The sequence below is a fragment of the Ferrimonas sp. genome (assembly GCF_048263965.1).
In the GTDB taxonomy this organism is placed as follows: Bacteria; Pseudomonadota; Gammaproteobacteria; order Enterobacterales; family Shewanellaceae; genus Ferrimonas.
In genome coordinates, this window is the sequence record NZ_JBLXDO010000006.1 from 1 (window position 1) to 54951 (window position 54951).

Annotated in this window: 56 protein-coding genes, 2 tRNA genes and 1 pseudogene (1 of these 59 only partly in view); 33 read left to right on the top strand and 26 right to left on the bottom strand. The window is 58.2% G+C overall.

Translation table 11 applies throughout. From position 1 onward, the window contains the following. Positions 1 to 13 precede the first annotated feature (13 nt). The 3 genes from ACN0RV_RS07340 to ACN0RV_RS07350 all read right to left on the bottom strand — a co-directional run bounded on the left by ACN0RV_RS07340 (position 14) and on the right by ACN0RV_RS07350 (position 3516). Positions 14 to 730, bottom strand: a complete 717-nt coding sequence (locus ACN0RV_RS07340; protein WP_417346962.1) for a 4Fe-4S dicluster domain-containing protein — start codon at positions 728 to 730, stop codon at positions 14 to 16. 825 nt (positions 731 to 1555) lie between these two features. Then, positions 1556 to 2827 carry a sensor histidine kinase gene (locus ACN0RV_RS07345; RefSeq protein ID WP_417346964.1) on the bottom strand — a complete coding sequence of 424 codons (1272 nt, stop codon included), beginning with the start codon at positions 2825 to 2827 and terminating at the stop codon, positions 1556 to 1558. After that, complete coding sequence (locus ACN0RV_RS07350) at positions 2824 to 3516, bottom strand: response regulator transcription factor (protein ID WP_417346966.1); 693 nt, start codon at positions 3514 to 3516, stop codon at positions 2824 to 2826. The genes ACN0RV_RS07345 and ACN0RV_RS07350 overlap by 4 nt, the downstream gene beginning before the upstream one ends. Positions 3517 to 3665: 149 nt before the next feature. Here ACN0RV_RS07350 and ACN0RV_RS07355 point away from each other — a divergent pair, with 149 nt between their 5' ends. From ACN0RV_RS07355 to ACN0RV_RS07365, 3 genes are read left to right on the top strand one after another with little or no spacing between them, the layout of a single operon-like run. Then, positions 3666 to 4670 carry a glycosyltransferase family 2 protein gene (locus ACN0RV_RS07355; protein ID WP_417346968.1) on the top strand — a complete coding sequence of 335 codons (1005 nt, stop codon included), beginning with the start codon at positions 3666 to 3668 and terminating at the stop codon, positions 4668 to 4670. Continuing rightward, the gene (locus ACN0RV_RS07360; RefSeq protein WP_417346970.1) at positions 4667 to 6061 is read left to right on the top strand and encodes an ArnT family glycosyltransferase; all 1395 of its coding nucleotides are present in this window, start codon (positions 4667 to 4669) and stop codon (positions 6059 to 6061) included. The genes ACN0RV_RS07355 and ACN0RV_RS07360 overlap by 4 nt, the downstream gene beginning before the upstream one ends. Continuing rightward, complete coding sequence (locus ACN0RV_RS07365) at positions 6045 to 6446, top strand: GtrA family protein (RefSeq protein ID WP_417346972.1); 402 nt, start codon at positions 6045 to 6047, stop codon at positions 6444 to 6446. Before ACN0RV_RS07360 ends, ACN0RV_RS07365 begins: the two co-directional genes overlap by 17 nt. On the opposite strand, the gene ACN0RV_RS07370 is transcribed toward ACN0RV_RS07365, so the two are convergent. Continuing rightward, positions 6421 to 6927 carry a GNAT family N-acetyltransferase gene (locus ACN0RV_RS07370; protein WP_417346974.1) on the bottom strand — a complete coding sequence of 169 codons (507 nt, stop codon included), beginning with the start codon at positions 6925 to 6927 and terminating at the stop codon, positions 6421 to 6423. The genes ACN0RV_RS07365 and ACN0RV_RS07370 overlap by 26 nt on opposite strands. A 140-nt stretch (positions 6928 to 7067) precedes the next feature. Between ACN0RV_RS07370 and ACN0RV_RS07375 the strand changes: the two genes are divergently transcribed. The 3 genes from ACN0RV_RS07375 (at position 7068) to ACN0RV_RS07385 (ending at position 10017) form a co-directional block, all read left to right on the top strand. Beyond that, positions 7068 to 7571 carry a GNAT family N-acetyltransferase gene (locus ACN0RV_RS07375; RefSeq protein WP_417346976.1) on the top strand — a complete coding sequence of 168 codons (504 nt, stop codon included), beginning with the start codon at positions 7068 to 7070 and terminating at the stop codon, positions 7569 to 7571. A 24-nt stretch (positions 7572 to 7595) separates the two neighbouring features. Then, complete coding sequence (gene ggt / locus ACN0RV_RS07380) at positions 7596 to 9305, top strand: gamma-glutamyltransferase (protein WP_417346978.1); 1710 nt, start codon at positions 7596 to 7598, stop codon at positions 9303 to 9305. A gap of 454 nt (positions 9306 to 9759) precedes the next feature. After that, positions 9760 to 10017 carry a diacylglycerol kinase gene (locus ACN0RV_RS07385; protein WP_417346980.1) on the top strand — a complete coding sequence of 86 codons (258 nt, stop codon included), beginning with the start codon at positions 9760 to 9762 and terminating at the stop codon, positions 10015 to 10017. 44 nt (positions 10018 to 10061) lie between these two features. Here ACN0RV_RS07385 and ACN0RV_RS07390 read toward each other — a convergent pair whose 3' ends face one another. The 5 genes from ACN0RV_RS07390 to ACN0RV_RS07410 all read right to left on the bottom strand — a co-directional run bounded on the left by ACN0RV_RS07390 (position 10062) and on the right by ACN0RV_RS07410 (position 12421). Then, complete coding sequence (locus tag ACN0RV_RS07390) at positions 10062 to 10859, bottom strand: Rossmann-like domain-containing protein (RefSeq protein WP_417346982.1); 798 nt, start codon at positions 10857 to 10859, stop codon at positions 10062 to 10064. Positions 10860 to 11619: 760 nt separating this feature from the next. Further along, positions 11620 to 11707 (bottom strand) — tRNA-Ser (locus ACN0RV_RS07395). Between the two features lie 120 nt (positions 11708 to 11827). After that, a tRNA-Ser gene (locus tag ACN0RV_RS07400) sits at positions 11828 to 11915 on the bottom strand. Between the two features lie 27 nt (positions 11916 to 11942). Beyond that, positions 11943 to 12101, bottom strand: a complete 159-nt coding sequence (locus tag ACN0RV_RS07405; protein WP_417346984.1) for a hypothetical protein — start codon at positions 12099 to 12101, stop codon at positions 11943 to 11945. A 104-nt stretch (positions 12102 to 12205) separates the two neighbouring features. Beyond that, entirely contained in the window at positions 12206 to 12421 is a 216-nt protein-coding gene (locus ACN0RV_RS07410; protein WP_286342387.1) for a TIGR02450 family Trp-rich protein, read from the bottom strand. Between the two features lie 175 nt (positions 12422 to 12596). Between ACN0RV_RS07410 and ACN0RV_RS07415 the strand changes: the two genes are divergently transcribed. The 5 genes from ACN0RV_RS07415 (at position 12597) to ACN0RV_RS07435 (ending at position 17687) form a co-directional block, all read left to right on the top strand. Continuing rightward, positions 12597 to 13088: a putative 4-hydroxy-4-methyl-2-oxoglutarate aldolase gene (locus ACN0RV_RS07415; protein ID WP_417346986.1), complete on the top strand. Its 492-nt coding sequence runs from the start codon at positions 12597 to 12599 to the stop codon at positions 13086 to 13088. An 84-nt stretch (positions 13089 to 13172) separates the two neighbouring features. Further along, positions 13173 to 15020: an AsmA family protein gene (locus ACN0RV_RS07420; RefSeq protein ID WP_417346988.1), complete on the top strand. Its 1848-nt coding sequence runs from the start codon at positions 13173 to 13175 to the stop codon at positions 15018 to 15020. A 2-nt stretch (positions 15021 to 15022) separates the two neighbouring features. Beyond that, complete coding sequence (locus ACN0RV_RS07425; protein ID WP_417346990.1) at positions 15023 to 15559, top strand: BsuPI-related putative proteinase inhibitor; 537 nt, start codon at positions 15023 to 15025, stop codon at positions 15557 to 15559. Positions 15560 to 15678: 119 nt separating this feature from the next. Next, positions 15679 to 16494, top strand: a complete 816-nt coding sequence (locus ACN0RV_RS07430; protein WP_286342391.1) for an ATP-binding cassette domain-containing protein — start codon at positions 15679 to 15681, stop codon at positions 16492 to 16494. Continuing rightward, on the top strand, positions 16494 to 17687 hold the full coding sequence (locus ACN0RV_RS07435; RefSeq protein ID WP_417346992.1) for an ABC transporter permease subunit: 1194 nt from the start codon (positions 16494 to 16496) through the stop codon (positions 17685 to 17687). Before ACN0RV_RS07430 ends, ACN0RV_RS07435 begins: the two co-directional genes overlap by 1 nt. A 68-nt stretch (positions 17688 to 17755) precedes the next feature. Here the strand turns inward: ACN0RV_RS07435 and ACN0RV_RS07440 are convergent, their stop codons facing one another. Together ACN0RV_RS07440 and gloB are read right to left on the bottom strand one after the other, a co-directional pair. After that, positions 17756 to 19336, bottom strand: coding sequence for a LysM peptidoglycan-binding domain-containing protein (locus tag ACN0RV_RS07440; protein WP_417346994.1), 1581 nt, complete (start codon positions 19334 to 19336; stop codon positions 17756 to 17758). Between the two features lie 85 nt (positions 19337 to 19421). Next, the gene (gloB, locus tag ACN0RV_RS07445) at positions 19422 to 20189 is read right to left on the bottom strand and encodes a hydroxyacylglutathione hydrolase (protein ID WP_417346996.1); all 768 of its coding nucleotides are present in this window, start codon (positions 20187 to 20189) and stop codon (positions 19422 to 19424) included. Between the two features lie 170 nt (positions 20190 to 20359). On the opposite strand from gloB, the gene ACN0RV_RS07450 reads away from it, so the two are divergent. Then, positions 20360 to 21097, top strand: coding sequence for a class I SAM-dependent methyltransferase (locus ACN0RV_RS07450; RefSeq protein ID WP_417346998.1), 738 nt, complete (start codon positions 20360 to 20362; stop codon positions 21095 to 21097). A gap of 50 nt (positions 21098 to 21147) precedes the next feature. On the opposite strand, the gene rnhA is transcribed toward ACN0RV_RS07450, so the two are convergent. Then, entirely contained in the window at positions 21148 to 21618 is a 471-nt protein-coding gene (gene rnhA / locus ACN0RV_RS07455) for a ribonuclease HI (RefSeq protein WP_417346999.1), read from the bottom strand. A gap of 66 nt (positions 21619 to 21684) precedes the next feature. On the opposite strand from rnhA, the gene dnaQ reads away from it, so the two are divergent. Next, positions 21685 to 22413 (top strand): DNA polymerase III subunit epsilon, encoded by a 729-nt coding sequence (gene dnaQ, locus ACN0RV_RS07460; protein WP_417347001.1) that lies wholly within the window; start codon positions 21685 to 21687, stop codon positions 22411 to 22413. A 3-nt stretch (positions 22414 to 22416) separates the two neighbouring features. Beyond that, entirely contained in the window at positions 22417 to 23676 is a 1260-nt protein-coding gene (locus ACN0RV_RS07465) for a TIGR03503 family protein (RefSeq protein ID WP_417347002.1), read from the top strand. A gap of 62 nt (positions 23677 to 23738) precedes the next feature. Here the strand turns inward: ACN0RV_RS07465 and ACN0RV_RS07470 are convergent, their stop codons facing one another. The 3 genes from ACN0RV_RS07470 to ACN0RV_RS07480 form a co-directional block, all read right to left on the bottom strand. After that, the gene (locus tag ACN0RV_RS07470) at positions 23739 to 25640 is read right to left on the bottom strand and encodes an HD domain-containing phosphohydrolase (RefSeq protein WP_417347004.1); all 1902 of its coding nucleotides are present in this window, start codon (positions 25638 to 25640) and stop codon (positions 23739 to 23741) included. Positions 25641 to 25931: 291 nt separating this feature from the next. Further along, a complete protein-coding gene (locus ACN0RV_RS07475; protein ID WP_417347006.1) occupies positions 25932 to 26228 on the bottom strand; it encodes a hypothetical protein in 297 nt (98 codons plus the stop codon). Positions 26229 to 27165: 937 nt separating this feature from the next. Next, a complete protein-coding gene (locus tag ACN0RV_RS07480; RefSeq protein ID WP_417347008.1) occupies positions 27166 to 28119 on the bottom strand; it encodes a TDT family transporter in 954 nt (317 codons plus the stop codon). A 94-nt stretch (positions 28120 to 28213) separates the two neighbouring features. Here ACN0RV_RS07480 and ACN0RV_RS07485 point away from each other — a divergent pair, with 94 nt between their 5' ends. Next, on the top strand, positions 28214 to 29086 hold the full coding sequence (locus ACN0RV_RS07485; protein ID WP_417347009.1) for a LysR substrate-binding domain-containing protein: 873 nt from the start codon (positions 28214 to 28216) through the stop codon (positions 29084 to 29086). Here ACN0RV_RS07485 and ACN0RV_RS07490 read toward each other — a convergent pair. Continuing rightward, complete coding sequence (locus ACN0RV_RS07490) at positions 29047 to 30162, bottom strand: hypothetical protein (protein WP_417347010.1); 1116 nt, start codon at positions 30160 to 30162, stop codon at positions 29047 to 29049. The genes ACN0RV_RS07485 and ACN0RV_RS07490 overlap by 40 nt on opposite strands. A 148-nt stretch (positions 30163 to 30310) precedes the next feature. Between ACN0RV_RS07490 and asd the strand changes: the two genes are divergently transcribed. From asd to ACN0RV_RS07515, 5 genes are all read left to right on the top strand, one after another. Beyond that, positions 30311 to 31423: an aspartate-semialdehyde dehydrogenase gene (asd, locus tag ACN0RV_RS07495; protein WP_417347012.1), complete on the top strand. Its 1113-nt coding sequence runs from the start codon at positions 30311 to 30313 to the stop codon at positions 31421 to 31423. A gap of 123 nt (positions 31424 to 31546) precedes the next feature. Continuing rightward, the gene (locus ACN0RV_RS07500) at positions 31547 to 31906 is read left to right on the top strand and encodes a hypothetical protein (RefSeq protein WP_417347014.1); all 360 of its coding nucleotides are present in this window, start codon (positions 31547 to 31549) and stop codon (positions 31904 to 31906) included. A gap of 113 nt (positions 31907 to 32019) precedes the next feature. Continuing rightward, positions 32020 to 32967 carry a magnesium/cobalt transporter CorA gene (gene corA, locus ACN0RV_RS07505; protein ID WP_417347016.1) on the top strand — a complete coding sequence of 316 codons (948 nt, stop codon included), beginning with the start codon at positions 32020 to 32022 and terminating at the stop codon, positions 32965 to 32967. 29 nt (positions 32968 to 32996) lie between these two features. Then, positions 32997 to 33296 (top strand): peptidylprolyl isomerase, encoded by a 300-nt coding sequence (locus ACN0RV_RS07510; RefSeq protein WP_417347133.1) that lies wholly within the window; start codon positions 32997 to 32999, stop codon positions 33294 to 33296. Between the two features lie 163 nt (positions 33297 to 33459). Continuing rightward, positions 33460 to 33789 (top strand): TM2 domain-containing protein, encoded by a 330-nt coding sequence (locus ACN0RV_RS07515; RefSeq protein WP_417347017.1) that lies wholly within the window; start codon positions 33460 to 33462, stop codon positions 33787 to 33789. Here ACN0RV_RS07515 and ACN0RV_RS07520 read toward each other — a convergent pair. Next, positions 33774 to 34856, bottom strand: coding sequence for a saccharopine dehydrogenase family protein (locus ACN0RV_RS07520; RefSeq protein ID WP_417347018.1), 1083 nt, complete (start codon positions 34854 to 34856; stop codon positions 33774 to 33776). The two genes, ACN0RV_RS07515 and ACN0RV_RS07520, sit on opposite strands and share 16 nt — an antisense overlap. Then, positions 34857 to 35633, bottom strand: coding sequence for an SDR family NAD(P)-dependent oxidoreductase (locus ACN0RV_RS07525; RefSeq protein ID WP_417347019.1), 777 nt, complete (start codon positions 35631 to 35633; stop codon positions 34857 to 34859). A gap of 95 nt (positions 35634 to 35728) precedes the next feature. On the opposite strand from ACN0RV_RS07525, the gene ACN0RV_RS07530 reads away from it, so the two are divergent. From ACN0RV_RS07530 to ACN0RV_RS07555, 6 genes and pseudogenes are all read left to right on the top strand, one after another. Beyond that, positions 35729 to 36400 (top strand): histidine phosphatase family protein, encoded by a 672-nt coding sequence (locus ACN0RV_RS07530; protein WP_417347020.1) that lies wholly within the window; start codon positions 35729 to 35731, stop codon positions 36398 to 36400. A gap of 1 nt (position 36401) precedes the next feature. Then, the gene (locus ACN0RV_RS07535) at positions 36402 to 37592 is read left to right on the top strand and encodes an acyl-CoA dehydrogenase family protein (RefSeq protein ID WP_417347021.1); all 1191 of its coding nucleotides are present in this window, start codon (positions 36402 to 36404) and stop codon (positions 37590 to 37592) included. Further along, positions 37589 to 38296: a TetR/AcrR family transcriptional regulator gene (locus ACN0RV_RS07540; RefSeq protein ID WP_417347022.1), complete on the top strand. Its 708-nt coding sequence runs from the start codon at positions 37589 to 37591 to the stop codon at positions 38294 to 38296. Before ACN0RV_RS07535 ends, ACN0RV_RS07540 begins: the two co-directional genes overlap by 4 nt. Continuing rightward, positions 38274 to 39047, top strand: a pseudogene (locus ACN0RV_RS07545) (phosphotransferase family protein); the annotation flags it as partial. The gene ACN0RV_RS07540 and the pseudogene ACN0RV_RS07545, both read left to right, overlap by 23 nt. Before the next feature lie 285 nt (positions 39048 to 39332). After that, positions 39333 to 40100 (top strand): glucose 1-dehydrogenase, encoded by a 768-nt coding sequence (locus ACN0RV_RS07550; protein WP_417347134.1) that lies wholly within the window; start codon positions 39333 to 39335, stop codon positions 40098 to 40100. A 49-nt stretch (positions 40101 to 40149) separates the two neighbouring features. After that, positions 40150 to 40650, top strand: coding sequence for a lipocalin family protein (locus ACN0RV_RS07555; protein WP_417347023.1), 501 nt, complete (start codon positions 40150 to 40152; stop codon positions 40648 to 40650). 334 nt (positions 40651 to 40984) lie between these two features. Here the strand turns inward: ACN0RV_RS07555 and ACN0RV_RS07560 are convergent, their stop codons facing one another. The 5 genes from ACN0RV_RS07560 to ACN0RV_RS07580 form a co-directional block, all read right to left on the bottom strand. Next, positions 40985 to 41533, bottom strand: coding sequence for a thioredoxin family protein (locus ACN0RV_RS07560; RefSeq protein ID WP_417347024.1), 549 nt, complete (start codon positions 41531 to 41533; stop codon positions 40985 to 40987). Positions 41534 to 41552: 19 nt separating this feature from the next. Then, positions 41553 to 41843, bottom strand: a complete 291-nt coding sequence (locus tag ACN0RV_RS07565; protein WP_417347025.1) for a putative quinol monooxygenase — start codon at positions 41841 to 41843, stop codon at positions 41553 to 41555. 182 nt (positions 41844 to 42025) lie between these two features. Continuing rightward, entirely contained in the window at positions 42026 to 42268 is a 243-nt protein-coding gene (locus tag ACN0RV_RS07570) for a nickel-binding protein (RefSeq protein WP_286342417.1), read from the bottom strand. Positions 42269 to 42433: 165 nt separating this feature from the next. Next, on the bottom strand, positions 42434 to 43276 hold the full coding sequence (locus ACN0RV_RS07575) for an SDR family NAD(P)-dependent oxidoreductase (protein WP_417347026.1): 843 nt from the start codon (positions 43274 to 43276) through the stop codon (positions 42434 to 42436). Next, positions 43273 to 45033 (bottom strand): N-acyl-D-amino-acid deacylase family protein, encoded by a 1761-nt coding sequence (locus ACN0RV_RS07580; protein WP_417347027.1) that lies wholly within the window; start codon positions 45031 to 45033, stop codon positions 43273 to 43275. Before ACN0RV_RS07580 ends, ACN0RV_RS07575 begins: the two co-directional genes overlap by 4 nt. 117 nt (positions 45034 to 45150) lie before the next feature. Between ACN0RV_RS07580 and ACN0RV_RS07585 the strand changes: the two genes are divergently transcribed. The 5 genes from ACN0RV_RS07585 (at position 45151) to ACN0RV_RS07605 (ending at position 49942) form a co-directional block, all read left to right on the top strand. Further along, complete coding sequence (locus ACN0RV_RS07585; RefSeq protein WP_417347028.1) at positions 45151 to 46173, top strand: AraC family transcriptional regulator ligand-binding domain-containing protein; 1023 nt, start codon at positions 45151 to 45153, stop codon at positions 46171 to 46173. A 125-nt stretch (positions 46174 to 46298) separates the two neighbouring features. Further along, positions 46299 to 48176, top strand: a complete 1878-nt coding sequence (locus tag ACN0RV_RS07590) for a hypothetical protein (protein WP_417347029.1) — start codon at positions 46299 to 46301, stop codon at positions 48174 to 48176. Positions 48177 to 48287: 111 nt separating this feature from the next. Next, complete coding sequence (locus ACN0RV_RS07595; protein ID WP_417347030.1) at positions 48288 to 49049, top strand: response regulator transcription factor; 762 nt, start codon at positions 48288 to 48290, stop codon at positions 49047 to 49049. Positions 49050 to 49262: 213 nt separating this feature from the next. Then, positions 49263 to 49457, top strand: a complete 195-nt coding sequence (locus ACN0RV_RS07600; protein WP_417347031.1) for a hypothetical protein — start codon at positions 49263 to 49265, stop codon at positions 49455 to 49457. A gap of 71 nt (positions 49458 to 49528) precedes the next feature. Further along, positions 49529 to 49942 carry a GNAT family N-acetyltransferase gene (locus tag ACN0RV_RS07605; RefSeq protein ID WP_417347032.1) on the top strand — a complete coding sequence of 138 codons (414 nt, stop codon included), beginning with the start codon at positions 49529 to 49531 and terminating at the stop codon, positions 49940 to 49942. 61 nt (positions 49943 to 50003) lie between these two features. Here ACN0RV_RS07605 and ACN0RV_RS07610 read toward each other — a convergent pair whose 3' ends face one another. From ACN0RV_RS07610 to ACN0RV_RS07620, 3 genes are all read right to left on the bottom strand, one after another. Continuing rightward, a complete protein-coding gene (locus tag ACN0RV_RS07610) occupies positions 50004 to 50936 on the bottom strand; it encodes a LysR family transcriptional regulator (RefSeq protein ID WP_417347033.1) in 933 nt (310 codons plus the stop codon). Between the two features lie 353 nt (positions 50937 to 51289). Further along, positions 51290 to 51562 (bottom strand): GIY-YIG nuclease family protein, encoded by a 273-nt coding sequence (locus ACN0RV_RS07615; protein ID WP_417347034.1) that lies wholly within the window; start codon positions 51560 to 51562, stop codon positions 51290 to 51292. Further along, on the bottom strand, positions 51562 to 51951 hold the full coding sequence (locus ACN0RV_RS07620) for a hypothetical protein (RefSeq protein ID WP_417347035.1): 390 nt from the start codon (positions 51949 to 51951) through the stop codon (positions 51562 to 51564). Before ACN0RV_RS07620 ends, ACN0RV_RS07615 begins: the two co-directional genes overlap by 1 nt. Before the next feature lie 177 nt (positions 51952 to 52128). On the opposite strand from ACN0RV_RS07620, the gene ACN0RV_RS07625 reads away from it, so the two are divergent. Both ACN0RV_RS07625 and ACN0RV_RS07630 read left to right on the top strand, forming a co-directional pair. Next, positions 52129 to 54447, top strand: a complete 2319-nt coding sequence (locus ACN0RV_RS07625) for a helicase-related protein (RefSeq protein WP_417347036.1) — start codon at positions 52129 to 52131, stop codon at positions 54445 to 54447. 216 nt (positions 54448 to 54663) lie between these two features. Continuing rightward, on the top strand, positions 54664 to 54951 hold the beginning of the coding sequence (locus ACN0RV_RS07630) for an ammonia-forming cytochrome c nitrite reductase subunit c552 (RefSeq protein ID WP_417347037.1). It continues 1077 nt past the right edge of the window; the window shows 288 of its 1365 coding nt (coding positions 1-288); the start codon lies at positions 54664 to 54666; its stop codon lies off the right edge, out of view.

The following is a 54951-nucleotide window of genomic DNA, read 5'->3' on the forward strand; positions in this document are numbered from 1 at the left end:
GATCCATAATGGGTTACCTCTGCCACTCTTGGGGGAATTTCAGGCTGAATTGGGCGTTGCTCTCCGCTTCGGTCAGGCCGATGTAGAACACATTGGGGTGGGTGTTGTTGGCCGCCTGGAGGACCAGAGGCTTCTCCTGCTCCAGCACCTTGGCGATCTCGCTGCTCTTGTCGTTGATGTCACCGAAGATGCGGGCGCCACCGGTACAGGTGGTGACACAGGCGGGCAGCAGGCCACGGGCGGTGCGCTGCACACAGAAGTTGCACTTATCCACCGTGCCTGTGTTGGAGTTGACGAAGCGAACCCCCTCGTAAGGACAGGCCTCGATACACATCTTGCAACCGATGCATTCGGTGGAGTCCACCACCACGATGCCATCCTGCTCCCGCTTGAAGGTGGCGCCGGTGGGGCAGATCTCGACGCAGCTGGGCTTGTCACAGTTGTTGCACAGCAGCGGCAGGTTGAAGGCGTAGGGCTTGCCCTGAACCTCTGAGCTGGCCTGGTAGACCGCGGTTCGGTTCTCCTTGGGCAGGCTGCCGTTTTCGTTACCGCAAGAGACCACACAGGCCTTGCAGCCGTTGCAGCGGCGCAGGTCGATGATCATAGCTAAGTGTTTGCCACCCTTGGCATGGATGGTGGCCACCGCGCCAGCGGCGGAGATGAAAGAGAAGGAACTGATGCCTAAGGCGCTCCCGGCCATCAGCTTCAGTGTTGATCTTCTATCAAACATGGTTCGCTCCTGATAGTATTTCCCTGAAGGAAAGACTCACGTGTGAGATCATTTGCCTTAGAGCAATCTCAAAGGCTATCGAATGAGTGACTACTGTTGTTACCGACATATTGGCTTTGGCAGATATTTTTTCATTCTGAAATTGAGTATATTCACGACCTGACGATATATGATGTGAATTGAATCACATCGGATTGAGAGTTTAATGGGTTTGTGATTAAAGGTTTGAATTTCCTAAAATGAAAAACTTTTTTGCGCGAATGGAAAAATGGGAGTAAGAAACTACTGGCTTAAAAAATCAAAAATACCGGCTCTAATTCGTGGTTCGTTATTTTCTGAGTGCTCAGTTTCAGCCAGTGTGGCAGGCGACAGGGGAAAAGACATTAAGTCATTGCTTTTACTGATTTAGTGCCCTGAATATCTATAATTCTATCGAGGAGAATCTATCTTAATAGAAAGGGGTTGATTTATGTGATGTGCAATTATTCATATGAGTTTCATGGGATGAAAGGGCGTCTCCGGTTTGATGTTACTTTATCTAATCTCTTGTAGAATTGCTTTTTGTGGGTTAATTATCATTGGGTTGGCTTAGATTTTGATTGGTTTTAATGGCCAAGGAATAGTTTCTGCTATTTATATTGTTTTTGTTTGAGTAAATTAATGAACCAAACTCGGAAATTGATGGGGTTAGGTTTTATTGATGTGGCTTATATTTTGTAAGATACTGATTGATTGGGCTATGTATGTGTCTCACCCCATTAGTTCAGGCCACCTTAATCAGGTTAGTGGAGATACTGACTAATGGGATTAAGATCAAAGTTGATTTTAGACAATGGGAGAACTGGGAAAAAGAATGCGGGCGACGCACCCCTGGGTGTCCCGGTTCTTTAGCTCAAACTTCCAACGGTAACGCTGGCACAGATCCTCAACAATCAACAGCCCCAGGCCATGGCCGCCGCACTCGATGCCATCGAGTCCGGGCCCCTGGTCCAGTATGGTCAGGCTGCGGTCGTCCATGGTTACCCGCACCTCACCCTTGCCGGTGGCGGCGATGGCATTGCGCAGCAGGTTGCCGATGATCATCTTCACCACCGCCGGTTCGGCCTCTATCTGAGGCGTGCCGCTGACCGCCAGGGTCAGGCCCACCTCCTTGTTGTCGGCAGCGCTCTGTTCCAGGTCGACGATGCCTTGAAGCTCATCTGCGCTCAATGGACGTGGCTCAACGGATTGCTCACTTTTTTCGTAGCGCACCAGAGAGAGCAGGGCGTCCACCATGGTCTGCATCTCCTCGGTCGCGCCCAGGATCCGCTGCCTCTGCCGGTCAACAAACTCAGGCTTGGTGGAGTGCCCCAGCAGGTTGGCGGCACCCCGCACTATGGTCAGCGGCGTGCGAAGCTCATGACTGGCGTAGCGGGCGAAGGCCTGTTCCCGGCGAATCAGGGTGTCCAGCTCCTCCCTGTGCTGGTTAAAGGCCTCGGTGAGCTGAACAAACTCCTGGGCGGCAGAGTCGGCCATGTAGAGGGGGGTGCGGGTATCGTTTTTCAGGTTGGCCAGTTGGTCTCCCAACTCCTTCACCGGTTGAATCAGCCTGACCGACAGCAGGTAGACCACCACACCGACGATCATCATGATGCCGGCGGCGGCGCTGGCGATCATCAGGTTCAGCAGCACCGTTTCCCTGTCGGTCACTTCCACCGATTCGGTCTCGGCCACCAGCACCAAGGGCTGAGTCGTACCATGTTTCTGAAACTCGGTCACCAGAACATAGACTGAACCCAGCTCCAGATGCAGCTCTTCGATGGCGAAGTGCTCCTTAAGCAGGTGCTTTGGCACAAATCCGGGAACGTCTGCCGGGTTGTCATAGGCATAGGTGATGCGGTCAATCTCGATGGGGCCTGAAGCGCCGGTGAGATAGCGGGCCACCGCCACCTCCTTGGACATCATCAGCGAGCGCTCATTGACGGCGTCCTCACCCCAGTGCAGGGCGGTGTTGAACAGGGCCACCATTGCCATGCTGATGGCGATGGCCAGGGCGCCAAACACCAGCAGCAGCCGGGCGGTCATAGTACGGACATTGGAGAAACGGCGCCGTATCACGGTTTGAGCTCCAGCCTGAAGCCCACCTTGGGCACGGTCACCAGCATCGGCTGGGCGAAGGGCTTATCCAGCTGGTTTCGCAGCTGGTACACATGGCTGCGCAGCACATCGTTGCTGGGGGGCTGGTCTCCCCAGATGGCATCGGTCAGTTGATCGCGGCTGACCACGTCGGGGGCGGCCTGTGCCAGCACAGACAGGATCTTGAAGGTGGTGGGATTCAGGGACAGCTTCTGTCCCTGGCGCCAGGCCTGGCGGGTTTTGCTGTCGATCTCGAGTTCGCCCACCTGCACCTTACCGCTGGCCATGGTGCCTCGGTAGCGGCTGATCAGCGCCAGCAGCCGGGCTTCGAGGATCTCCAGGTCGAAGGGCTTGGTCAGGTAATCGTCGGCCCCCTCCTTGAACCCGTGCAGGGTGTCCTGACGGTTGTCCAGGGCGGTGAGCATCAGCACCGGGGTGTCCTTGCCCTGGCTGCGAAGGGCCTGACACACCTCGAAACCGTCCATGCGCGGCAGCATCAGGTCCAGGATGATGGCGTCGAAGCTCTCCTCCAGGGCTAGCTTGAGCCCCAGTTCACCGTTGTCGGCGTAGTCCAGCTCCACCTCTTTGGCCTCGAAGAAATCAAAGAGGATGCCGGCGATTTCGCGATTGTCCTCAATCAGCAGCAGTTTGGTGTTTTTCAGGCTGTCCATCAGTTACCCGGATCTCAGTCAGTATGGTCATTATGATGCCCTCCTTGTGAAGAAAATGTCGATGACAAGATTTTCACGGCCTGTGTTGAATACTGCGCTCCATTGGCGGGCCAAAGCCCGTGCACAGTGTTTTATTTGGAAGGTGACCCATGCTGAAAACCAACCCTCAGCCGCATCGCAGAGAGCGCCCCATCACCCTGTCAGTGATCGTTCCCGTTTACAACGAAGGCGAGGGACTGGCCCTGACTCATCAGAGGGTAACCCGGGTGTTGGACGCGCTGCCGGATCGTTGTGAGATCATCTATGTCGACGACGGCAGCAAAGATGACAGCTGGTCTCTGGTGCAGAACCTTCCCGGATCTTCCAGCGACCATGTGGGCCTGAGCCTCAGCCGTAACTTTGGCAAGGAAGCGGCCATGAGCGCCGGATTGTCTCATGTTCGTGGTCAGGCGGTGATCCTGCTGGACGCCGATCTGCAGGACCCACCCGAGCTGATTCCTAAGATGCTGGACGCCTGGCGGGACGGGGCGGACGTGGTCAACATGAAGCGCCGGGCACGCCTTGGCGAGAGCTGGTTCAAGAAGCTGACGGCCGGAGCCTTCTACAAGGTGATGAACTGGGCGTCTGACGTGCCCATCCCGGAGAACGTGGGGGACTTCCGGCTGATGAGCCGTCAGGTGGTGGACCATATCAACCAGTTGCCCGAGCGCAATCGCTACATGAAGGGCCTGTTTGCCTGGCCCGGTTTTAAGCAGATCACCCTGGAGTTCGATCGGGACCCCAGAGCGGTCGGCGTGACCAAGTGGAACTATGGCAAGCTGTTTGGCTTTGCCATGGACGGCATCGCCTCCTTTAGCATCCGTCCGCTGCGACTGGCGACCTGGTGTGGTTTGCTGACCGCCTTCAGCGCCTTTGTCTACGGCATGGTGGTGGTGATCAAAACCCTGGTCTTTGGCGAAACCGTCAGTGGTTACCCCTCGATGATGGTGGTGCAACTGCTCCTTGGCGGCATCCAACTGCTGGCTCTGGGCCTCATCGGTGAGTATCTGGGGCGGGTAGTGATGGAGGTGAAACAACGTCCACAGTACCTGATCCGCGAAGCGTCCCACAATGACGGTGTGGATACCCTGGTTGCCCTGGAGACCCGCCGATGATCGCTCGCGTTATCCGTTCGCCCCTGGGGTGGGTGTTGCTCCTCGCCCTGGCCGTTCGCCTGATCTCCCTCGGTGTCTATCCCCTGATGGATACCACCGAAGCCCGTTACGGCAACATGGCCCGGCTGATGGTGGAAACCGGTAACTGGCTGACGCCTCAGTTTGATCTTGGGGTGCCGTTCTGGGGGAAGCCGCCGCTTCACACCTGGATGAGCGCAGGCTCTGCCGCCACCCTGGGCATGAGTGAGTTTGCCCTGAGACTGCCCCACTGGCTGGCGGGTGTGGCCGTGCTGGCGCTGATGGCCCTGTTTGCCAGACGACAGGGGCTCAGCGGTCTGGTGTGTGCCATGGTGCTGGCCACCTGTGTGATCTTTGCCATCGCCGCGGGCGCGGTCATGACCGACATCGCCCTGACCCTGGGGATGACCCTGGCCATGGTGGGGTTCTACCTTGGCTGGCAGGGGCGATACCGTGCAGGGTATTTGGGTTTTGTTGGCCTGGCGGTGGGACTGCTGGCCAAGGGGCCTCTGGTGATTGTGCTGGTTGGCCTGGCCGTGGTGCCCTTTCTTATCTGGCAGCACCGCCTGAGTTTTCTCAAGGTGCTGTGGCAACGGTTTCCCCTGGTGGGGGGCACGGCCGCCATGCTGGTGGTAGCGGCGCCCTGGTATCTGGCTGCGGAGCAGGCCACCCCCGGCTTCCTGAACTACTTCCTGGTGGGCGAGCATTTCCTTCGTTTCGTGGAGAGTGGCTGGCAGGGCGATCTCTATGGCAGCGCCCATGACCAACCCAGGGGCACCATCTGGGTATTCTGGCTGATGTCGGCTCTGCCCTGGTCTTTGGTGCTGCCCGGGCTGTGGTGGTGCAAAGGGCGCCGGACTCTGACCCCGCTGCAGGTGTTTGCCCTGTGTTGGATGGTGTCACCCATGGTGCTCTTTACCTTTGCCGGGAACATCCTGCCCGCCTATGTACTGCCAGGGGTACCGGCATTGGCCCTGCTGGTGGCCAGCATGGCTGAGGAAAAGGATCAGCGCTGGCTGTCCGCCACCGGAATGGTGTTGCCCCTGCTGCTGACTGCGGCCACCCTGGTGCTGCACTTTAAGGTGGGCGAGGAGCGCAGCGACAAGGCGCTGCTGGCTCAGGCCCCGGGCTGGAATCAGCCACTCTACTATCTGGGTAAGCGTACCTTCTCCGGGCAGTACTACTCTGGCGGTCGCGCCGAACTGGTGGCTGATGCCGATGAACTGGCGTTCAAGTCCGGGGATTACTTCCTGGTGTTGCCGTCGGGCCGTAACTGGCGGGACCTGGGGCTGGAGAACCGTCATTGCGTGCAGCTGGCCTCGGCCCGCAAACGTAGCCTGCTGGAGTGCCGGGCCGATGTCGCACTGGATTAAGTTTGCCCTGGTGGGGGGCTCGGGCTTTGTGGTGGACATGGTGGTGTTCACCTCCCTGCACCTGGCAGGGCTGGATCCCTTGGAGGCCAGGGGGCTGGCGTTTCTGGCGGCGGCCTCCACCACCTGGGCAGGCAACCGTTGTTTCACCTTCAGCGATCGCAGCCAGGGCAGGGCAGGGGGGCAGTGGATCCGGGCTTTGACGGCCGCTTTGATGTCGGCCCTGCCCAACTTCGCCCTGTTCTGGCTCACCCTGAAACTGGTGGGAGAGGGCTGGCCAGGTCCTCAGTTGGCCCTGGTGGCGGGCATCGCTGCTGGTACGGTGTCCAATTACCTGCTCAGCAGCCGCTGGGTATTTGTCGCTAGTGAGCGTCCCGATACAGCATGACCTGCTCTCCGGCACTCAGTTCAACGGTGCCGTCCGCTTCCATCCCCAGTTTCTGAAGCACGCGTCGCGATGCCAGGTTGTGCTCTGAGACGATGCCCACCACGGTGGGCAGGGCCAGGGTCTCCCTGGCATGGCGCATCACTGCCTGACAGGCCTCGGTGGCCAGGCCCAGGCCAAAGTAGGCTTCGCTGATGGCGTAGCCGATGTCCGGGTAGGGCAGTTCATCCCGTTTCACCAGTCCGGCGATACCCACGTCTGCGCCACTTTGGGTCAGGCTTAGGTGATACATGCCATAGCCATGGTCCCGATAGCTGGCGATGGGGCCTGTCTCCATATGATGGCGTGCCTGCTCCAGAGTCCTGACTCCCTTGTCGTGAATCCCTTCAATAAACGCCTGCTCGTTCAGAAGCTTCAGGTAGAAAGGTGCATCATCGATAGTCAGTTCACGTATGGTCAGTCGGTCTGTGATCAGTGGCTGCATTATCTGTCTCTGGGAGGGGCAAAGACTCAGGGTAGTCATCCAGCCCCCACTTTGGCAAGGGGATGAAAAACGTCTGTTATTCTGGTGTGAATTCGATACTATGAGCGATCCCACTTCGGGAGAGCAAAGGAAGAGCATTGATGATAGAGACGGAACGTGTATTGCTCAGGCCCTTTGAGTGTGAGGACGCCGAAGCCGTGTTTGCCTTAAGTGCAGACTCGAGGGTAACCCGCTATACCGGTGACGGTGACCGGGTGAAGACGCTGGAGGATGCCAGTGAGATCATCGCCAAGGTGTTTTTCCAGGATTATGCCACCTATGGTTATGGCCGCTGGGCCGTGGTCTGGAAGGAGACCGGTCAGGTGATCGGCTTCTGTGGACTGAAGTACCTGCCTGAAATGAAGCAGACTGACTTCGGCTATCGCTTCATTCCTGAATTCTGGGGCAAAGGCATTGCCACCGAGTCTGGCCGGGCCATGCTCGACTACGCCAGCAAGCACTGGGACACAGGCCCGGTGGTGGCCATGACCGACCCTGAAAATGACGCCTCCCACCGGGTGCTGCTGAAGCTGGGCTTCGAGCAGGACGGCATGGTGGAGTATTGGGGCGAGCAAGTCAGATTTTACAAGCAAGGAAACTCTTAAGTGAGAATCACTGGAAAACCTTTGATGGCGGCGCTGGTTGCGCTGTCGCTGTTCATCGGTGCCACCCCGGCCCGGGCCAACCAACCCTCCATCTACAGCCACATGGACGTCACTCACCCGGTCTGGGCTGAGCATGGCATGGTGGCCAGCCAGGAGCGCCTGGCCAGTGAGGTGGGGGTGGAGATCCTTCGCCAGGGGGGCAATGCCGTCGATGCCGCCGTAGCCGTAGGCTTTGCCCTGGCGGTGACTCTGCCCAGAGCCGGTAACCTGGGGGGCGGCGGGTTCATGGTGGTGCACCTGGCTGAGTCTGGCAAGGACATCGCCATCGACTATCGAGAGATGGCCCCAGGTCTGGCTCACAGGGATATGTTCCTCAACGAGGAGGGGGACGCGGTTTCCGACCTGTCCCGCTTCCACGGACTGGCAGTTGGGGTACCCGGTACGGTTCGCGGACTGGAACTGGCCCTGTCCAAGTACGGCACCATGAGCCTGAAGCAGGTGGTGGCCCCGGCCATCGCACTGGCACGGAAGGGGATCGTGGTGACCCCGGATCTGGCCAACAGCCTCAAGGGGCTGCAAAAGCGTCTGGGTCGCTGGGAGAGCACTCAGAAGGTGTTCTATAAGTCCGACGGTGGTCTCTATGCGCCAGGCGAACTGCTGGTGCAGCAAGATCTGGCAGACTCTCTCAAGCGCATTGCCGACAAGGGCAGTGACGGCTTCTATAAGGGGGAGACCGCTCGTCTCATCGCCAAGGCGGTGCAGCAGGCCGGTGGGGTGATGAGCGAGGCGGATCTGGCCAGTTACCGAGCGGTGGAGCGTCAACCGGTGCGGGGTGAGTATCGCGGTTATCAGGTGATCTCCATGCCGCCGCCATCCTCGGGTGGTGTACACATCGTCCAGATGCTCAACATGCTGGAGCATCAGCCCATTGGCGAAATGGGTGCTGGCAGTGCCCAGAGCATCCACTGGATGGCGGAGATCATGCGCCGCGCCTATGCCGATCGCAGTGAGTACCTGGGGGATCCGGATTTCACCAAGGTGCCTGTGGCCGGCCTGACCGATCCCGCCTACGCGGTGCAGCTGCTTAAGGGGATTGATCCGAAAAAGGCCACACCATCGAGCGAGATCAAACCGGGCAACCCCATTCCCTATGAGAGTGACCAGACCACCCACTACTCCGTGGTGGACCAGTGGGGCAATGCGGTATCCAACACCTACACCCTCAACTTCAGCTATGGCTCCGGCCTGGTTGCAGAGGGTACCGGCATTTTGCTCAACAACGAGATGGACGACTTCTCCGCCAAGCCCGGCACGCCCAATGGTTATGGCCTGATTGGTGGCGAGGCCAATGAGGTTCAGCCTGGGAAGCGTCCCCTGAGCTCCATGAGCCCGACCATAGTGATGAAGGAGGGCAAGCCCTTCCTGGTAACCGGCAGCCCTGGTGGCTCACGGATCATCACCACCACCTTGCAGGTGATTATGAATGTGGTGGATCACGGCATGAATGTGGCGGAGGCGACCGCCGCCTCCCGGGTGCATCATCAGTGGTATCCGGATGAGATTCGGGCGGAGAAGAGCATCAACCCGGACACCAAGCGCATTCTGGAGTCCATGGGGCACAAGGTGAAGGTGAAGTCCTCCATGGGCAGCACCCAGTCCATTATGGTCACGGATGAGGGGCTGATGGGCGCCTCCGACCCCAGACGTATGGGCGCCGCCACCCTGGGGTACTAACCCGCCAAAAGGTCTCCTCGGAGGCCTTTTTTGATCTCCGTCTGTTGCCAGGGACATCTGGACTTGCCAGTTTCTCCCTGAAGCAGTCTCAGCATGTAAACGGATGTAATCAGGTTCGGAACTTTGCTTACCGCTTGAAGGGAACTTTAGCCACAGCTCTCACTCCTTGGCGAGATGTGAAGTTATACACGCTTCTGGTTGCTAATTGGTTGTTTTTCTGGAACGGAGCGTTCGGCACGTGCACACTCAGCGTCGCAAGGATTGCACCACCACGCGACTTACCGTTGCGAACAAGATATTTCACGCAGCAGAAGGCTTCCTATCATAGGGAGCCTTTTGTTTTTCAACGGTTTTCAACCAAAGTTCGCTTCTGTTCGGTGACAGCCGTTTACAATTTTTTTATATCACCTTTGTTACAACTCCGCCTAGAGACAACGCAATCTAGGGCAGCAGTGTGAAATCCAATCAGACCGGTTTTTTAAGACTCATCTATGCAACTCGATACTCCTGGCTGGGCCTCAAGGCCGCCTGGAAAAACGAAGCGGCATTCCGTCAGGAACTGGTTGGTTTTCTGGTGCTGGCACCCCTGGCCAACGCCTTGTGGGGTTCTTTGGCTTACTATGAAGGCCTGTATCCTGGTGTGGAAAAACAGTCCGGGGTGGCCAGAGAGGAGTTCGGAGTCAACCTGGCACAGGGCGTGAGTGCACCCTAGTAGCAGGCTTAAGCTGAAAGGGGCGTCGTTGGCGCCCCTTTTTGTTATTGATACTGGCTGTTATGCAGAGAGTAGCGAAGCGCGGCGTTTTTCCACTTCTCTCCCCCTTGCCAGCGTTTAAGGAAGGTCTCGCCGTCCAGTATCACCCGGCCGCCTACAGAGGTGATCCCCAGCTCGAACAGTACCTCTGGCAGCAGACCGACCGAAGGACCAATCAGTGCCACTTCGTCGGCGTCTTTGACCAGAGGCAGCAGGGTGTTGAGGGTGTGATTGATCACCGTGGTGCCGGTAATCAGGATCTTGTTGCAGCGTGTCAGCGCCTTAGGGTCGGTGGTGACCAGCAGGTTCTCCTCCTCCCGCGCCATTTCGGCTTTCAGTTCAATCACGGTGACCGGAATGCCCTGTTCCTTGAGCGAGTCGATAAGGGGAGGGAAGAAGCCCACCATGCCGACCCGGTCTCCAGGAGTGAGTTTCAGCAGAGCCAGAGTGTCCTCGGCTTTGCTGTACTCAAATCCTCTTTCTCTGAGTAGCTTCTGACTGATGGCATTCAGTGCACCTGAGCCCAGTACCTGTTGCCAGGAGGCAGGTTCAAGATACAGCTTGGCCAGCTCGGTCACCGGCTGACCCAGGAATTTCTGATAAAGGCTGTCATCCTGAAGCACCTCCAGGGCCCCGCCCAGCTTGGTGTAGGTCAGGCCTATGGTGCCGTCGTCCAGCTCAATGGCGCCAAACTTGGCATTTGGGTTGGAGTCCAGCCCCTCTTTCATGATGTGGATGGCTTGGACCTTGGGGATCATGTCGGTGTGCAGTGCGCCAATGATGCGCTGATAGACAGAGTTCATGGTGTCAGTCAGTGGGGAATTTGCCTCAGTATACTCCGGCCAGGAGAGGGGAAATGAGAGCTAACACAGATTTAACCCACCGAAGTGCTCGGATATAGGCGCTGCATTTCAAAGCCCTGCATAGGCGTGCATGTTTTTCCGCTTTGCGGGGGCAGCCACTCGGACACCTAACGAAAAATGGCTCAATCTTTCGATTGAGCCTTCGTTCTTATATGGCGGTTAGGGAGAGATGATCGCCTTCGGCGTTACTTCGCTCATTCTTCGCTCCGTTGCGAACTGGAGAGTGACCGCCTTCGGCGTTACTGCGTTTCGGACCAAGTCCTCCGGTAAAGTGCATCAGCGAAAGGCCGTGACTCTGAAGGTGGGGTGTGGGGCCGAACTAGGGAGAGATGATCGCCTGCGGCGTTACTTCGCTCATTCTTCGCTCCGTTGCGAACTGGAGAGCTCAAACCGAGTCCTCCACAAATCGCAGATAAAGAAAAACCCCGGTCGCAAGCGACAGGGGTTTCTCTTTATATGGCGGTTAGGGAGAGATTCGAACTCTCGATACGTTGCCGTATACACACTTTCCAGGTATGCATGGCAGCCCATCGGCCTCAGTTGCTGTATTGGCATTGGAGTTTTATGAGGGCTGAGTGGGATAGCGGCTTGGGCTGCGCACACATAGGCGTGCCTCTTTTTCCGCTTCGCGGGGCAGCCACTCGGACACCTAACCAAACGAAAAAAGGCCCAATCTTTCGATTGAGCCTTTCTTCTAATATGGCGGTTAGGGAGAGATTCGAACTCTCGATACGTTGCCGTATACACACTTTCCAGGCGTGCTCCTTCAGCCACTCGGACACCTAACCGTATTTTTGATTTGTTGTTTTACGAGCTCAAATCTGACTCTGTAGTTGGATGACTGAGAACCCCGCCTGGGGCGTGGTTATGCTGCGCTGCTGCAGCCACTTGGACACCTAACCTAAATATGGCGGTGAGGGAGAGATTCGAACTCTCGATACGTTGCCGTATACACACTTTCCAGGCGTGCTCCTTCAGCCACTCGGACACCTCACCATATTTTGGATTTGTTGTTTTACGAGCTCAAATCATGCTCAGTGGTGTGGTGGCTGAGGACCCCGCCTGGGGCGTGGTTAAGCTGCGCTGCTGCAGCCACTCGGACACCTCACCATATTGTCTGTCTTTGCTGGCCTTGGCCAACAGGACGGGGCGTACTTTACGGATCACTGGTGTATGGGTCAAGCGGCTTAAGGCCGAAATGAGTTCGGTTGCGCTGCTTTTAGCCGTATTGGTTGAAAAATGGAGATTTACTGGCAAAAGTTGCGGCAGATGCCCGGACTATGGATTCAGACCCAGCCCATATGCCATCGGTCAGAGTCTTTAAGATCTTCCGTGGACATCTCAACAGGGGCTCGGTTATTCACGCCCTGGAGTCCGACGCGGGTTACATGCCCGTGGGCGTCTGTGTAGGTGTAGGTCACCAGAAAATGGGTGTCATTGTTGATGGAGGTGGTCGCGGTCCACTTGCTCAGCGGCAGGTACTTTTCGGAAAACAGGTTCATAACTACTCCCCCTCAAGCCTCAGTGAGTACGATGGCCGTCTTTTGGCTCCTGATCCTAGTGTAGAACGCCATGCGGACCCCGCAAGGGCATTCCGCCCTGTGGAGTTAAGCCTTGTCATCCTTACGGTGATTGGTCAGGATGGGATCACTGACCAACCTCAAAGGAGTGAGAACAGTGTTGGATCTTCTACCGGATCTCTGTGATGACTATCTGTCTGAATTAACAGTCCTTCCCCCTATATTTCGCCAATTTGGCGGCCAATCCATCTTTTACGGCTCAGTGGTGACCATCCGCTGTCCGGAGGACAACTCTCTGGTTCGCCACTGGGTGTCCCAGCCCGGTGAGGGGCGGGTGCTGCTGGTGGACGGGGGTGGTTGCGACCGTCGCGCCCTGCTCGGGGACAACCTGGCCAAACTGGCCGTGGACAATGGCTGGGCGGGCATAGTGGTTTATGGCTATGTCCGCGATGCCGCCACGCTGGCCACCCTGCCTCTGGGCATTCAGGCCCTTGGGGCGATGCCGGTGAAAACCGAAAAGCGGGGCTTGGGTGAAGAGGAGGTGGTGGTTGAGATCCATGGGCGCACTATCAGGCCGGGGCAATACCTCTATGCTGATGACAATGGTGTGGTGGTGGCCGATCGGCAACTGCCGATTTCTTTGTCATAACCAACTGAGATATTTGAGTTAAAATAGAAGAACTCTCACCGCCTTTTGGTGGTCTCAATTTGAAACAGATTCAACGGATGCACAATGAAAGCGATCAAATGGTTCCTTATCGTTATTGCGACTCTGGTGTTACTGCTGGCGGTCTACATCGGCGTTTTCCTTGATCCCAATGCCTTTAAGCCTCAACTGAGTGCCAAGGTCCAGGAGGCCACCGGCCGTACCCTAAACATCGATGGTGAGATTGGCTGGAGCCTGTTCCCCAAGGTGGGCCTTGAGATTGGTGGCCTGACTCTTGGAAACCTGCCTGGCGAGTCTCTGCCTCCTCTGCTGTCGGTAGAGCAGGCCGTGGTGGGCGTGAATCTGATGCCTCTGCTTACCCGGGAGGTGGAGATAGAAGAGGTGGCACTGACCGGTGTGGATCTCAACCTGGTGACCCTCAAAGATGGCCGCACCAGCCTCGATGGCCTGGGAGGTGAGGGCAGCGCTGCCGAGGCTTCTCAAACACAGGCGCCAACTGACCAGCTGGGGCAGATGACGCCCGCGGGCTGGAAGTTGGGCAGTCTCTCTCTGACGAAGCTGAATTTCAGCAGTGATAACCGTCAGACCGGCGTCAGTCGTACCCTGGCGGTGGAGTCCCTGACCCTGAAAGAGTTTGAACCTGGCCGTGCCGCACCCTTTGAGATGGTGGTGAAGGCGGTGGATCCCCAGATGACCCTGAACACCTCAGCGTCTGCGCTGCTGACCGTCGCCAAGGACTTCTCCCGCATTCAACTGGATAAGTGGAGTCAGAGCATCTCCATTGTCGGTGACCAGATCCCCAACGGTGGCAAGCTGGATGCGAAAGTGGGTTTCGATGCCGACGTGAACCTGGTGAGTCAGCAGTTTGCCCTGACCAACCTGGACCTTATCCAGGGTGAGTTCCGGCTGAAAGGCGCGGGCAGTGTGGATTTGACCCAGAAGCGCCCTGTGCTGAACATGGAGCTGTCGGGTAATGACCTGGTGCTGGACCCCTGGATGCCTGAATCCACTCAAACCACCAGCGAGAAAAAGGAAACTGCGCCTTCTGCCCCTGCGGAGGGGGAGCCGGACCTGTCGGTTCTGCGCCAGTTTGATCTCTATGCGCGGATGGGACTGGATTCCATCAAGGCGAAACAGTGGCTGGTGACCAAACCCAGCCTGGATCTCAGCCTGGTGGACGGCCTGTTTACCCTGAAGCAGATGAAAGCCACCGCCTTTGAGGGCACCCTGGTCGCCAAGGCCACACTGGACAGCCGTGTTGAGCCCGTTGCCTATGACTTTGATGCCAATCTGGATGGTCTCTCCATCCAGCCCCTGCTGGAGACCGCGGTCAATCAAGGGGTGCTGGCAGGTCGTGGACAGCTTTATGTAAAGGGAAAAGGCGCCAGCCTGGCACCGGATGCGGTGCTGAAGAACCTGGTCGCCAATGGTCGCCTGGCTCTGGATGATGGCGCCCTTTACGGCATCAACGTTGCCCAGAAGATTCGTGAAGTGGAAGCCAAGCTCTCTGGCGAGAGTATTGATCAGGCAGCTGAAGTGCAAAAGACCGACTTCTCCAGCTTTGTCACTGAGTTCGCCATGAACAAAGGCGTGGTCACCACCCCGGCACTGAATCTGGCGTCGCCTCTGCTGCGCGTGCAAGGCCAGGGGCAGGCCAACCTGGTTGAGCAGGAGATGGATTACGCCATGGAGGTTTCCATTGTGGGCTCTCTAGAAGGCCAGGGCGGCGAGTCTCTGGATAAGCTCAAAGGGCTGACCATTCCTCTGGCTATCGGTGGCAGCTTCACTGAGCCGAGCTTCAACGTCGATATGGATCAGTTGCTGAAGAACAAGCTGGATCAGGAAGAGGACAAACTGAAGAAGAAATTGGAAGACAAGCTTAAGGATAAGCTGTTCAAAGGCTTTGGAGGCTAACTATGTTACGAGTCGCTACCCTATGTGCGGCCATCGCCCTGGTGGGCTGCAATCAGCAGGAAGAGCCGGCGCAGACTCAGGAGCAGGCGCCTGCGCCCAAACCGGTCAAGGTAGAGGCCCAGCCTCTCAAGGAGCAGGAGTCTGTCATGAAGCAACTGGACCCAGGGGTGCGGGTGATTCAGCCCGCTCTCTCCCTGATGCTGTCCGACAGCCAGTGGTCGCGGGATACCCCACTGGACGTGGCCGCCAAGGTCGAGAACACTACTGGCCATACTATGGAGTTGACCCTGCTGTCGGGCATGACCGCGGACTTGATTCTGTCCCAGGGCAAGCAACCGGTGTGGCAGTTTAGCCATGAGCGCATGTTCACCCAGGCTCTGCGACCCTGGCCCCTGGAAGCGGGGGCGGAAAAGGCACTGACCTTCACCATCAGCAGTGAGGTCCTGTCGGCCCTGGAGCCTGGCGAGTACAACCTTCAGGTGGAGCTCAACACCATAGACAAACCCCGCAGTGCCAGGGTGGAGATCACCCTGAAATAGTCTCTGAGCGCCCCGGTTTTTACCGGGGCGTTTTCTTTTCCTCTCCCGCTCACGATTCGCAGCTATCTAATTTGCTTGAACTATAGTTAAGGTTCAGCTGTGTTTTGGGGGGCGTTGCGATGATCATTGTTGAGGGGTTGGCCAAGCGTTTCGCAATACCCAAGTCTGGGGAGATGACCCAGTGTAAGCGCCTGGATCCCAGGCTTCAGGATGGCTTCTTCAACTCGGTACAATCGGTCAGTTTTCGCGCCCGCCCTGGCGAGGTGCTGGGGTTGCTGGGCCCCAACGGTGCAGGAAAGACCACGGTACTGAGAATGCTCTCTGGGGTGCTGACCCCGGATAGGGGCAGCATAGAGATCAACGGCCATCAGTGGCACAAGCAGCCTGAGCGGATGAGGCGCCAGATTGGGTTTTTGTCTGCCTCTACCTCCCTCTATGAACGCCTCAGTGTCGAGGAAAATCTTGTTTACTTCGGCCAACTCTATGGCCTCTCTCCCGCACAGATCGCCAACCGGATCGATACCTTGTCCAGCCAACTGGAGCTGGCGCCATTTCTGCAACGCAAGGTGGTGGAGTTGTCGCTGGGGATGAAGCAGAGGGCGGGCATCGCCAGGGCGGTCATTCACCAACCCGAAGTCATAGTTCTCGATGAACCTACGACCGGACTGGATATCATGTCCGCCCAAGCGGTGCTTGACTTTATTCATAGTCAAAAACAACAGAATAGGCCAGTTATTTTTTCGACTCACCGACTCGAGGAGGTGAGTCTGCTGTGCGATCGCATTGCCGTGGTGATGCAGGGATTATGTGTATTTGAAGGCTCTCTTATCGAATTCGCCGGCAGTCGCGACCCCAATGCACTGCGCGAGGCCTTTGTCGGATGCCAGCAGAGGCTGAGTCAGCCCCCTCAGGGGCAAACCCGGGGAGTGGCCTGATGGTAGGAAAAGTGTGGCTCAAGGAGCTGAAGGAGGTGCTGCGGGATCGAAAAACCATGACCTTCGTGGTGCTGTTCCCCACCGTGGTGTTGCCAGCACTCATCCTGGTGGTCGGAGTGCTGGGTTACCAGATGCTGATGAGCAAGCAGCAGGAGGCGATCCACTTTGCCGTTGTGGGGGAGTCTCCCTGGCGTGAACAGGTGGTCGACGCGCTAAAGGAGGTGCCCCACCTGGAATTGGCGCAGTCTGACAGCGCCACGCCTCTGCCTGAGCAGATCAACAGCGGCAAGCTGCAGCTGGTGGTGTCACTGCTGCCGGGGTTTGATCCGGTGATCTCCAGCCAGAACCGCTGGCAGCTTCTCTACGACCAGACACAGAATCACGGCCAGTTTCGTCCCGTTGAGCAGCGGCTCGAGGCTCTGAGCACCCAATGGCTCGGGCGGTTTATGGCCTACCACGGGGTGTCGGAAGAGGTGCAGGGCAGGCTGCATACGCCACTGGCCCTGGAGCACGTGGGGACCGCTCAGGCCAGGCAGGATATCGGTGAAAGGGTAGGCAGTGTCCTACCCTACATTCTGCTGTTCCTGTGCATGATGGGGGCGATGCTGCCGGCCCTGGACATTGGGGCCGGAGAGAAGGAGCGGGGAACCCTGGAGACACTGCTGATGGTGCCCCAGCCTCGCACTACCCTGGTTCTGGGGAAGTTTCTGGTAATTGTCACCACCTCAATGACCCTGACCCTGCTTACCATCGTCAGTGCCCTGGTGTGGCTGGCCGCGGTCGGTACCCTGCTGGACCTTGGCGTGTTTGTCACCCTGGCGAAGATGGTGAACCCCGTTGACCTGCTGCTGCTTCTGGCCCTGCTGCTGCCCATCTCCGGGGTGTTCTCGGCGATCCTGCTGGCGGTCTCCATCTTTGCCACCAGTTTCAAGGAGGGGCAGAACTACATGGGCGGGTTGCAGGTGGCGGTGCTGGTTCCGGCGATGGTGGCCACCATGCCCGGAGCGGAGCTGACCTCCTCCAATGCCTGGTACCCCATCTTCAACATCTCCCTGGCCATCAAGGATCTGCTGAAGGGCACCTTTGCCTATCATGATCTGGCTGCGGTGTTTGCCTCCAACCTGATTCTCTCGACCCTGCTGCTCTGGTGCTGTGTTCAGTGGTTCAGCCGCGAATCCGTGCTGTTTCGCTAGGGGGGGAAATCAAGGCGATCAAAAAAGGGCCGCACTGACGCGGCCCTTTTGCACTCTTGGCTGCTTTGTTAGCTGCTGATCTTGGTGACATCCACATACAGGGTCATCTTCTGGCCCGGCTGCAGGTACTTCTTGGCATCCAACTGGTTCCAGCGCACCAGATCGGTCACGGTTACGTTGAACTTCTTGGCGATTCGGGCCAGGGAGTCGCCACTGCGAACCTTGTAGCTGATCTGACGCATCACCGAGGTCTTGTCTTCGTTCTTGCTGATGCGGTTAACCCAGATCACCAGTTTCTGGCCAGGACGAATGGTGTCCTTGGGGGCAAGGGAGTTCCAGGAAGCCAGCTGAGACACCTTGACCTTGTTGGCCCGGGCAATGGTCCAGAGAGAGTCCCCGGATTTGACCGTATGCTCAATCTTGTAGTTGGCTCGCTTCTTGGATTGCTTTCTGGCCAGGCGCTGCTCGGCACTGAAGGGGTAGAGCTCGGGATCCTTGGCGGCCACCGGGATCAGCAGGTGCTGGCCGGCGCGGATCATATTGCCGTCGATGCCATTGACCGACTGAATGATGCCGATGCGAGTGTGGTACTTCTTGGCAATCACGCCCAGGGAGTCACCGGGTTTAATCTTGTAGCGCAGCCAGTTCACCCTTTCGGTGGAGGCGGTGTCCGACAGGGCGGTGATAAAGCCGTCTGCCTTATCCAGGGGAAGCAACAGGGTGTGGGGACCGTCCGGAGCGGTCGCCCAACGGTTGTACCCAGGGTTCAGCTTGTGCAGATCGGCCACTGACATGTCGGCCATATCTGCCGCCAGTGCGAGGTCGATCTGGCTGCCGGCGTCGATCTCCTTCAGGCGAGGGGCGTTGGGCACAGGCTTAAGGTCGAGGCCGTACTCTTCAGCGTTTCGAATGACGTCGGCGACAGCCAGAAGCTGAGGCACGTAGCGCTCCGTCTCGCTGGGCAGATCCAGAGACCAGAAGTCGGTGGGCTTGCCCTTGGCCTTGTTACGCTTGATGGCCCGGAACACTCGCCCTTCGCCGGTGTTGTAGGCGGCCAGGGCGTAAAGCCAGTTGTGATCCAGCTTGTTGTAGAGGTACTCCATCATATCCATGGCGGCCCGGGTGGAGGCGGCCACGTCCCGGCGGCCGTCATACCACCAGTTCTGCTGAAGTCCGAAATGCTTGCCCATGGGGCTGGTGAACTGCCACAAGCCTGCGGCAGCGCCGTGGCTGTAGGCGAAGGCATCAAAGGAGCTCTCCACCACCGGCAGCAGGGCCAGTTCGATGGGCAGGCCCCGCTTCTCCACCTCTTCAACGATCAGGTAGAGGTAGGGGTCGGCACGTTCGGAGATGATCTCAATGTGGCGGGGGTTGGCTTTGTACCACTTGCGAAACTTATTGACGCGCTGGTTATCCGGCACCTCCAGAGTCATCTGGCGCGCGATCCGCTCCCACACATCTTTGGCGGGGGCGGGGACCACTTCCTGAGCTTCCTGCTCGTCGTTGTCGTTGCCCTGGTCGACAGGCTCTGCGGTCAGGGGCGCTTCGGCGTTGGTTACTGGGTTGTCCTGCTCTGGCTCACCGCCGCCGAGGGATTGGCATCCCGCCAGCAGCAAAGCCAGGGACAAAGCAGAAAGGCTCTTTTTCATCAATTATTTACCATTATCGGCCTGGATTGCGGCGCAAGAATCAGCTTACGCCAGGCAATAGTGGTTCGGGATTGTACCCTCTTTATCAGAATTTGTCTTTCCAGGCTCTCAGCTGTGCAAAGCAGGCCACACTGTCGGCGCAGGGTTGACCACTGTGCTGTTCGGCTGCCGCCTGAACCTGAGGCAGGTGGCTGCGAAGGAAGGGATTGATGGTCAGTTCATTGGCCATACTGGTGGGCAGCGTGGGGATCTTGTCCTGACGCAGCTTGCTACAGCGGTGTTGATAGGCCTGCAGCTGCTGGTTATCCGGCTCTACCGCCAGGGCAAAGGCCAGGTTGGCCAGGGTGTACTCGTGGGCGGGGTAGAGCAGGGTGGAGGCGCCCAGGTGTCGCAACTTATGCAGGGATTCGTACATCTGCTCGGCGCTGCCCTCGAACAGACGGCCGCAACCGCCACTGAACAGGGTATCGCCACAGAACAGATGGTGTCCCACCTGATAGGCACAATGGTCCAGGGTGTGGCCCGGGCAAAGTGTCACCTTGGCGATCTGATCCAGTCCCTCCAGCAGAATCTGGCTACCCTCGTTGGCAACCTGAGTACCACCTTCAAAAGGTGAGCCTGCTGGAACCACCACTTCGACCTCTGGCCAGTGACCCTGCAAGGTAGCAACGCCACCCACATGATCGTGATGGTGGTGGGTAATCAGTATGCCGTTGAGCTCCAGGCCCTGCTCCAACAGATAGGCCGCCGCCGCATCACCGTCGCCAGGATCCACCACCCAGGCGTGGTCGCCTATGTGCAGGCACCAGATGTAGTTATCGTCGAACGCGGGGATGGGGGTAATGCTCAGCATGGCGGAACTTCCACAGGGAGTGAGCCACCAGTGTAAGAGGGAACGGGGTGGCGGGGAAGCAAAACTTGATGCAGTCGGCCTGCGGGAGTGATGCCGGGCCTAAGGTACTGGCGCTCAATGCCTATTGTCAGTTATCTTTACTGCGTAATGTACCTGGAAAATGGTGATTAATGCGTCCAGCCTACAGCTTCGATTCCATCGCACCTCCGGCCAATTGGTCCGAGCTTCCCTGGGGCGAATGGCTTCAGCAGCAGGTGTCTGCCGGGTTGGATAACTGGTGGCCCAGGTTGTTTGGTTATCACCTGATCAAACTGGGCCCACTCTCCACAGACCTCAACTCCCGTCTCTGTTCTATCCGTCACCAGGTCGCCATTCACGCCGACGGCGGCGACGCCTGGGGGGAGGTCGATGACCTGCCTCTGCGCTGTCGCAGTGTCGATGCCTGCGTCATGCCCATGGTTCTGGATTTTCATCAGGATCCTCACGGAGTGATTCGTGAGGCTGACAGGGTTCTGGTGGAGGGGGGGCACCTGGTGATCATCGGGTTTAATCCATTGAGCCCTGCCGGCTTGGGGATGCTCTCTCCCAGCTTGCGCAAGCGCTATCCCTGGAAGGGGAGAATGTTCACTCCCAGCCGGGTCAGAGACTGGCTGGGCGTGTTGGGGTATCAATTGGTGGCTCAGGAACCTCTGGCGTTCAGCTCTTTGTTGTGGTCACCGGATCGCTTCGTCTGGCCGCAACAATGGATGGCCCAGCAAACCCCCTCATTGGCGTCGGTCTATATGTTGGTGGCCAGAAAGGTGGCGGTGCCCATGACCCCGATCCGGCCCAGGTGGCGACCGAGGAAGCGGTTGATCACCTCACCGGCGGCCGTCGGTCGTACCGTCGCCGAAAGGCGGCGTCGTTAGGCGGTGAGTCTGATGAACTGAGAAAGGGCCCCCTGGCCCTTTCTGTCGTTTTACGGCTGGTAGCCGGTATCCTCTTTCAGATCACTGCCAGAGGCGGCCTCTCTGGCCAGATCATCCACCCTTTCGTTTTCAGGCTGGCCGGAGTGTCCTTTGACCCAGTGCCACTCGATCTGGTGTTTTTGGGTCACTTCGTCGAGTCGTTTCCATAGGTCCACGTTTTTGACCGGTTGTTTGCTGGCGGTTTTCCACCCCTTGCGTTTCCAGCCGTGAATCCATTGAGTGATGCCCTGGCGCAGATATTGGCTGTCCGTATGCAGGTCCACCACACAGGGTTCCTTCAGGCTCTCCAGCCCGATGATGGCGGCCAGCATCTCCATGCGGTTGTTGGTGGTGAGGCGATAGCCTTCACTCATCTCCCGGGTGTGCTGGAGATAGCGAAGCAGCACACCATAGCCTCCGGGACCTGGGTTGCCCAGGCAGGAGCCATCGGTGTAAAGGGTGACAGATTTTAGTTGAGTCATTTAAATTGGTACCATAGCCGGAGCCTAAGCGGTGCAGTATACCGCAACTTGTTGCAAATCAGGATTATGACAGACATCAATACCCCAGTACGCCAGATCGTATTCGATACGGAAACCACAGGTATGAACCAGGACGGAGGCCCGCATTACGAGGGGCACCGCCTGATTGAGATCGGCTGTGTGGAGATGGTCAACCGAAAGTTGACCGGCCGTACCTTTCACGTCTACATCAAGCCGGATCGTCCGGTGGATGAGGAGGCGATTCAGGTACACGGCATCACCGATGAGTTTCTGGCGGACAAGCCGCTGTTTCATGAGGTGGTGGACGGCTTCATGGAGTTTGTCCGTGGTGCTGAGCTGATTGCACACAACGCCCAGTTCGATATCGGCTTTATCGACTATGAGTTCCAGATGCTGGGCCGATACGGCAAGTTGCAGGACCACTGCTCGGTGGTCGACAGTTTGCAGTTGGCCAGGGAGAAGAAGAGTAAGGGTGAAATTCAGGGGAACCTGAACCTGGATGCCCTGTGCCGCTTCTATGGCATCGACAACAGCCACCGAACCCTCCACGGAGCATTGCTTGACTCCGAGATTCTGGCGGACGTGTACCTGTTTATGACCGGTGGCCAGAAGGCCCTGGAGCTGGCTTCCGGCGCCGATGGCGAAGGCGGCGGCATCGTTCGGCTGAAAAGTGACCGCGCCCCCCTTAAAGTGATCGCCTGTTCGGCCGATGATATCAGTAGACACGAGGAGCGACTTGGATTGGTCAGCGAGCCAATCTGGCTGAGAGGGTAGAGGATGAGTCGATGGAAGGCGGTGTTTCTGCTGTTCCTGCTGCTGGCGGGGACCCGCGCCTGGGCGCTATCGCCGCAGGCGTTGAAACTGCTGGATAACCGCTTTCGGGTGGATTACGGAATTGAAGCCATCACCATGCTGGTGCAGCGCAAGGAGCACAGCTCTCCGGTCATCGTTGTGCTTCCTGATGGCAGCAAGTGGTATGCCCACCGACACCCCGACAATGTCAGTTGGAGCGAGGGCCCCGGTGGCGACATGATCCGGGTGTCCAACCCGACGCCCGGTCCCTGGCAGCTGATTGGCCAGGTCACTGAAAACAGCAAAATTCTGCTGATCAGCGACATTCAACTGAAGCTGGACCCTTTGCCGAAGAAGGTGTTCCGCGGTGAGCGCATCAAGCTCAATGCCAGCATCGAAGGCGACAACAATACCCTCTCCATTCGTGATTTCCATAAGATGCTCAAGTGGAAGGTGAACCTGGTGAGCGCCAACCGCCGGGGCGATGAAAACTATGCCGCCGGGGTAAAGAAGATTGGTGGCTTCGAGGATGACGGCACCAAGCTGGATGAGCGTCCCAACGATGGCCACTTCACCTCCTCCCTGGACTTCGACCAACCTTCTGGCCTCTATGGTTTGCGACTAGAGGTGGGGAATGAGGTGTTTAACCGCACCGTCGATCAGGATCTGGAGATCATCCCCCAGCCGTTCAGGCTATCGGTACCGCAGAAGCCGGGAACCGATCCCGGTGAGTATCGGGTGCAGGTCAATGTGGATCAGCAGGATCTGATGCCGGGTGAGCTGCATCTGGTTATTCAGGTTCGTGCGCCATCGGGCATGATGGGAGAGTTGACCGTTACGCCTCAGGAGGAGGTACAAAGCTATTCTCTGCCCATGGTGATGGAGATGGGCAGTTACCTGATTAAAGGCACCGCAGTAGGCACCACGGCGTCAGGGGAGGAGTTTTTCCTTAACCTCCCGGAGCTTAACTTTTATGTGTCTCCACCGCCTCCCCCAAGCCTCAGCCCAGCTGAGCGGGCTGCCCTGGTCCAGGAACAGATGCAGGAGAAGGAAGATGCGGCACGATTTAGGGTGATCAGCATAGTGGTTGGCGCCAACGCCGTGCTGCTGCTGTTTGGTCTGGGCGTGTTGCTGTTCTGGCGCAAACGCATGCGGTTGATGGAACAGCTTGAGGCGGCGCCTCTGGTGGTGGAGCCAGAGATTGAAACGGATAAGATCGACCTGACGACAGACAGCAACAGTTAACAGAAAAGCCGGGTATTCCCCGGCTTTTTTGTGGATGTGATGCTCATCATCTCTGGCTAGCTTTATGTGGTGGGGCTGAGTCCACTGGTGCGGGCCAGCTTGTCCTGAAGCGCTTGTGCCAGAGGCGGCCAGGTCAGAATGCCCACAGGTGCGTTGTTGCTGTCGGTGACCATCAGGAAGTGTTCTTCCGAGGACTGCAGCCGAGAGGAGGCGCTCTCCAGGGAGGCGCAGCGCTCGATCTTTGGAACCTCATGTTTCATCACCTGATGCAGTTTGCGGTGCTGAAGCTCCCTGTCCAGGGTGCGTTCCGCGGCAGTATCCAGCAGAGGGCTGTGCCAGAAGGTGAGCATGGCGCTGGTGATGTAGCCTCGCACCGTATGACCATCCTCATCCACCACCAGGGCGACACTGAGGTCGGCCCGGTTCATCTGCTTCTCTGCCTTTGCCAGGGTGGTGTCGAGGTCCAGTTTCAGTATTGGTCCCAGAGCGATGGCGTCGATGCACTCTACAGAATGGGTTCGCTCTTCACAGAGAAGCTCCAGACAGATGTCCACCGCTTCTCTGTTGAACTGGGCTCCCCGTCCCTCCAGTAGCACCTCTCTGAGTTTTTCGAACCCCAGGGCCGGCCGATAGGGCCGGTGGGAGAGGATGGAGTCTGATACGTCGGCTACCGCCAGAATTTGGGACTCGATGAGTATCTGCGGTTCCTTCAGGCCATAGGGATAGCCTGACCCGTCGAGCCGTTCATGGTGTTGCAGAATCATATCCCGAATGGGCCAGGGGAACTCCACGTCCTTGATGATGGCCGCGCCCCGCTCGGAGTGAGTCTTGATGAGATCAAACTCCTCTTCGTTCAGATGAGAGGGTTTGGTCAGCAGTTGTGTGGGAATCGCAAGTTTGCCGATGTCGTGGATCAGGCCACCGAGTTTCAATCCTTCCAGTTGGTGATGGCTCAGCCCCATGCGGCGGCCGATGCGGTGGGCCAGTTTGGCCACTGAGCGCTGATGGCCCGCGGTATAGGGGTCGTTCACTTCCAGGGCGTCGGCAATGGCGCCGACCAACTGCACCAGAGAGTGATTGAGCTGTTGCTTCTGCTGCCGAATAACGCGGGATTGCTCGGCGACCACCTTGAGGGTTTTGGGCAGTTGAATGGCGTGCCAAATGATGGCGCCGTACACCATCAGGCTTTTGGCATCCACTTCGGTGTAGGGTTTGTCCCGGTTGAACACCCCCACCACCCCGACGATGGCGCCCCTGTAGATGACCGGAACACTCAGGTGATTGCTGACACTCTGGTCTGCCAGAAAGGGCAGGGGCTCGTCGTCCACATCGTTGCAGATGTAGGCTGCAGAGTCATCGATGCACAGGGCCAGGGCGGGGCAGAGGTCGATGGAGAAGCGTTCAGAGTCGATGTCCCGGGTCTGGTGCCGTGTAGTCAGTTGCAGCTCCCGTTTGCCTGGGTTGTAGTGCATCAGGTAGCCATCGTGAGACTGTGAGATGTGCACCGCCCGGCTGACCAGCTGGTTGAGGGTTTCCTCAGGGGCGCTTTTTATCACCGTCTCCAGGTGGCCTATCCACTGGTCGCTGGAGTAGAGTGCGTGGTTGTAGTTGGGGTGCAGCTCCATCAGCCAGCGGTTGTCCAGGTCAAACTCCATCAGCGACAGGCAGACGGGCAATTGGTCATTGCCTGTGGGGGCGGCAATGCAGTGCACCCCTTTTCCCTCGAGGGAGACACACTGGAACTGGATGCGCCGCTGCAAAAAGCCCAGGCTCATCTGTTGATCGGCACTTAAAGCGGGCAGCAGTTGGCACAGTGGCACAGGGAGGTCGCTTTCGGGACACAGGTTGGCAAGGAGTTCTTGGCTGGCCTGGTGCACATTGAGTTCGGCATCAAGCAGCGCCCATTGAAGGCCGCTGATCCCTAAGACATCGATGTTGATTGGCGCAGTGATTGTGCTGGTCATCGCAGTTGACTCCAGTTCCTTGCCGAATCGGCTTCCGCATCGTTTTAATCGTGGTTTGCCTAGTTCCAACTTAGCGGTATTTCTTGAAAGTTCCAATAGCTAAGTCCATGAATGGCCGATAAAACTGCCTAAGAAATGTCTTTGGGGGAGGTTGAATACACAAGGGGGCAAAAAAGGACCGGTCGCGGCGAGAGGTAGCGCAGGTTGGGACCCGCGACCGTCCAAAATAAAAGAGGCTGAGCTGCAGTGAGAGGTAGTGACTGTCGAGGACTGCAGCCCGCCAAAAATGGATTAAGAGGCCATGGCCCTTTCGGCATCGATGTAGTTGAGGGCACTGATTATCCCGTGATGCCAGTCGACCGCCAGTTTCAGCTTGCGACTTTCGGTGTTCATCACGTAGCGCTCGAAATCTTTGCCCAACTCTCTGCGCAAGGATTTGGAGTGATGAATGCTACGCAGGGCCAGCACTTCATGGAGAGGAATTTTCCAGAACACCAGTTTACCGTCCGGCTCTTGAGTAACGGCCGTAGAGTCGTAAACCCAACCAACTTGGTGTACCAGATCGATCAGTTTTACTTTTTGGTCCATTATTGACTCCCTTATATTTCTTTTCGTCAATCTGTGAACATAAAATTAATGACGCTAATTATGCCTGCGTGCTCCCCGCACTAAATATTCATTATGAATATCGGCTGGTATTAATTAGCGCCTTATTAGGACGGTAAGAGTAATTTAATACTTCACCGCCCAAGCCATGTCGATTAAGGCATTCAGCTGAAGCTGCGCCGCTCCCAGGTTCTGGGGCTGCGGGGCCAGCGCCGGTCTCGGTTCTGTTCCCATGCGATAACTATCGGGTTTCGACTACCGCGCTCCTTTCGATAAAGTCCGGAAACAAAGACCAGTGCTGCGACCACCAGAGAGGCAAGATAAAACAATACCATTCCAGTAATACACAAACATGCGAATAACACTAGACAGCTGCCTACGAGTTCTAATACTTCCATATTAACCTCTGCTATTTGTGTGGCCTTAATCTTGAAATTTATATAAACACAGAAATCCTTTACTGACCCATAACTTAAGAAAATAAGTGTTAAGTGGATCTCCTATTGGCATTACATTGATAAGTAGATTCAACTTGCCTGATGAAGCGGGGTAGTGTGAATCACTTGCTTGGGGGGGCAGGGGGAGAAGATTAAGTAATATTGATGGAGGTGATTCTTCTTGGTCACTCTGTCCCTATGAACGATATTGTGTTTCTGTGGGATCGTTCGATCGATAAAAAACTGCAAAATCTCCATTTCGTAGCAGGATATAACTCCGAGAACCGGGCGCTCACTGGGCTAAAATAGGTGGGCTGGCGGCAAAAATCGAGAGTTTCTTCTCTCTGTTACCAAAAAGTAGCGCCAACGGAAGGTGATCCGGCTCACGCCAATGGTGTTTTGTGCAGTGAGCCAGGTGTGTTTTCTTTAGGGTTTGGACTTCCGGACTGCCATGATTATGGGGGCGCCATCGAACAGAAAGCTTATTGGCCTGCCTGGGCATTGGGCCAGAAGTGCAGGGCATAGCGAAGAGCGACATAGCCCACCATCAGACTGGCCAGCAACAGTTCCATGTCCGCCAGGGGTCTTAGCACGGCAGTCAGCTCTGAAGCGCCATTGGCCGCCTTATCCAGCACCTGGTAGAGGGCGGTGGCTGATATCACCAGGGGAAAGGTGAAAGCCGCATACCCAGGGCTGAAAGGAAGGCGAAGCAGGCGAAACATGGCCAGGTACACCAGAGTCGTCATAAGCAGCGCAAGCGGGAGCAGTGTATTGATGACGACAGTGTCTGGCTGGCGAATGACAGCCAGGTAACCGGTCAGCGCCAGACTGGCCGGAGCGGCCATGATGGCAAAGGTGGGGTAGCCTTTGGGATCCTCCCAGCGTCGGCATATCAACCGGTAGATCATCACCGGCAGCAGCAGTGCGTAGTTGGCCAGCCCTAGCCACATCAGCCCTTTCGCCAAAGGGTAGAGGGTGTCACTGGGGTAGGAGAGGGCAGCCACAATGATCCCCACCGGCGGCACAAACCAACTGGGTAGCATGGTGGAGAGTCTGGGCTCTCGCAGCCTGTGGTAGAGAAACAGGGTCATCAGAATCAGGTGCATGGATACCGCGCCACTCCACAGCAGGGTGGCTGCTGTGGGCAGATACAACCCCAGTGTCTTAGAGAGGATCATGGCGGCCATAGCGTAGGTGGGGATAACACTGCCCACCAGAGGACAGGCAATTTCCCTGCGCAAAACAGAGGGGTGCAGAAGGAACTTCACCGTCAGCATCAGCCAGAGTACTGCCGCAACGCTGGCCAGGATAATCTGAATCCACATCCCTGAGTCCAGCCTCTGCTCCAGGCAAAGGCCGAGACTGGCGATGCCCAGCGCCAACCCTGCCATGGGAGTGGGAAGGTGTTGGGACTTTCGATGTAGGAGAGTGCTCATGGGGAACCTCAGAAACGGCTTGATGCGGCTATTGTCCCTCGTTCCCTCATTTAATAATATCGAATATATCGCAATAACTGTTTAGAAGAACTATATGGTGGACCTCTCTCTGAAGCAGCTCAGGTTGTTCTGCTCCGTCGCGCACACAGGCAATCTCGGCATCAGCGCTGAGCAGCTGTTTCTGACCCGGGGAGCGGTTAGCCAGGGAATCAAGGCCCTGGAGTCCCAATTGGGCGTGTCTCTGTTTGAGAGACAGGCTCAGAGGCTGCACCTCAATGCCCGAGGCCATCTGCTGTTGCCACTGGCTCGGCAGATGCTCAATCGTCAGGACAATATTCTGGCCCTGTTTGAACCCGGAGGATGTCAGGCGCCCCTGCGTCTGGGTGCCAGCCTGACCATAGGCAATTATCTGTTGCCGGCACTCCTTGGCGGTGAGCTCGGCAGCATCCCTCTCAGTGGTGAAGTTCGCCTGGCCAACAGTGCAGAGATTCAGAAGGCGTTGATGGCCTATCAACTGGATCTTGGATTGATTGAAAGCGAGACTCTGGAGTTGGGACTGGAGAGAAGCCATTGGCGGGATGATGAGATGGTGTTGATTGCGCCTCCGGGTCATCCTCTGTCAGGAAAGGTGGCGAACTGGGGGCGGCTCTCTGAAGAGACCTGGGTACTCAGGGAGAGCCTGTCTGGCAGTCGTGAGCAGTTTGAGCGGCACCTGAGACCAAGGCTCAAGCCTGCCATCAAGATAATGGAGCTGGGCAGCCTGGAGGCGGTGGTGCGATCGGTGCAAGCGGGGCTGGGGTGTGCCCTGGTGTCTCGCCTGGCTTGTGATGAGGCACTTGATCGGAAAGTGGTCTCTCAGGTTGAGTTGCCCGAGCCCATCTATCGTCGTCTCTACCTTGTCTGGGGCGAGGGCAACCGAGCCCTGCCTCAGGTGGCGTCGGCGGTGAAGCTACTGTCGCCTCGTTGACCCGCCGGTGGGACAACAGGAAGGAAGGGGGGCTCGTCCCCAATCAGCTCATCCAGCAGATGAATGGGAGGCATCACCACCTCAGGGCCACCGGGGTAGTCAGGGTGCCCCCCTGGCGGCAGCGGTGGCGGATGAGGACCATTGGCCAAATCCGGTGGGAAGGGCAGTATGATCTCCACCGGATTGCCCTCCCGATCATAGAGAGGATGCCTTGGGCGGCCATCGGGGCCAAACTCTGGAATGGCAGGGCGGCCGTTGGCATCAAACAGGGCAACGGTGGTTTCCGGATCCAGGTAGCTGACCACCAGATTGCCTTCCCAACTGATGGGGTCAACCAGCAGCCCCGGATTGGCCTGGCGGAACGCATTGACGAAGGCTTCGGCCTGAGCTGCAGTCTCGTAGCTGCCGCGGAATATGCATCCAGCCTGCCGGCAGAAATGGTAGATGGGATCAACCCCCTGACCCGGCTCCATTCCCCAGTTTTCACTCCAGGGACCCATCATCCTGTCGGCCATGAACATGGCCAGCTGGCCATCCACGAACTTTTCCGGGTGCTCATAGATGAACCGTGCTTCCGCCAGGCTGTACACGGAGAAGATCAGCTCGCCATTCACCATTTGCGGAATCAGCAGCTTATCGCCCACCACCAGGCTGGCCTTGCCCGGTTCAAGCATCGCCATTAGCTCATCGTAATCGGGCGACCCGGGCTGAATCAGTCTGGCGTAACTTGGGGTATTGGGGGCACTGACCTCGGCGGGCAACGCACTGCTGGTTGAGGCGCGAAACAGTCCGAAATGAGGGTGACCCGGGGCGGTGTCAGAGTTGACGCCATCGGGCTTTTCCCCCTGGGAAGCGGCGGTCACCGCCACCAGGTCGGCCTCCTGGCCGGTTGGGGCCTTGCTAAAATCAGCGAGAGTCAAAACCGCTTGCCCCTGCTCCGTCTGGGCGCTGGGATCTGGGGCGGAGTGCAGGTTCAGCAACCTCATCAGGCGATCAGACGGCATGGCGCTGCCCTGGTGAAAACACCAGAAACCGGCCACCACTGCCATCAATGCCCAGATAGGTTTCGCTTTCATTCGCTGCCCTGACTCATAACCTTTGGCCATTCTATCAGAAAAAACTCTTAGGTTACCCGGTGAGTCGGAGAATCGCGTGTAGACGTTTAGCCGTCCAAATGCTAACGTCGACCACAGTGTATTTTATGGCCTGTTGAGGGAGAGTGGTATGAGAGTTGGAATAGTGGGTTGGCGAGGCATGGTGGGCTCGGTGTTGGTGGAGCGTATGCATCAGCAGCAGGATTTCGACTCCATTAAAGCCACCTTCTTCACAACTTCCCAGGCGGGTCAACCTGCGCCGAAAGGTGCCAGTGAGCCGACTCTGGCGGATGCGTTCGACCTGGCCCGACTGGAGCAGATGGAGGCGATCATCTCCTGCCAGGGTTCTGACTACACCAAGGAGGTCTATCCCAGGTTGCGCCAGTCTGGCTGGCAAGGCTACTGGATTGACGCCGCTTCCAACCTGAGAATGGACGACGAGGCCACCATAGTGCTGGACCCGGTGAATCGGGATGTGATTGATCGGGCGCTGGATGAGGGCAAGAACACCTTCGTTGGCGGCAACTGCACCGTCTCTTTGATGCTGATGGCCATTGGCGGCTTGCTGGAAGCGGATCTGGTGGAGTGGATAAGCCCCATGACCTATCAGGCGGCCTCCGGTGGTGGCGCCCGTCACATGAAGGAGCTGTTGGCACAGATGGGGGAGCTGCATAAGGAGGTGGCTGACCAGCTGTCTAACCCCGCGTCGGCCATTCTGGAGATCGAGCGGGCGGTGACCGCCAAGATGAACTCGGGCTCCCTGGATGCCTCTCAGTTCGGTGTGCCTCTGGCTGGTAGCCTGATCCCCTGGATCGATTCGCCGCTGGAATCCGGTCAGAGCCGCGAGGAGTGGAAAGCCCAGGTGGAGGCCAACAAGATCCTCGGCAGTGAACAGCAGCCCATTGCCATCGATGGACTTTGCGTCCGGGTGGGGGCGCTGCGCTGCCACAGCCAGGCGCTGACCATCAAGCTCAAGCGTGATCTTCCTCTGGAGGAGATTGAGCGGCTGATAGCCCAGCACAATGACTGGGTGCAACTGGTGCCCAACACGCCGGAGGCCAGCCGTGAGCAGCTGACGCCAACTGCGGTCACCGGAACCTTGTCGGTGCCTGTGGGCAGACTGCGCAAGCTGGCCATGGGCCCGGAATACCTGTCTGCCTTCACCGTCGGGGATCAGCTGCTTTGGGGAGCGGCGGAGCCATTGCGACGCATGTTAACCATCCTGGTGGCCAGACAGGCCTGATCCAGCGCATATTTTCCCGGATTACTGTCGCGGTGAGCCGGTAGGCCGGGCTATACTGCCCGGCAAAGATTATGGGGCCGACCTTCAATCCTGGGTGGGCCCTTTTGCTGGAGTAGAGTATCGATGCTGACCAAGATTCTGGTCACCCTGCTGGTGATTACCGTGGTGCTTATGGGGACCAAGAGGCGCGCCCCCGAGCGTAAGCGGGATGCCGAACTCCCCTCCATGGCATCCAGCTGGCTGCGTTTTCTGGCGCCTGCCATCGCCGGAGTGGTAATGCTGGTGGCGGCGGCTTTCTCCGGTTGGCAGTGGTATCAGGGACAGCAGATTTTGCAGATACGCATTATCGATGCAGAACACCAGAGTGAAACCCTCTACGAAGTGTATCGAAAGGATCTGGACGGAAGACACTTTACCACTCGCGATGGCCTCTATGTGGAGTTGGGCAGTACCGAGCGCATGGAAATTTCTCCAATAGAATAATGACTAAGATTTAAACTTACGGGGCAACGGTTTTCGTTGCCCCGTTTTATTTTGGCAACAAGTCTGTATTATCTTCGCCAAAGAACAAAAACGATCTCCAAGGAGAGCTCCCAATGATCACCGCCTACATTCTACGTAACGATGTGTGGGAAACCCGGGAACTTGGTGTCGAGGATGGCATCCCTGACCACACCCTGTGGATCGATCTGTTTCGCCCCGACGACGATGAGCGTCAGTGGTTGTCGCGTTACCTGTATGAAGAGGCCCCGGACGAAGAGGACATCAACGAGATTGAGGCCTCTGCGCGTTTCTATCTGGATAACGACGGACTGCACATCAACTCCCTGTTTCCGCAGCGGGTGGGCCATGAGGTCCGAGCCATCAACGTTTTCTTCCTGGTTCAGCCCAGCCGCCTGTTTACCATTCGTGAAGAGGATGTGGGCCTGATTCGTCTGATGCGCAACTACCTGCGTCTGGGCAGGGTGGAGGCGGACCGCCCAGAAGCCCTGCTGGTGGAGCTGTTCAACTTGAAGGTGGATTACCTGTCGGATCAGCTGGAGGATGTCTACACCGTACTGGATGAGTTGTCCGAAGAGGTGTTTGATAACGACAAGCTGGACGAGGTGTTCAAGCAGATCACCCTGCAGGAGGATGGAAACGGTAAGATTCGTCTGGCTCTGCTGGATACCCAGCGGGGTCTGCGCTTCATGCAGCGTTATTATCGTCGCCACCTGCAAGAGGAGGAGATTAAGGACGTCAAAGAGATGCTGTCCGACATCGAATCCCTGCTGCCCCACACCCAGTTCCTGTTCGACAAGATCAACTTCCTATTGGATGCGGCCATGGGCTTCACCAGTTTGCAGCAGAACAAGATCATCAAGATCTTCTCGGTTGCCGCCGTGGTGTTCCTGCCACCGACCTTGATCGCCTCCATCTATGGAATGAACTTTATCTCTATGCCTGAGCTGCGCTGGGAGATTGGTTACCCCCTGGCCCTGGGACTGATGCTGTCCAGTGCCGTAGGCACCTACTGGTTCTTTAAGCGCAAGGGCTGGCTGTAGTTGCGGGGCTGGGCTACAATGCCGCCCAAATTTTTCAGATGGAGCGCATCATGGCCAGAGCCTCGGCACGACATATCCTGGTAAAGACAGAACAGGAAGCCCTGAAACTGAAGCAGATGATCGCCAAAGGCGCGGACTTCGGCCAACTGGCGAAGAAGCACTCCCTGTGCCCCTCCAAGCGTCGCCAGGGAGACCTGGGTGAGTTTGCCCCGGGCCAGATGGTGAAGGCGTTCGATAACGTCGTCTTCAAGAAGCCGGTGCTGGAAGTGCATGGCCCGGTTAAGACCAAGTTTGGCTATCACCTGATTCAGACCCTCTACCGCAGCTGATCCTGAGCTTGTGGAGAAAGCCCGCCATCTGGCGGGCTTTGTGGTTTTTGCGGTAAATTCCTGTGCGAATAAAGATCAGAAGTGTGATCCTGAACCTGGATCTCAGCGTACACTTGTACGCATAATGCTGGCCTCATCAAGGCGGTAGCTAGGGGATAGCAAGATGAAACTAAGTTGTGGTCAATGTGGCCAGAGAGTACAACTGTCTGACATTGTGTGCGGCGAATGTGGTGCCGGTCAGCATATGGAAGCCTTCAGTGGGGTGGATCCCCTGGTGATGCCCAAGAGTCGTCGCCTGACCGCCTGGCTCAGTTTGTTGTTGGGCGGCCTGGGTGCCCACAAGTTCTACCTGGGACAGCACATCAAGGGCACCCTCTATCTGGCGTTCTGCTGGACCCTGGTGCCCACCGCTCTGAGCGTAATGGAAGCGGTGCGCACCTTCAGGATGAATACCCAGCAGTTCCAGTTCCGCTTGCGTCAGGCCGCCGGCTGACGCGCCTCGTCCCTGGGGCAGAGCTCAATGGTGCCGCTGCCGGGCAACTGCTCCACCAGAGCCCAACCCATCAGGGTTGAGGGCGTGTGGTAGCCGCTGGCATCTGCTTGTGCGAGCAGGTGCTCGGTGACCGCGAGGGCTCCGCTGACGGTGACGTCATAGCCGTTGGCGGTGTGCACCCGCCCCTCAACATACTCGCCCTTGGCGTTACGCACCTCGCCCCATACCCAGGTGGTATGGCGCTGCCTCTGGCTGTCGCTGGGGCCTTTCAGATCCCGCTCGATGCGACTCTTGATCAGTCGCTGTACCCATGACCAGCCCAGTACGCCTCTGAACAGATTCATTCGCTTCAACTGGGCGATCTTCCTCGGTGACATGGGGATATACACCTCTATATTGTCGATGCCAGTGCTGTGCCAGGCGGTGGACACGTCCCCCCAGGGGATAGCCACCGCCATCTTGGGTTCATGGCCGAAGGCGATGGTACGGGTGTAGGTTGCCAGTGGTGTCTTCACCAGTTTGCCCTTGCGGCGAACCATGCTGCCCTGGGGCAGTGCTTCCACCGACGTCTTGGCCGTCCCCGGCGAGAAGCCGGAGCGACTGTCAAACCCCAGGGCCAGGTGATTGGCGTCCGGTAGGGCGGCTTTCAGACGGGCCGCCAGACAGTCGGTGGGGATAACGTCAAACCCCACTCCGGGAATCAGCACGATTCCTGCAGTTCGCGCCCTGTCGTCCAGGGCGGCAGCGCGCTCAAACACCTCCACCTCTCCGGTGATGTCCAGATAGTGACAGCCATACCTGAGGCAAGCCTGCATCATCGGCTCGGCGGTGGCGGAGAAGGGGCCGGCACAGTGCAACACCAGGCCGACATCACCCAGGGCATCGGCGCGGATCTGCTCCAGAGAGAAACTGCGGCATTCCAGGCCGAGTTCATTGGCCAGGGGACGAATCTTTTCGGCGCTTCTGCCGGCCAGTATGGGGCTCAGTCCTCGCTTCACTGCCTCCCGGGCGATCAGCTCTCCGGTGTAGCCATTGGCTCCATATATCATCCATTTGAGGTTGGTCATCTAGGCTCCCTGCGCCTGGCGCAAAATCAGATTGAAGAAGTGTTCCGGCAACCAGCGTTTCAGCCACCAGGCCTGACGGGATTTGCGATGGGGCAGAATCAAGAACTCGTCTTTACGGGCCCGCTGTACAATGTAGTCGGCCACATCGGCGGCGCTCAGCTCAGAGCGTGCCATCAGTTTGCTCGCTACCTTGGCCATGTTGACGCCCTGGGGGTTGAGTGACTCCAGCAGAGGGCTGGGGAAGAAGGCGGGGCAGACCACATGCACCCCCACATTGCGGTTGTGCCACTCCAGCCTCAGGGTTTCACTGAGGCTGACCAGGGCTGCCTTGGACACGTTATAGGTGGCCATGGAGGGGGCGTTGGCCAGGGCGGCCATGGAGGCGATGTTGACCAGGTGACTGCCTGGAGTCATGGCGCCACTGACGGTGCGGCACAGGCGAACGGCCGCCATCAGGTTGATCTCCAGACAACGTTGCCATTCGCTGTCCGGCAGGGACTCGAACCGTCCCCCTGAGGCGATGCCGGCATTATTGAACACCCAATCGAAGCCGGGCTGGTGCTCCTCCATCAATGATTGCAAGGCATGAAAATAATCGGTGTCCGTCAGGTCGCCGGCCAGTGTCAGGTGGTGCTCACCCAACTCCTCTTTCAGAGAAGCCAGCGCATCGGCGTCCCGGTCCAGCAGCCACAGTCTGGCCCCCTGGTCCTGCCCCAGTCTGGCCAACTCTTGTCCCAATCCTCCGGTGGCTCCGGTGATTAACCACTCCTTGTTCATCAGATACCTCCTGGTAAAAACGAACGTTCGTTCGATATTGACGATAAACTAAACAGCTTGTAGGGTGAAAACAAGTCTCATCTCGGAAACTGCTTATGGATCTTTATCTGCTCCGTCACGGCCAGGCGATGTTCGGCAGCCCGGATTACGACCAACTGAGCGAACTGGGACAACGCCAGGCCCTCTGCCTGGGTGAGGAGCTGGCGGGGTGGAACCTGTCTGATGCCACCCTGGTGAGCGGCAGCCTCAAACGCCAGCGCCAGACCCTGGCAGGCTTGTGCCAGGGCGGAGGGTTTACCTCTACCGACCGGCAGGACCCGGGATTCAACGAGTTGGATATCATGGAGCTGATTCCCCTCTACTGGCCGGCAGCCTGTGAGCGATTGGGGTTGTCCCTGACCCCAAAGGAAGCCAGTCAGGATATGCGCTACTTCCTGCCTCTGATGAGTGAAGCCCTCAGGGTCTGGATCGCCGATCATGGTCAGCGTGAAGGAGAGAGCTTCAGTCAGTTCAGACATCGGGTCCTCGAGGCCATTGCCGAGCACCATCAGGGCAGCAAGCCCACCCTGGCGGTGACCAGCGGCGGTGTCATCAGCCTGGTTGCCGGGGAGGCCCTTGGCGCTCAAGCCTCTCATATGGCTGAACTTATTCACCAAGTTAATAACTGTAGTATAACCCACCTGCGCTATGCCCGTGGGCAGTGGCAGTTGCAGGCATTCAATGTAAACGGCCACTTGCGCCGACAGGATATGCTGACATGGAGGTAATATGGATTTTTCCCTCTCGCCCGGTCTGAAAACCGCTTGTAACGAAGCCTCCTCCCTGATTCGGGAGCAATTGATCCCTTTGGAGCCCCTGCTGCTCAGTCACGACTACGGCACCCTGATGGGAGAGTTGGAGGAGGTGCGCCAGAGCGTTCGGGAACTTGGACTGTGGGCGCCGCACCTGCCCACCGAGCTGGGCGGCATGGGGCTGTCGCTCCTGGAGTTCGCTCAACTGGCCGAGATTCTGGGCTACTCGCCCCTGGGGCACTTTGCCTTTGGCTGTCAGGCGCCGGATGCGGGCAATGCCGAGTTGCTGCTCCACTGCGGCACAGCCGAACAGCGCAGCCGTTATCTGGAGCCTTTGGCGAAAGGGGAGATTCGCAGTTGCTTCGCCATGACAGAGCGTCAATTGGCCGGCTCCAATCCGCTGATGATGAACAGTGAAGCGGAGTTCGATGGCGAGCGCTGGCACCTGAACGCCCACAAGTGGTTTACCACAGCCGCCGAGGGGGCCGAATTCGCCATAGTGATGGCGAAGACCCACCCGGAAGCACCGCCTCACCAGCAGGCGTCCATGTTGCTGGTGCCCATGGACGCCCCCGGTGTGAGCCGCATCCGCAACATCTCAGTCATGGGCGGAGAGGGCCAGGGGCCCTTCAGTCATGCCGAGATGCTGTTCGACGATGTGAAACTGCCAGCGGATGCCTTGCTGGGCAAGGCGGGGCAGGGGTTTGCCCTGGCTCAGGCCAGGTTGGGCCCGGGGCGGATACACCACTGCATGCGTTGGCTGGGGCTGGCTCAGCGGGCGCTGGATGAGACCATAGGCTACCTGAATCAGCGGGCGATCACCGGTCAGAAGACTCTGGGAGAGCAGCCCCTGGCTCAGGGGATGCTGGCGGAAGCCGCAGCGGCACACCGCGCCGCACGCTGGTTTGTCCTGCACACCGCCTGGCAGGTGGACAGGGAGGACTTTGCAATGGTGCGGGCAGAGATCGCCATGATCAAGTTCCACACCGCGCGCATGCTCCAGCAGGTGGTGGATTCAGCGGTCCAGCTTCACGGCGGGCTGGGCGTGACCGACGACACCATACTGGCCTTCCTCTATCGGGAGGAGCGGGCTGCTCGCATCTATGATGGCCCCGATGAGGTGCACAAACTGACCGCCGCCAAGCATCTGCTCAGGGCGCATCGATGAGTGACATCTCCTGCTCTCTGGAGCAGTTTCGGCGGCAACTGCAGTGGCAGCCTGACGGTGTGTGGCAGAGCTTTCGGGAACATTGTCTGCCCCAACTGAACCAGAAGAACCCCAAGCGCACCGATGCCAGGCTGGCGGCCATCATCAATGCCACCTTTGAGTTGGCGAACCTTAAGGGGTTCCATGCCATGACCCTGCGTCAGCTCAGCGAGGCAAGCGGTCTCAGCCTTGGGGGACTCTACGGCTACTTCGACAGCAAGGAGGCGCTGGCCGCCTCCATTCACCGCTTCATTCGGGTTCAGTTCGAACGGGTGCTGCTGCCGATGATTCGAGCCTTGCCCCAGGAGCAGCAACTTCAGGCGATTTGCCGCTATCACCTCTACCTGAGTGAACTGATGCAACCCTGGTTTTACTTCACCTATATGGAGGCCCGCCATCAGAGCGACACCCTTCGCCGGGAGGCGCTGGCCTTGAGTGAACAGGTGGATGATGAGCTGCACCGAAGCCTGATGCAGCTGGGGAAGGTGGAGCAACCGGTGATCGCCGTAGGCTTGCTTAAGCACCTGTTGCAGGGCTGGTACCTGCGACGAAGCCATTTTCGTAAAGCCGGTGTCAGTGTGGATGCCTATACCGACTACCTGCTCAATCGAGTTCAACTACTGTGTCATGGAGAGACCAGCAATGACCCAATTCCTCAACCTTGAAGCCCTGCGCGCCTATCTGGCACAGCATCTCCCCCAGTTGGGGGAACTGGCGTCGGTCACCCCCTTCGAAGGGGGTGCCTCCAACCTGAGTTTCAAGCTGGAGTGCTCGGAACGCACCATAGTGCTGCGCATGCCCCCTCCGGGCACCAAGGCGGCCACCGCCCATGACATGGGCCGGGAGGCGCGGATGCTCTCTGCGGTGGCGAGCCATTTTTCCCAGGTGCCTCAGGTGCTCCACAGCTGTCAGGATGATCAGGTTCTGGGGTACCCCTTCTTCCTGATGAGTTATGAGCCGGGCGTCATCTTAAGGCGCAGTTTGCCGGATAACCTGGGGCTGGCCAAAAGCCAGGCGTCTGCCTTGTGCCAAACGATGATGGATACCCTGGTGAAACTCCACAGCCTGCCCATCGACGGCACGCCCCTGGCGGATCTGGGCAAGCCACAGGGCTATGTGGAGCGCCAGGTCAATGGCTGGAGTGAGCGCTATCGCAGCGCCCTGACACCGGGTGCCCGGGGCGGAGAGCGGGTCATGAGGTGGTTGGCACAGAACCGTCCGCCGGAGTCTGGCCAGGCGGTGATCCACAACGATTTCAAGTTCGACAACCTGGTGCTGAGCCCCGAGGATCCCACCGAGATCCGTGCGGTACTCGACTGGGAGATGGCCACTGTGGGCGACCCCCTGATGGACTTGGGATGCTCCATGGCCTACTGGGTGGAGGCGGGGGACCCGCCAGAGCTGAAGATGCTCAGACAGATGCCGACCCATCTGCCGGGAATGTGGAGCCGTCGCCAACTGGTGGCCTACTACGGTGAGCAGACAGGTCTGGATGTCAGTGGGTTCGCCTACTACTACGTCTTTGGCCTGTTCCGCCTGGCGGTGATTGTCCAGCAGATCTGGTATCGCTATGTGGAGGGCAGCCGCAAACACCCCGCCTTCGCCCGATTTGGTGAGATGGCCGCGGTACTGATGGACAGGGCGGCGGCAGAGATTGATGAAGTGGAGCAGGTGGCCGGGCGTCCGGCGTTGTTGCAAAAGATTGAAGGCAGCGGCCTGCTCTCCCTTGAGGGCCGGGTGGCGCTGGTTACCGGCGCCAGTCGGGGCATTGGCGAGGCGGTGGCCCGCTTGTACGCGGCCCATGGTGCCAAGGTGATCCTCTCCAGTCGGGATCAGGATGCCCTGGAGGTGGTGGCTGCGGACATCCGTGAAAGCGGTGGTGACGCCAGGGCGATTGCCTGTCATGGCGGTGACACTGCCCAGATGCAGCAGCTGTTTGAGCGTATCGACGCCGAGTATGGCCGACTGGATATCATGGTGAACAACGCGGCGGCCAACCCCTATTTTGGCCACATTCTGGATACCCCCAGAGAGGCGATGGCGAAAACCATCGAGGTGAATCTGGCCGGATACTTCCAGTTTGCCCAGTTGGCGGGCCAGAGGATGCGAGAGCAGGGGGGTGGGGTAATCATCAACACCGCCTCGGTCAATGGCCGCATTCCGGCGCCAGGGCAGGGGATCTACTCCATCACCAAGGCGGCGGTGAACAGCATGACCGCTGCCTTTGCCAAGGAGTGCGCCCGCTACAATATCCGGGTGAATGCGGTCCTGCCGGGATTAACGGAGACCAAGTTTGCGTCGGCATTGACGGACAATCCGGCGCTGCTGCAGCAGATCCTGGGGCTGATTCCCCAGGGCAGGGCGGCGCAGCCCGCCGAGATTGCCCCCGCCTTCCTGTTCCTGGCGTCCGATGCGGCGGCCTACATCACCGGCATCGAGTTGCCGGTGGATGGCGGCTACCTGGCCTGATCCTTTAAGCGTGTGAGCACGTATCAGACAGGTCTGAAAGGAGAGTACTATGAAGCGGTTATTCCTGATTTTTGTCCTGCTGATAAACGGTTGCACCTCGGCGCCTGATGGAGTTACTCCAGTATCGAAGTTTGACATCAACCGTTACCTGGGTACCTGGTATGAGGTGGCCAGGCTGGATCACAGCTTCGAGCGTGGCCTCAGAGATGTGACCGCCGACTACTCGTTGCGAGGGGATGGTGGTATCCATGTGGTCAACCGCGGCATTCGTGAAGAGACCGGCGAGGTAAGCGAGGCCATCGGCCGGGCCTATCCTGTGGGCGAGTCCAGTGTGGCCCACCTCAAGGTCTCTTTCTTTGGCCCCTTCTTCGGGGCCTATGTGGTGTTTGAGTTGGACCCGGAGTATCAACACGCCTTCGTCAGTGGGCCCAGCCGGGAGTATCTGTGGCTGCTGGCACGCACACCAGAAGTCACCGAGGAGGTGATGACCCGGTTCAGGTCACGCGCCAGGGAACTGGGGTTCAGCCTGGGTGACTTGATCATCAATTGAATTAGACATGAACGCGTAAAGAGTGTGAAAAGCCAACCAGAACCCGGGTTATCCCGGAGCCTTGGGTTGGCTTGTTGGTTATCGCCTAACAATTAAAGGGATTACTTGCCCCGGTTTCCTTTACCCCCACTGGAGGGATGTCCGGACTTGCTCGGCCAGCTTCCGCCTGGCCCATGGCCAGGGTGGTTGGCGTAATCTTTGGGCCCGCCCTTCGGGCCACTCTCTTTCGGGCGACCGTCTTTCGTCATGATAATCTCCCACGCTGGGCAGGTGTGGATGCACCTGCGACTCCAGTTAAGTGTAGCCGAGGCTCCCTGCCCGAAGCCTGCGTCGCTCAGGTGTGCCACTTGATGGAGCACCCCATGCTGGGGTGTTGCTGCTGTGGGCCGTTGCCGGTCTGGGCAATCATTCGCATGGCGTTGAGCAACTCGGGGGTTCGGTCTGTGTCGTCGCCCATCTTGGCGTTGTCCAGCCGTCCCCGGTACTGCAGCTCCCCACGGGCATTGAAGCCGAAGAAGTCTGGCGTACAGATGGCGTCAAACGCCTTGCCCACCGCCTGATTCTCGTCCACCAGGTAGAGGAAGGGAAAGTCGTGTTTCCTGGCAAACTCCACCATCTTTTGTGGCGCATCCTCCGGGTAATCCCGGTAATCGTTGGACATCACCGCCACCACGTTAATCCCCTCTTTCATCAGTTGCCTGGTGTCTGCGGCAAGCCGATGGGCGATCCGTTTTACATAGGGGCAGTGGTTGCAGATAAAGATCACCAACAGCCCCTTGCTGCCAAGGTGGTCACTCAGGGTAAAGGGGATGCCGTGGGGGTCGCTCAGGGTGAAGTCCGGGGCCTTCCAACCAAAATTGCAGACAGGGGTGTCCAGTAGCATATCAAGCTCCTGTGGGCTGTTAGCCAATCTGAGTCATCTCATGAACGGTGAAGCTTTCGACGGCGCCTTCGACCGCGGTCAGGTATGCCTTAAGGTGATCGTTGGCCATGTGGTCCTGCCACGCCTCTCGAGATGCCCAGTTTTCGAAAAACAGGAAGTGCGCCGGGTTGTCATTGTCCTGATGCAGGTCGTAGTTGATGCAGCCGGCTTCGGCGCGGGTGGTGGCGATAAGCTTAAGCAGTTCGGATTTTACCAGCTCAATCTTGTCGGCATTGGCTTTGATGTGGGCGACTATGGTCAGCTTGGTCATGGTTGTTGTCCTTGGCACTGTGTAGGACCTCAAGCGTAGCACCTTGTTCATTGGGTTAAAGTGGCCAGCGATTGAAGCACTATTAAAAGAATCTAAAGAATACAGCGCAGTTCTACAGGCGCTGAATAAGGATGGATTCTAAGTGGCCGGGCCTATCCAAGGCACCGGCCATTGTGCGTCGGTCATTTCGAGCGGGTGGATTCCACTTCACGAATCCAGTCACAGGAGATGCCAGCCTTGGCATGGTGTTTGTGAATGGCTTCGGCGTTGGGGGCCTCCAGCACGCAGTAGATCAGGTTGTCCTTCTTGCTGAACAGGATGTCGTGGTGGGTGACACCAAATTCGTCTGCCGGTGCATTCTGCAGATCTCTCAGTTGCTGCTCGGTAAAGGGCTCCATAGGGTGAGTGTCGATGAACTTGGGCATACGTTGTCTCCTTCGTCCTTCTGGATGAGAGGCCACCGACTTTGGCTTCAGTGGAAGCGCCTGAGTGGCCACCTTGGCTCACGATTGCGGAACGGGATTCAACCTATCAAAGGATAGGACAGATAGCCGCCACCGTCGGCATTGGCCTGTGCCCTAACGCCCCTTTTATCCTGCTTTGTGCTGCCGACTATGTCGCTCCCTGGCCCAGTCCACAACGTGTTGCATCGCCCAGCCAAACAGGCCGGGACACAACCGGGCAAAGTGATAGGTGAGTTTAGCCTGAAAACCAGGGATGATCAGAAACTGCCGCCTCTCGAGCCCGCTGAGGGTCGCTCGGGTGACCGCATCCACCTGCAATGTGCCGCCAAGATCTTTCAGTAGCCTGGCTACCGGGCTGATGTAGGTGCGCTCCTGGGCCACCATAGGGGTATCCACCTCGGGGGGACACAGCACCGAGACATCGATGCCTAAGGCGTGTACCTCCTGTTTCAGTGCCCCGGCCATCCCCTGCAGGGCAAACTTGCTGGCACTGTAGCCGGAGTAGCCATAGGGGGCGATAAAGCCGGCCAGGGAGCTGACAAAGCAGATCTGGCCGCGACCACGCGCCACCATCTGCGGCAGCCAGGCCTTGGCCAGGCGCCGACACCCCAGAAGGTTGGTGCCCAGGATGGCGTCAAACTCCTCATCACTCTGCTCCATGAAGGGGATGCTCTGGACGATGCCGGCACTGAGGATCAGCAGGTCGGGTACCCCCTGGCGGTCTTCGACCTGCTGCCGATGGCCGTAGGCTGATGCGGCGTCGGCAACGTCGACTTCGTAGCTTTCAAAGCTCTGATTGCTATCGATGGTCAGACGGCGGCACTCCTTCTGGGCACTCTCCAGTCTCTTGGGATTTCGGGCCAGCAGGGCAATGCTCCAGCCCCTGGCGGCATAGGCCTTGGCCAGATCCAGCCCGATGCCGCTGGAGGCTCCGGTGATCAGTACCAGTTGAGGCTTTGCATCACTCATGCTTGGCCTCCTTGAACTTGGTCGGCGGGGAGAAAGCGGCCAAAGCCGGGCTTTTTGCCAAGCTCAGGTTGCACAGCCTCATCGTCCACAGCCAGTTTGCCATTGATGAACACCTGCCGGACGATGCCGGGATTGCGGTTGACCAGCCTCTGAAGGCCGAAGTTCTCCATCTCGCCCCAACTGACCGACTCCAGATCCTGATCCAGCCCTTGCGGGGCCAGCACCACCAGGTCGGCTCTGTCCCCCTCTTTGATGCTGCCGGCGTCCACCCCCAGCCACTGGGCCTGTTCACCGGTGAGGCGCCATACCGCCTGCTCCAGAGTCATCACAGGCTGCTCCTGGTCGATGGCTTCTTTCACCAGTTTGAGCATGCGCAGGGGCAGGTTATAGAAGGCCATATTGCGGATGTGGGCGCCGGCGTCGCTGAAGCTGATGATGGCGTGAGGATCGCTGACCAGTTTCTTCAGCACCTGGGGCCTGTGGTTGGCCACCGTGGTGTACCAACGCAGCTTGTTGCCATATGCCACCACCAGGTCTAGGAAGAGATCCACCACATGGATGCCGCGGTCTGTGGCGACCTGTTGAAAGTTGCGGCCTACCAGAGCATTGTCCGGGCAGTCAATGATGGTGGCGTCCCCCAGATCCCGCTGCCACACCCTGGGGCTGAGCTTTTCACCGTAGAACTTGCGAAAGTCCCGCCGGTAAGCCTCATCCTTGAGCAGGGCGTTGCGCTCCACCTGGTCCTTGAGGTCCAGGGCCATCTCTCCGGCGCCGAACTCCTCGAAGAACACCACATCGATGCCGTCGGCGTAGACGGTGAAGGGAGTGGGCAGCACCTGCCAGCGAAAGTCTCCCCTGAGCAGGTTGGTGAAGCGGGAGGTCAGCTTGGTGAGGTTGGTCAGGTAACGGCTGCCCTTGAGATCCATCTGACTGATGAGGGTGGTCTTAAGGGGTTTGCGCCACCAGCCGAGACTCTCTTTGACGTAATCGAAGATACGCAGTGGCGTGGCCGCATTGGGCGCCCCTTGGTGCACCCGGCCATAGCGGCGCACCAGTTGGTTCAGGCGGGCGATCTCCCGCCATTTGGCATAGGTGCTGGGCAGGCTGCGGGACCAGGCGCGGTCGCCGTCTATCTTGTCCCACTTCAGGCGCATGGTGGACAGTCCAAGAAAGCCTGCCTGCAAGGCCTCTTCCAGCAAGGCCTCCATCGCCTGCATCTCACTCTCGGTCGGGGTGATGCCATGGTCGGTGGCGCGCTCAAGGCCCATGACGCTGGCTCGAAGGTCGCTGTGGCCGAGGAAGCTGATGAGGTTGGGCCCCAGGGGCAGGGCATCGATGTGTGCCAGCCACTGTTTCGGTGTCTTCCAGCACTTCTTCTCCTTGAGGATGGGCAGCACCTTCTCCCGGGGCACGGTCTCCACTCGGGTAAAGATGTCGGATGCGTCCTCGTAGTCGCTGCAGATCATGCTCAGGGAGCAGCTGCCTACCAGAGCCGTGGTGACGCCATGGCGCACCGATTCGGACAGGCTGGGGCTGACCAGGAGTTCGGCGTCGTAGTGGGTGTGGGTATCGATAAAGCCGGGCGTGATCCATTTGCCTTCTGCGTCGAACACCCTGGCGGCCGATGCTTTGGCCAACGGGTCGGCGCTGACCCTGGCAATGCGCCCATCAGTGATGGCGACATCGGCGATGAAGGAGGGGCTGCCGCTGCCGTCAAAGTAGCGCCCCCGTCGAATCAGAAAATCGTACTCAGCCATGGTTGCCTGCTCCTTAAGCAGTATCCCTATAGAAATGCATCCTACTCCCATTCTCACTTTGTCGCTTGTCATTTGGTGACAAGGGTTGGATGATGATTGCTCACAGGGAGAAAAGGCATGACAGACGGGTTTCGCATTAGAGTCAGCGCCCTGGTGGGGCTCGATCGCCTGATTGAGGAGCTGGGGGGGCGTGCTCAAGGATTGCTGGCGGATTTCGGACTAACCGCAGAGCAGCTTCACAGCGAGCAGACCATGGACATTGAGGAGCTGGCCAGGTTGTTGGAACACTGCGCCGCTCAGCTCTGTTGTCCTGAGTTGGGACTCAGGCTGGGTGCCCGCCAGGACCTGACCATGTTGGGTGAACTGGGCATGGTGCTTCGTCGGTGTGACACCCCGGAACAGGCCCTCAAGGCGGTGCGCAGCCTGATGGCGTTTCATAACCAGTCGGAGTACTGGGACCACCGCCTCCACGGTCAGTTGCTGGCCATCCACCGGTTCGACAACTTTCACGGCGATACCGATTCCCGCCAGTACAAGGAGCTGGCCATCAGTGCCTGCTACCGGCTGTGCCAGGACCTGATTGGACCGGATTTTCGTGCCGCCCGGGTCGATTTTGCCCATGCACCACTCTCGCCACGGCCATACTACCGTGACCACTTTGGCTGCGAAGTGATGTTCAACCAACCCCAGGACACCCTGTGGATTCCCGGGGCTTTCCTGCGACGCAACTTACACGGTTCGCCGGTCGGGGAGCGTCAGCTGTTGGCCCGGCAACTGAGCCAGCGACTTGCTGAGAACGGGCAGGGGAGGGTGGCCCAGGTCGGTGGTCTGATACAGCAGACTCTGGGCAGTGGCCAGGCCAATATTGACCATGTCGCCGGTCTGTTGGGGCTCAATCGCCGCACTCTGCAGAGGCAGTTGAAGGCCCAGGGGACGGAGTTTCGGACCCTGCTCAGCGAGCTGCGTATGCAGTCTGCCTGCTGGCACCTGCGTTACAGCAATATGGAAGTGACCCTGCTGGCGGAGATCCTTGGCTATCACGATCTCAGCGCCTTCTCTCGTGCCTTTAAGAGGCGGATGGGGGAGTCGCCCCAGGCGTGGCGTTCCGCCAATCGGCGTGAATCACCCCATTCAATCTGAAGTACATCACAGAGGTGGTGCCCGTGGAAAAACACTGGCAGATCCCTTAGTAGCGCCATTGGCGTGCTCGCCTACTCTCGTTGACGCCCGCATCGGGCCGAGAATGGAAAACGAGAGATATGATGATGAGCAGATACCCCCTTTCTGCGCTGCTGCTGGCTGCCCTGCTGGGCGGCTGCGGCAGTGATGATGGCGATGTTGTGGTTCCCGGGCCACAGCCTAAGCCCCCCCAATCCCCATACTTGACACTGGATGTAACCCCTCAGGCCGTGTTTGAGGGGCAGTTCCAGGTGTATCTGGGACGCTATCCGGACCTGCTGAAGGACTGGCTTCAGAGTGATGCGGCACGGGATCTCAATGGCGATGGTCACATCGATGAGCGCGACGCTCACCTCGACGGCGTCTACAACCCCAAGGAGACTCCCATCATCGTCCAGGCGGCGGAGATGGACCGGGTGCTGCGCAGCAATCCCGACGGCCTGGGTGCCGGCAGTGCCCGTCCCGACATCTTTGTCGACGGCCACTACTCGGTATTCGATGCCCTGCGCTACCTGGCGGTTACCCGAGCCGATCTCAGGCTGGAGCAGGTGCAGGGGCCGGAGCAGACGGGCCGTGACACCCATGACTTCGTGGTTTCCTGGGACCGTAACGGTGACGGTGTGTTCGACGAGCAGGACAACGACATCTACGCCAATTTTCAGGGGGCCCACTGGCACGGGCGCGTCAGTTATCACGGGGGGGAGCTGCTCAAACTCAACGGCACCCTTACCGGCCTGGGGCCCCAGGGGGAAGCTCACTATGAGCGCCTGGATCAGGTCTGGCTGCAGCCGCAAATGAATATCCGTTTCCAGCCCTTCTCCCCGGAGATGACCGCACGACGCCACTGGGTGCAGCAGCGCGAGATGGCGCGTCTGGAACAGGGCGGCGGAAAGGTGATTTTGCCCCAGTTGCAGATCATGAAGCCGGGAGAGCCTAAACCATTGGTGATCCCCAATCTGGAGGTCACCGCTCACAATATGCGGCCGGACATCTTCCAGCCCGGGGTGATCACCAAGATGGACATCTTCCTTTCCGCCGCAGATGCGGGCCTGGATGTGGCGTTCAACTACTGGCCATCGCTGTCCACGGGTGCCCGGGTGGAGCACTTCGCGCTGTTCCGGGTGGACGGTATCGCCTCAGAGGTGGGACGCGGCTGGGCCACCGTCTACGGTGACATGGCGGTGCACGGCGACTTCTCCCCCACCTCCCAGTGTAACTTCTCCTCGCCTCAGACCGGCGGCATGGATTTGCTGGTGGACCCGGAGCATTGCCGTCTGGACTGGAACGCCAACTTTGGCGGCAACATCATGCACATGATGTCGGACACCTGGGTGATGAACCAGCCGGTGCAGTTCACCATGCTGGTCTTCAAGAGTCACTACGAGTTGTTTGGTATGGAGGAGTACAACGGCAAAACCAGTGCCCAACGTGACTTCAGCGAGGCACAGGATGGCTCTGACATCATGACATTGCAGACGTTCCGTCTGCCCGGGGATGGCCCGCTGCTCACCGACAGCCACTTCGGCTGGGGCATCGCCGACTGCACCGAGTGTCATAATGAGCAGAAGCAGCCCATGGGGCACGGCGGTCACAGCTGGCCGGTGAACAGCGCCGATGGTTTTGATCAGACTCAGCCCTACTACTGTGCCACCTGCCACGGCAGTAACGGTGCGCCGATGGGCCATGGAGAGACCGCCCGCTGTTTCTGGTGCCACGCCGGGGAGAGCAACACCCCCAAGCATCACGGCGACGCCTCCACCCGCAGGTTGTATCAAGGGGAACAGATCAAGAGTAACGACAAGATTTACAACGATCCTAACGAGCTCAATGCCCTGCCTAGGGATAAAGATGGCAACTACCAGCCCTATGAGAAGGTATGGAGCTCGGTGAACTCCGATTGGGATATGAGCCGGGTGTTCCCCGATCCCTACTCCTGCATGACCTGTCATCCAAACGAGGACTAACCCCTGGGCCCGCGGCGAGCTGTCGCGGGCCACTATGAGATCTGCCAGTATTGTCAGGGAAGGGTCGGTATATAATGCCTCGCACGCGGCATAAGAGAGAGTTCCCACACTATGAGCAGCACCCTAAGTCAGTCCTGTGACATCGATCCCGAGGTGGTGCAACAGGCGCGCAACTATCTGGCCCGCTTTGGTATCACCGAGTTTTTTTACGGCATTACCACCAAGGTGATGATCCCAAGCCTGCACCAGTTTAAAAAGCTGCGCCGCCGCATCCCCCAAGAGATGATTCGGGCCAAGTTTTGTGTCTGTTCCAGTGAGTCAATCCTGAATTTCCGTCATCGGTACCTGCAGCACTTCGCTGGCGGCGATGAGGCCTACTTCAACAAGCACCCCATGGGGATGAGCGTCTGGCAGGACCCTGATTTCGACGGTGCCAAAGGGGAGCAGTTTCACCGGTTGCTGGAGGAATATGGCATCCGCAGCCGCGGCGTCTGGCATTTGCCGGTGCGCTACCATCCGGATTGGCTGGCAGCTTTCGTGTATTTCTCAGATCTGCCTCGGCAGGAGTTGCAGGCAAAACTGAAAGCGCATGAAGCTGAAATCGGCCATCAACTGGCTCTGTACGCCAGTTATTTCAATGAGCAGTGCATCGCCAAGATCAATCCCATCGCCAACTTCAACTGCCTGTCGGAGCGGGCACTGCAGATCCTCCGGTTGACTGCCGAAGGTTTCTCCAGTGAGGAGGTAGCGGAGCAGTTGTCACTTACCGAGAGTGGGGTTAACTATCACCTGGACCGACTCAAGGAACTGCTCAATGCCCGCAACCGGGCGCAATTGATCAGCATGGCCCACACCCTGGGATTGATTGATTGACTTTGCGTCGAGACTCGGCGATTTTTGGTTTGAGATTCAACAGGGTTTGCAAGGAGTGCGACCATGGTCCGACATTGGTGCGGTGCGTGTTTTCTGATAATGGTTCTGTCCGGGTGCACATCTGCCCTGCACGGTACCTTTGTGCCCCACAGTCATAAAGGTGACTCAGAAAAGACCGCTGCTTTAGGGCCGGTAGAAGGACGTAGCTGCCAAGTGCAAGGCTTGTATCTCCTGCCCATGGATGAGCCACCCTCCACTCAACAGGCCCTGAAGGCCGCCAAACAGGTAATTCCCGGCACTCACTTTCTGGTAGACATCAGCATCGATGATGAGACCCTGTGGCATTTCGGTTATGCCAGACAGTGCATTGTGGTGCAGGCCACCGCCTGGGGAGAGCCGCCCCCCTGATTCCCTTTTCTTGTCATTTCTGTTCCACTGAGCCCTTGTATTGTCAGGGAGAGCAGCAGCAGGGAAGTGCCATGAAACTGGAAGTTATTCAATCGCCCACAGAGGAGCTGGTGGAGTCGCTGCGCTCGCGCATCCGAGCGCTCAACCGAGCTAACTGGCCCGAAGTGGAGCGTAAGCCTCTGGCGGTGGCGCTGCACGATGAGCAGGGCGAACTGCTGGCCGGGGCCAGTGGCAGCAGCTTCGGCCACTGGCTGCACCTGGATTGGCTCTGGGTGGATGAGGCTCTGCGAGGGGAAGGCTGGGGCAAGCAGATTCTCGAAGAGTTTGAACGCCAGGGAAAACAGAGAGGGTGCAGGTGGTGTTTTCTCGATACCCTGGAGTTTCAGGCCAGACCCTTTTACGAACAACATGGCTATCAAGCGGTGTGGGAGCAGCAACAGTATCCGCTGACCGGTTGCCGCGCCTATATGACCAAAACTCTTTAAAAAGGCCAACAGCCCGGCTTTTTTGCTGCATCAGGAAGACAGGGAGACGCCATTGTCCGCGTCATGGACCGGTGCCAGGCTTGGCATAGGCATCGGCCCCCAGTTGTTCAAGCAGGTAGTCGATAAAAACCCGGGACTTGGCGGGAAGCTGCTTACGGCTTGGGTAGTAGATCATCATCGGGGGAAGTTTATTTTGGTAGTCGGTCAATATTGGGACTAACTTTCCCTGTTCAATCAACTCCTTGGCATAGAACAGCGGTCCGGGCGAGATGCCGATGCCCTCGACGGCCAACTCCAGGCCGAGCTCCGGATTGGTGACTGAAATACTCGATTTCAGGTTGTCTTTGACGAGCCTTTCACCCTTGGGTGAACAGAACTGCCAGGGTTTGCGCCTGAGCGTAGTGGGCGAACGGTAGACGATGCAGTTGTAATGCTCAAGATCGTTAGGATGCTGAGGGCTGCCGTGTTTCTTCAGGAACTCTGGGGAGGCGAGGTAAACCAGATCGATATCGGTAATGGGCCTGGCTACGATGCTGGCATCCTGGTTAATCTGATTTCCTATGGCCAGGTCGATCCCCTCCTCGAAGAGATCCACGATACGGTCTTCAAACCTCATATCCAGCTCAATCTGCGGATAGCGCTCAAGAAAGCCTTTCAACAGGGGCACGACATATTGTCGGCCGTATTGGTAGGCCAGGCTGATCCTGAGCTTGCCCGCCGGGGTACCACTCTCATCCCGGGTGGTGCCCAACACCTCTCGAAGCTCATCGACGACGGGACAGATGCGTTTGTGGAAGGCCGCACCCTCGTCGGTCAGGGAGAGGGCGTGGGTTGAGCGGTGAAACAGCCGGACGCCGAGGCCCTGTTCCAGGGTTCGGATGTTCTTGCTGATGGCCGCGGGTGTGACGCCCAATTGACGGGCGGCAGCCGAAAAGTTGTGGGTTTGGGCGGCGGCAATGAAGGCGGGCAGGTGACGACTCAGTTCGATGTCCATGCTTTAAACTTTTTGTTGAAGCAGTTTCTACTGGTTTGATACTACAGGTTTCCGACGATCACAGTAAACTTTGTTTCTACTTTTTTGGAATTCTGTCGCAGAGGTCGGTGTGAGTAATCTATTGTCTCATTGGATGGAGCGTGTTAGCGATCATCTGGTTCATCTGTTTGCCCCCGCCCTTGCGCCCTGTTCCGAGGAGTGCTGCGACGAGTAATCGCTTTCATCAACCTTTGTAGGCAGGATGCCATCTATACAGATTATTGTTCGGATATCCCCCTTATTACCCGCGGCGGTGCTATGGAAAGCGCCGCTTTTTTATGGGCGAACGGCAGGGGAGTGTTCATTTTAGTCTTCTACAGTGCGTCCAGGCAGTGCTCGGGCAGGGTCTGTTGAGACAGCACCAACTCCTTCTGCGAGCGGCTTAGTTGCTTGATCCGGTACTCCACTTTTGAAGCCTGGGAACGGTCGCCGACTGGGGTATGAAACTCCAGCGTCAGCGGCCCCTTTCCCTTTAACGCTTTGGCGCCCCTGCCGCTGCTGTGCTCATTAAAGCGGCGCTCCACGTCTGTGGTGATGCCGGTATAGAGACGGTCACAGGCGGTGCGCACCAGATACAGAGACCACATCAGAAATGCACCACATGGTCCTGTTTCTGCCACAGGTGGGGACTGCAGAAGGCGTATTGATAGGGGGGGTGCATCAGCACCAAAATGGCGGCAAAGATCAGGACAAACTCCAGAAGATGTAACAGGTCTGGGTGTTGATAGACCATGATGACACTCATCAGCAGGATAAAGGCGAAGCAGAGGATCACCAGTCCGGCATTCAGCCGTGCCAGCCACAGGCTGCCGATGGGCACCTGATAGGCGTAACCGAAACTGGGGTGGATCAACAACACGGTCAGACTGAGCAGGGTCCACAGGGCGAAACTGGGGGCCGGAATAAGAATGACCGCCATCATGGCGCCGATGGCGACCGCCAGGTCAATCCAGAACAACCACTGCCAGCGTGACATCTTCCTCTTCCCCTCATTCTGCTTGGGATATCACTAGGATAAGCAGTTCTTTCAATGGTGTAAATTGATGAACGGCTGGCTGGGGGAGATCTCGGCAAACGTAGCGTGACATCTGGTTGCCGATGGCGCTGTGGGGTAGACTGGGCGGTTATTGCCTTGCCGAAAACCGCCTGGATTATGTCAGTCACTCTGCCCATCGACCCCCTAAAACCCCGCTTCCTGGAATTGCTGGAGTCACACCATATGGTGGTGGAGTCTCAGACCGGCTCGGGAAAATCGACCCGGCTGCCACTGTGGGCGTCGGAAAAGGGCAGGGTGCTGGTGGTTGAGCCCCGGCGGGTGGCCTGCCTGGCCCTGTCTGATTTTCTCTCCTCTGGGCAGGGGCCTAGGGTGGGCCATGCCATACGTTTCGAATCCACGGTCGACGAGAAGACCCAGGTGGCCTTTGTCACCCCGGGGGTGGCCCTGCGCTGGCTCAGCGAAGATGGCCTGTCGGGCTATGAGACGGTGATCATCGATGAGTTTCATGAGCGTCGCTGGGATACGGATCTGCTTCTGGCTCTGCTCAAACGGCGCAACCGACATCGCCTGGTGCTTACCTCGGCCACCATCGACGGCGAGCGGCTGGCTGGCTATCTGGAGGGGGAGCGTCTAATCGGCGAGGGGCGTCAGTTCGACGTCACTCTTCACCATCTGGCCAAGGAGAGTCGCCAGTTGCCCGATGAACGGGGGCTGGAGGGCCGGGTCAGAGACGCTGTGCTCAGGGGGCTTGAAGAGAGTCCCGGGGACATTCTGGTGTTTCTGCCCGGTAAGCGGGAGATCAGTCAATGTGCCGCGCAACTCAAAGATGTTGATGTGCAAACCGTGCCCCTGCATGGCGGGGCCAGCAATGCCGAACAGCGTGCGGCTCTGCGCAGCGGCGAGCGCCGGCGGGTAATTCTGGCCACCAATGTGGCGGAAACCTCGTTGACCATTCCCGGTATCACCTGTGTGGTGGACTCGGGGCTGGAGCGTCGCACCCACCAGAGAAATGGCCGCACTGTGCTGGGGCTGCACCGCATCTCCCTGGCCAGCGCCGCCCAGAGAGCCGGCCGGGCAGGGCGGGTGCAGGCCGGGATCTGCTATCGGCTCTGGGGACAGCACGCCCCCATGGAGGCACTGACGCCGCCAGAACTCAAGCGGGAGGAGTTGGTGGAGCCGATGCTGGCCGCCGCCTGTGCCGGAGAGCGCCTGCAGGATCTGGAGTTTGTGGATGCTTTGCCTGACAAATCCTTAGGGATAGCCCGGGAGAAGCTCGAGCAGATGCAGGCCATCGATGACCAGGGCAGGGCCACAGACCATGGTCGGCGCCTCTACCCTCTGCCCATCGATACTTTGTTTGCCCACCTGATCACCGCCATGGAGGAGAAAGCCTGCCGTGAGGCGATGGTGGACCTTTCCGCGGCCCTGAGTCTGGGGGCCAGATTGTGGCAGCCCCCCACCAGCGAGGATGGCCTCAAGGCGCTTAAGGCCTGGCAGCCTCAGGAGTGCGACGCCATGACACTGCTTTCCCTGCTCAGGGATAAGCTGCCCGAAGAGCTCAGTTGCGATAAACAGATGCTGACTGAGGCAAGGATGCTGGCCAATCAGATCCGTGACGCCCTGGCGCTGCCTCAGCTCTCTGTGGCCACCCCGGTGAGCCGCAACGCCTGGCTGGCGGCGGTGATGCAGGCCCAGCCGGATCTGGTCTATGTGCGTCGCCTCAAGCGAAACCAGGCACTGGGCAATGGCTACAGCGAGGTACAGCAGGGGCGGGACAGCCGCGTCTCGGAGGAGGCTCAGGGGGCCGTGGTGTTTGACCAGTTTTCCCTTCCCGGCAGAGGCGTCAAACAGACCCTGAATCTGGCCACCTGCATGGCCCCGGTAACCTTCAAGCAGATTCTTGAGGCGGGGCTGGGCGAGTTGCAAACCGGTGAGTTGCAGGAGGATGGCTGCACCCTGATCTCCAAGGTGGTCTATGCCGGACGGGAGCTGGGTGAGGTGAGCCATCAGGGCAGTGGTGACCAGGTGGTGGCCACCCTGGTGGGGGAGATTCTGGGTGGGCAGCGCCTTCCCGGCGTGGGCAGCCGCCTGAAGCAGGATCTGGCTGCCTGGGCCCTGTGGTGTGCCTTGGGAGAGGGCGAGGGCGACACGCCGCAGCCAGAGGCCTGGCTGACCCAAAGGTTAACGGAGCTGGGGGTTGAGAGTTTCGATGACATGGAGCTCATCGACGAGGAGGAGCTCAGCTTTGAGGGCATTCCTGACTGGCAGCGCGCCGAATTCGATGAGCGCTTTCCCCTGCGCCTGACCCTGGCGGAGCTCAAGGTGACCGTGGAGTACGACATCCGCAAGAAGAGCATCGATGTGGTGTACGATTCCGGCACTCGCAAGGCGGGTCCAAAGCGCTGGGAGCTGCCCCGCTGGGCAGGGTGGCGGGTGTTCTATGGCAAGGCCAGCAAACGGGTGAGTTTGAGCTAAGTCATTGATTTATATTGGCTACCACTTTTGGGGTAGTTCTTGATCTAAGTTTTTGACATACATGGGTAAAAATTTTCGGAGATCTGTCAAAATATGGCCAAAAAGTTGATCTGAAATAACTTTTCTGAGGAATACCCCCAAAGGGGTATCCCTAGCCTTTCATCACTTCTCTATGATTTGCCTTGAGAGATAAAAATAAGCCTCGGAGAGGATGAGATGAAACAATTGAATAAACTGGCTATTGCTGTTGCTATCGCGGCCATCAGTGGTTCTGCGTTCGCTAAGAACAGCCCTGAAGACGCTAACAACATCACTTGGAAAGAAAAGTATCCCGATCAGTACGCCTCCTGGGCGAGCACTGAAGAGTCCAACGCTCTGGATGACATCCTGGCTGAAGACCCAATGGTTGTTCTGATGTTTGGCGGCTACGGCTTCGCCAAAGACTACAACAAGCCTCGTGGTCACCAGTTCGCCGTTATCGATAACATCCGCAGCCTGCGTACC

Bases quoted from the DNA above. Each gene is read 5' to 3' on its own strand.
- ACN0RV_RS07340 (WP_417346962.1), bottom strand. From the start codon at position 730: ATGTTTGATAGAAGATCAACACTGAAGCTGATGGCCGGGAGCGCCTTA.
- ACN0RV_RS07350 (WP_417346966.1), bottom strand. From the start codon at position 3,516: ATGGACAGCCTGAAAAACACCAAACTGCTGCTGATTGAGGACAATCGC.
- ACN0RV_RS07355 (WP_417346968.1), top strand. From the start codon at position 3,666: ATGCTGAAAACCAACCCTCAGCCGCATCGCAGAGAGCGCCCCATCACC.
- ACN0RV_RS07360 (WP_417346970.1), top strand. From the start codon at position 4,667: ATGATCGCTCGCGTTATCCGTTCGCCCCTGGGGTGGGTGTTGCTCCTC.
- ACN0RV_RS07365 (WP_417346972.1), top strand. From the start codon at position 6,045: ATGTCGCACTGGATTAAGTTTGCCCTGGTGGGGGGCTCGGGCTTTGTG.
- ACN0RV_RS07370 (WP_417346974.1), bottom strand. From the start codon at position 6,927: ATGCAGCCACTGATCACAGACCGACTGACCATACGTGAACTGACTATC.
- ACN0RV_RS07375 (WP_417346976.1), top strand. From the start codon at position 7,068: ATGATAGAGACGGAACGTGTATTGCTCAGGCCCTTTGAGTGTGAGGAC.
- ggt (WP_417346978.1), top strand. From the start codon at position 7,596: ATGGCGGCGCTGGTTGCGCTGTCGCTGTTCATCGGTGCCACCCCGGCC.
- ACN0RV_RS07390 (WP_417346982.1), bottom strand. From the start codon at position 10,859: ATGAACTCTGTCTATCAGCGCATCATTGGCGCACTGCACACCGACATG.
- ACN0RV_RS07410 (WP_286342387.1), bottom strand. From the start codon at position 12,421: ATGAACCTGTTTTCCGAAAAGTACCTGCCGCTGAGCAAGTGGACCGCG.
- ACN0RV_RS07420 (WP_417346988.1), top strand. From the start codon at position 13,173: ATGAAAGCGATCAAATGGTTCCTTATCGTTATTGCGACTCTGGTGTTA.
- ACN0RV_RS07425 (WP_417346990.1), top strand. From the start codon at position 15,023: ATGTTACGAGTCGCTACCCTATGTGCGGCCATCGCCCTGGTGGGCTGC.
- ACN0RV_RS07430 (WP_286342391.1), top strand. From the start codon at position 15,679: ATGATCATTGTTGAGGGGTTGGCCAAGCGTTTCGCAATACCCAAGTCT.
- ACN0RV_RS07435 (WP_417346992.1), top strand. From the start codon at position 16,494: ATGGTAGGAAAAGTGTGGCTCAAGGAGCTGAAGGAGGTGCTGCGGGAT.
- ACN0RV_RS07440 (WP_417346994.1), bottom strand. From the start codon at position 19,336: ATGAAAAAGAGCCTTTCTGCTTTGTCCCTGGCTTTGCTGCTGGCGGGA.
- gloB (WP_417346996.1), bottom strand. From the start codon at position 20,189: ATGCTGAGCATTACCCCCATCCCCGCGTTCGACGATAACTACATCTGG.
- ACN0RV_RS07450 (WP_417346998.1), top strand. From the start codon at position 20,360: ATGCGTCCAGCCTACAGCTTCGATTCCATCGCACCTCCGGCCAATTGG.
- rnhA (WP_417346999.1), bottom strand. From the start codon at position 21,618: ATGACTCAACTAAAATCTGTCACCCTTTACACCGATGGCTCCTGCCTG.
- dnaQ (WP_417347001.1), top strand. From the start codon at position 21,685: ATGACAGACATCAATACCCCAGTACGCCAGATCGTATTCGATACGGAA.
- ACN0RV_RS07465 (WP_417347002.1), top strand. From the start codon at position 22,417: ATGAGTCGATGGAAGGCGGTGTTTCTGCTGTTCCTGCTGCTGGCGGGG.
- ACN0RV_RS07470 (WP_417347004.1), bottom strand. From the start codon at position 25,640: ATGACCAGCACAATCACTGCGCCAATCAACATCGATGTCTTAGGGATC.
- ACN0RV_RS07475 (WP_417347006.1), bottom strand. From the start codon at position 26,228: ATGGACCAAAAAGTAAAACTGATCGATCTGGTACACCAAGTTGGTTGG.
- ACN0RV_RS07480 (WP_417347008.1), bottom strand. From the start codon at position 28,119: ATGAGCACTCTCCTACATCGAAAGTCCCAACACCTTCCCACTCCCATG.
- ACN0RV_RS07485 (WP_417347009.1), top strand. From the start codon at position 28,214: ATGGTGGACCTCTCTCTGAAGCAGCTCAGGTTGTTCTGCTCCGTCGCG.
- ACN0RV_RS07490 (WP_417347010.1), bottom strand. From the start codon at position 30,162: ATGAAAGCGAAACCTATCTGGGCATTGATGGCAGTGGTGGCCGGTTTC.
- asd (WP_417347012.1), top strand. From the start codon at position 30,311: ATGAGAGTTGGAATAGTGGGTTGGCGAGGCATGGTGGGCTCGGTGTTG.
- ACN0RV_RS07500 (WP_417347014.1), top strand. From the start codon at position 31,547: ATGCTGACCAAGATTCTGGTCACCCTGCTGGTGATTACCGTGGTGCTT.
- corA (WP_417347016.1), top strand. From the start codon at position 32,020: ATGATCACCGCCTACATTCTACGTAACGATGTGTGGGAAACCCGGGAA.
- ACN0RV_RS07515 (WP_417347017.1), top strand. From the start codon at position 33,460: ATGAAACTAAGTTGTGGTCAATGTGGCCAGAGAGTACAACTGTCTGAC.
- ACN0RV_RS07520 (WP_417347018.1), bottom strand. From the start codon at position 34,856: ATGACCAACCTCAAATGGATGATATATGGAGCCAATGGCTACACCGGA.
- ACN0RV_RS07525 (WP_417347019.1), bottom strand. From the start codon at position 35,633: ATGAACAAGGAGTGGTTAATCACCGGAGCCACCGGAGGATTGGGACAA.
- ACN0RV_RS07530 (WP_417347020.1), top strand. From the start codon at position 35,729: ATGGATCTTTATCTGCTCCGTCACGGCCAGGCGATGTTCGGCAGCCCG.
- ACN0RV_RS07535 (WP_417347021.1), top strand. From the start codon at position 36,402: ATGGATTTTTCCCTCTCGCCCGGTCTGAAAACCGCTTGTAACGAAGCC.
- ACN0RV_RS07540 (WP_417347022.1), top strand. From the start codon at position 37,589: ATGAGTGACATCTCCTGCTCTCTGGAGCAGTTTCGGCGGCAACTGCAG.
- ACN0RV_RS07555 (WP_417347023.1), top strand. From the start codon at position 40,150: ATGAAGCGGTTATTCCTGATTTTTGTCCTGCTGATAAACGGTTGCACC.
- ACN0RV_RS07560 (WP_417347024.1), bottom strand. From the start codon at position 41,533: ATGCTACTGGACACCCCTGTCTGCAATTTTGGTTGGAAGGCCCCGGAC.
- ACN0RV_RS07565 (WP_417347025.1), bottom strand. From the start codon at position 41,843: ATGACCAAGCTGACCATAGTCGCCCACATCAAAGCCAATGCCGACAAG.
- ACN0RV_RS07570 (WP_286342417.1), bottom strand. From the start codon at position 42,268: ATGCCCAAGTTCATCGACACTCACCCTATGGAGCCCTTTACCGAGCAG.
- ACN0RV_RS07575 (WP_417347026.1), bottom strand. From the start codon at position 43,276: ATGAGTGATGCAAAGCCTCAACTGGTACTGATCACCGGAGCCTCCAGC.
- ACN0RV_RS07580 (WP_417347027.1), bottom strand. From the start codon at position 45,033: ATGGCTGAGTACGATTTTCTGATTCGACGGGGGCGCTACTTTGACGGC.
- ACN0RV_RS07585 (WP_417347028.1), top strand. From the start codon at position 45,151: ATGACAGACGGGTTTCGCATTAGAGTCAGCGCCCTGGTGGGGCTCGAT.
- ACN0RV_RS07590 (WP_417347029.1), top strand. From the start codon at position 46,299: ATGAGCAGATACCCCCTTTCTGCGCTGCTGCTGGCTGCCCTGCTGGGC.
- ACN0RV_RS07595 (WP_417347030.1), top strand. From the start codon at position 48,288: ATGAGCAGCACCCTAAGTCAGTCCTGTGACATCGATCCCGAGGTGGTG.
- ACN0RV_RS07605 (WP_417347032.1), top strand. From the start codon at position 49,529: ATGAAACTGGAAGTTATTCAATCGCCCACAGAGGAGCTGGTGGAGTCG.
- ACN0RV_RS07610 (WP_417347033.1), bottom strand. From the start codon at position 50,936: ATGGACATCGAACTGAGTCGTCACCTGCCCGCCTTCATTGCCGCCGCC.
- ACN0RV_RS07615 (WP_417347034.1), bottom strand. From the start codon at position 51,562: ATGTGGTCTCTGTATCTGGTGCGCACCGCCTGTGACCGTCTCTATACC.
- ACN0RV_RS07620 (WP_417347035.1), bottom strand. From the start codon at position 51,951: ATGTCACGCTGGCAGTGGTTGTTCTGGATTGACCTGGCGGTCGCCATC.
- ACN0RV_RS07625 (WP_417347036.1), top strand. From the start codon at position 52,129: ATGTCAGTCACTCTGCCCATCGACCCCCTAAAACCCCGCTTCCTGGAA.